Annotated in this window: 39 protein-coding genes; 20 read left to right on the top strand and 19 right to left on the bottom strand. The window is 47.3% G+C overall.

The features are described 5' to 3' along the window. Positions 1-154: 154 nt before the first annotated feature. Complete coding sequence (gene parE, locus ACR2PX_RS02395; RefSeq protein ID WP_433997762.1) at positions 155-2,044, bottom strand: DNA topoisomerase IV subunit B; 1,890 nt, start codon at positions 2,042-2,044, stop codon at positions 155-157. Positions 2,045-2,556: 512 nt separating this feature from the next. Between parE and ACR2PX_RS02390 the strand changes: the two genes are divergently transcribed. Continuing rightward, on the top strand, positions 2,557-4,044 hold the full coding sequence (locus tag ACR2PX_RS02390; RefSeq protein ID WP_433997761.1) for an AMP-binding protein: 1,488 nt from the start codon (positions 2,557-2,559) through the stop codon (positions 4,042-4,044). Positions 4,045-4,073: 29 nt separating this feature from the next. Here the strand turns inward: ACR2PX_RS02390 and ACR2PX_RS02385 are convergent, their stop codons facing one another. The 3 genes from ACR2PX_RS02385 to ACR2PX_RS02375 form a co-directional block, all read right to left on the bottom strand. After that, positions 4,074-5,546, bottom strand: coding sequence for an MFS transporter (locus ACR2PX_RS02385; RefSeq protein WP_433997760.1), 1,473 nt, complete (start codon positions 5,544-5,546; stop codon positions 4,074-4,076). A gap of 241 nt (positions 5,547-5,787) precedes the next feature. Then, entirely contained in the window at positions 5,788-6,417 is a 630-nt protein-coding gene (locus tag ACR2PX_RS02380; RefSeq protein ID WP_433997759.1) for a YqiA/YcfP family alpha/beta fold hydrolase, read from the bottom strand. 41 nt (positions 6,418-6,458) lie between these two features. Next, a complete protein-coding gene (locus ACR2PX_RS02375) occupies positions 6,459-7,016 on the bottom strand; it encodes a TIGR00730 family Rossman fold protein (RefSeq protein ID WP_433997758.1) in 558 nt (185 codons plus the stop codon). 256 nt (positions 7,017-7,272) lie between these two features. On the opposite strand from ACR2PX_RS02375, the gene ACR2PX_RS02370 reads away from it, so the two are divergent. Continuing rightward, positions 7,273-7,515: a hypothetical protein gene (locus ACR2PX_RS02370; RefSeq protein WP_433997757.1), complete on the top strand. Its 243-nt coding sequence runs from the start codon at positions 7,273-7,275 to the stop codon at positions 7,513-7,515. Here ACR2PX_RS02370 and focA read toward each other — a convergent pair whose 3' ends face one another. Beyond that, the gene (focA, locus tag ACR2PX_RS02365) at positions 7,516-8,373 is read right to left on the bottom strand and encodes a formate transporter FocA (RefSeq protein WP_433997756.1); all 858 of its coding nucleotides are present in this window, start codon (positions 8,371-8,373) and stop codon (positions 7,516-7,518) included. It lies immediately after the preceding gene. Between the two features lie 429 nt (positions 8,374-8,802). Between focA and ACR2PX_RS02360 the strand changes: the two genes are divergently transcribed. Further along, positions 8,803-9,339 carry a hypothetical protein gene (locus tag ACR2PX_RS02360; RefSeq protein WP_433997755.1) on the top strand — a complete coding sequence of 179 codons (537 nt, stop codon included), beginning with the start codon at positions 8,803-8,805 and terminating at the stop codon, positions 9,337-9,339. A 1-nt stretch (position 9,340) separates the two neighbouring features. Then, on the top strand, positions 9,341-9,505 hold the full coding sequence (locus tag ACR2PX_RS02355) for a hypothetical protein (protein WP_433997754.1): 165 nt from the start codon (positions 9,341-9,343) through the stop codon (positions 9,503-9,505). A 60-nt stretch (positions 9,506-9,565) separates the two neighbouring features. Here ACR2PX_RS02355 and ACR2PX_RS02350 read toward each other — a convergent pair whose 3' ends face one another. Together ACR2PX_RS02350 and ACR2PX_RS02345 are read right to left on the bottom strand one after the other, a co-directional pair. Next, positions 9,566-11,050 carry a S41 family peptidase gene (locus ACR2PX_RS02350; protein ID WP_433997753.1) on the bottom strand — a complete coding sequence of 495 codons (1,485 nt, stop codon included), beginning with the start codon at positions 11,048-11,050 and terminating at the stop codon, positions 9,566-9,568. Between the two features lie 256 nt (positions 11,051-11,306). Continuing rightward, positions 11,307-12,455, bottom strand: a complete 1,149-nt coding sequence (locus ACR2PX_RS02345) for a murein hydrolase activator EnvC family protein (RefSeq protein WP_433997752.1) — start codon at positions 12,453-12,455, stop codon at positions 11,307-11,309. Positions 12,456-12,651: 196 nt separating this feature from the next. Here ACR2PX_RS02345 and ACR2PX_RS02340 point away from each other — a divergent pair, with 196 nt between their 5' ends. Continuing rightward, positions 12,652-13,641, top strand: a complete 990-nt coding sequence (locus ACR2PX_RS02340; RefSeq protein WP_433997751.1) for an MBL fold metallo-hydrolase — start codon at positions 12,652-12,654, stop codon at positions 13,639-13,641. A 37-nt stretch (positions 13,642-13,678) separates the two neighbouring features. Here ACR2PX_RS02340 and ACR2PX_RS02335 read toward each other — a convergent pair whose 3' ends face one another. Then, complete coding sequence (locus ACR2PX_RS02335) at positions 13,679-14,971, bottom strand: hypothetical protein (protein ID WP_433997750.1); 1,293 nt, start codon at positions 14,969-14,971, stop codon at positions 13,679-13,681. 262 nt (positions 14,972-15,233) lie between these two features. On the opposite strand from ACR2PX_RS02335, the gene ACR2PX_RS02330 reads away from it, so the two are divergent. Further along, the gene (locus ACR2PX_RS02330) at positions 15,234-15,854 is read left to right on the top strand and encodes an FKBP-type peptidyl-prolyl cis-trans isomerase (protein WP_433997749.1); all 621 of its coding nucleotides are present in this window, start codon (positions 15,234-15,236) and stop codon (positions 15,852-15,854) included. A gap of 294 nt (positions 15,855-16,148) precedes the next feature. Here the strand turns inward: ACR2PX_RS02330 and gpmM are convergent, their stop codons facing one another. Next, entirely contained in the window at positions 16,149-17,678 is a 1,530-nt protein-coding gene (gpmM, locus tag ACR2PX_RS02325) for a 2,3-bisphosphoglycerate-independent phosphoglycerate mutase (protein ID WP_433997748.1), read from the bottom strand. A 378-nt stretch (positions 17,679-18,056) separates the two neighbouring features. Between gpmM and ACR2PX_RS02320 the strand changes: the two genes are divergently transcribed. From ACR2PX_RS02320 to secB, 3 genes are all read left to right on the top strand, one after another. After that, positions 18,057-18,473, top strand: a complete 417-nt coding sequence (locus ACR2PX_RS02320; RefSeq protein WP_433997747.1) for a rhodanese-like domain-containing protein — start codon at positions 18,057-18,059, stop codon at positions 18,471-18,473. Between the two features lie 60 nt (positions 18,474-18,533). After that, positions 18,534-18,785 carry a glutaredoxin 3 gene (gene grxC / locus ACR2PX_RS02315; RefSeq protein ID WP_433997746.1) on the top strand — a complete coding sequence of 84 codons (252 nt, stop codon included), beginning with the start codon at positions 18,534-18,536 and terminating at the stop codon, positions 18,783-18,785. A 158-nt stretch (positions 18,786-18,943) separates the two neighbouring features. Further along, on the top strand, positions 18,944-19,408 hold the full coding sequence (secB, locus tag ACR2PX_RS02310) for a protein-export chaperone SecB (RefSeq protein WP_034833184.1): 465 nt from the start codon (positions 18,944-18,946) through the stop codon (positions 19,406-19,408). Positions 19,409-19,452: 44 nt separating this feature from the next. Here secB and trmL read toward each other — a convergent pair whose 3' ends face one another. Next, a complete protein-coding gene (gene trmL, locus ACR2PX_RS02305; protein WP_433997745.1) occupies positions 19,453-19,917 on the bottom strand; it encodes a tRNA (uridine(34)/cytosine(34)/5-carboxymethylaminomethyluridine(34)-2'-O)-methyltransferase TrmL in 465 nt (154 codons plus the stop codon). A 377-nt stretch (positions 19,918-20,294) separates the two neighbouring features. Next, complete coding sequence (locus ACR2PX_RS02300; RefSeq protein ID WP_433997744.1) at positions 20,295-20,423, bottom strand: hypothetical protein; 129 nt, start codon at positions 20,421-20,423, stop codon at positions 20,295-20,297. A 547-nt stretch (positions 20,424-20,970) separates the two neighbouring features. Here ACR2PX_RS02300 and ACR2PX_RS02295 point away from each other — a divergent pair. From ACR2PX_RS02295 to ACR2PX_RS02280, 4 genes are all read left to right on the top strand, one after another. Then, entirely contained in the window at positions 20,971-21,552 is a 582-nt protein-coding gene (locus tag ACR2PX_RS02295) for a hypothetical protein (RefSeq protein WP_433997743.1), read from the top strand. A 95-nt stretch (positions 21,553-21,647) separates the two neighbouring features. Next, entirely contained in the window at positions 21,648-24,131 is a 2,484-nt protein-coding gene (locus tag ACR2PX_RS02290; protein ID WP_433997742.1) for a TcfC E-set like domain-containing protein, read from the top strand. Further along, entirely contained in the window at positions 24,128-25,105 is a 978-nt protein-coding gene (locus ACR2PX_RS02285; protein ID WP_433997741.1) for a hypothetical protein, read from the top strand. The genes ACR2PX_RS02290 and ACR2PX_RS02285 overlap by 4 nt, the downstream gene beginning before the upstream one ends. A 23-nt stretch (positions 25,106-25,128) precedes the next feature. Then, positions 25,129-26,073 carry a hypothetical protein gene (locus tag ACR2PX_RS02280; RefSeq protein WP_433997740.1) on the top strand — a complete coding sequence of 315 codons (945 nt, stop codon included), beginning with the start codon at positions 25,129-25,131 and terminating at the stop codon, positions 26,071-26,073. A gap of 37 nt (positions 26,074-26,110) precedes the next feature. On the opposite strand, the gene ACR2PX_RS02275 is transcribed toward ACR2PX_RS02280, so the two are convergent. From ACR2PX_RS02275 to glnA, 6 genes are all read right to left on the bottom strand, one after another. Continuing rightward, complete coding sequence (locus ACR2PX_RS02275; RefSeq protein ID WP_433997739.1) at positions 26,111-26,833, bottom strand: fimbrial biogenesis chaperone; 723 nt, start codon at positions 26,831-26,833, stop codon at positions 26,111-26,113. A gap of 66 nt (positions 26,834-26,899) precedes the next feature. Further along, entirely contained in the window at positions 26,900-27,421 is a 522-nt protein-coding gene (locus ACR2PX_RS02270; RefSeq protein ID WP_433997738.1) for a hypothetical protein, read from the bottom strand. A gap of 167 nt (positions 27,422-27,588) precedes the next feature. Next, positions 27,589-29,016 (bottom strand): nitrogen regulation protein NR(I), encoded by a 1,428-nt coding sequence (gene ntrC, locus ACR2PX_RS02265; protein WP_433997737.1) that lies wholly within the window; start codon positions 29,014-29,016, stop codon positions 27,589-27,591. A gap of 119 nt (positions 29,017-29,135) precedes the next feature. Continuing rightward, positions 29,136-30,251: a nitrogen regulation protein NR(II) gene (glnL, locus tag ACR2PX_RS02260; protein WP_433997736.1), complete on the bottom strand. Its 1,116-nt coding sequence runs from the start codon at positions 30,249-30,251 to the stop codon at positions 29,136-29,138. A 193-nt stretch (positions 30,252-30,444) separates the two neighbouring features. Beyond that, positions 30,445-30,984, bottom strand: coding sequence for a DUF4124 domain-containing protein (locus tag ACR2PX_RS02255; protein ID WP_433997735.1), 540 nt, complete (start codon positions 30,982-30,984; stop codon positions 30,445-30,447). Between the two features lie 251 nt (positions 30,985-31,235). Next, on the bottom strand, positions 31,236-32,639 hold the full coding sequence (gene glnA / locus ACR2PX_RS02250; RefSeq protein ID WP_433997734.1) for a glutamate--ammonia ligase: 1,404 nt from the start codon (positions 32,637-32,639) through the stop codon (positions 31,236-31,238). Positions 32,640-33,175: 536 nt separating this feature from the next. Between glnA and ACR2PX_RS02245 the strand changes: the two genes are divergently transcribed. From ACR2PX_RS02245 to thiI, 4 genes are all read left to right on the top strand, one after another. Further along, on the top strand, positions 33,176-33,457 hold the full coding sequence (locus ACR2PX_RS02245) for a PAAR domain-containing protein (RefSeq protein WP_433997733.1): 282 nt from the start codon (positions 33,176-33,178) through the stop codon (positions 33,455-33,457). Continuing rightward, a complete protein-coding gene (locus ACR2PX_RS02240; RefSeq protein WP_433997732.1) occupies positions 33,454-34,389 on the top strand; it encodes a hypothetical protein in 936 nt (311 codons plus the stop codon). Before ACR2PX_RS02245 ends, ACR2PX_RS02240 begins: the two co-directional genes overlap by 4 nt. Further along, a complete protein-coding gene (locus ACR2PX_RS02235) occupies positions 34,386-34,877 on the top strand; it encodes a hypothetical protein (protein WP_433997731.1) in 492 nt (163 codons plus the stop codon). Before ACR2PX_RS02240 ends, ACR2PX_RS02235 begins: the two co-directional genes overlap by 4 nt. Positions 34,878-35,161: 284 nt before the next feature. Then, positions 35,162-36,625, top strand: a complete 1,464-nt coding sequence (thiI, locus tag ACR2PX_RS02230) for a tRNA uracil 4-sulfurtransferase ThiI (RefSeq protein WP_433997730.1) — start codon at positions 35,162-35,164, stop codon at positions 36,623-36,625. 45 nt (positions 36,626-36,670) lie between these two features. Here thiI and ACR2PX_RS02225 read toward each other — a convergent pair whose 3' ends face one another. Continuing rightward, positions 36,671-40,081 carry a methyltransferase domain-containing protein gene (locus ACR2PX_RS02225; RefSeq protein ID WP_433997729.1) on the bottom strand — a complete coding sequence of 1,137 codons (3,411 nt, stop codon included), beginning with the start codon at positions 40,079-40,081 and terminating at the stop codon, positions 36,671-36,673. Positions 40,082-40,105: 24 nt separating this feature from the next. Further along, the gene (locus ACR2PX_RS02220; protein ID WP_433997728.1) at positions 40,106-45,412 is read right to left on the bottom strand and encodes a hypothetical protein; all 5,307 of its coding nucleotides are present in this window, start codon (positions 45,410-45,412) and stop codon (positions 40,106-40,108) included. A gap of 133 nt (positions 45,413-45,545) precedes the next feature. On the opposite strand from ACR2PX_RS02220, the gene ACR2PX_RS02215 reads away from it, so the two are divergent. From ACR2PX_RS02215 to ACR2PX_RS02205, 3 genes are all read left to right on the top strand, one after another. Further along, the gene (locus ACR2PX_RS02215) at positions 45,546-46,055 is read left to right on the top strand and encodes a dihydrofolate reductase (protein WP_433997727.1); all 510 of its coding nucleotides are present in this window, start codon (positions 45,546-45,548) and stop codon (positions 46,053-46,055) included. Positions 46,056-46,349: 294 nt separating this feature from the next. Beyond that, on the top strand, positions 46,350-48,716 hold the full coding sequence (locus tag ACR2PX_RS02210; RefSeq protein ID WP_433997726.1) for a hypothetical protein: 2,367 nt from the start codon (positions 46,350-46,352) through the stop codon (positions 48,714-48,716). 163 nt (positions 48,717-48,879) lie between these two features. Then, a complete protein-coding gene (locus tag ACR2PX_RS02205; protein WP_433997725.1) occupies positions 48,880-50,145 on the top strand; it encodes a hypothetical protein in 1,266 nt (421 codons plus the stop codon). Positions 50,146-50,148: the final 3 nt, after the last annotated feature.

Raw genomic sequence — 50,148 nt, 5'->3', positions numbered from 1 at the left:
CGTCCCTGTGTAGCACCTTGCAAGTGCATTGTTATTAACACAGGTATTTTGCCTGAACAGCACAGAGGGCGCTCCTTTCAGTTCATTCTGTCTTACTTCTTCAGATCGTTAAGCGGGACTTAAGGCCCAGAGAATGATCTCATTAAAGCCAGTATCAGGAAATCTCCACCAGATCCCCTTTAGATTCCAGCCAGGTTTTACGATCTCCACTGCGCTTTTTGGCCAGGAGCATGTCCATGTATTCACTGGTTAACTCAAAGTCTTCCAGTGTCAATTGAACAAGGCGACGGGTATCAGAAGACATAGTGGTTTCACGGAGCTGGAGCGGGTTCATTTCACCCAGTCCCTTGAAGCGCTGCACGTTGACCTTGCCACGTTTCTTTTCGGCTCTGATACGTTCCAGAACGCCTTCCTTTTCTGCTTCATCCAAAGCGTAGAAAACTTCCTTGGCGACATCGATTCGGTACAGAGGAGGCATAGCTACATAGATATGTCCCTGTTCCACCAGAGGCCTGAAGTGTTGAACGAACAATGCGCAAAGCAGAGTAGCAATGTGTAAACCGTCGGAGTCGGCGTCGGCAAGAATACATATTTTGCCATAACGCAGACCATCGATTTTATCTGAGCCGGGGTCAACACCTAAAGCGACGGAGATATCGTGAATTTCACGGGAGGCCAGAACTTCGCTGGAGTCGACTTCCCAGGTGTTCAGGATTTTACCGCGCAGGGGCAAAATGGCTTGATATTCACGGTCACGGGCCTGTTTTGCAGAACCCCCCGCCGAGTCACCCTCTACCAGAAACAGTTCGGTATAGTTCAAATCCTGGCTGGAGCAGTCAGCCAGTTTTCCGGGCAGGGCAGGTCCCTGAGTCACTTTTTTACGAGCGACTTTTTTAGACTTGCGCATCCGCTTCTGTGCGTTATTGATGCACAGTTCTGCCAACTGTTCTCCCTCAGCCGTATGCTGGTTCAGCCAAAGGCTGAAAGCGTCTTTAGCGACACCGGAAACGAAGGCCGCACATTCTCTGGAAGATAAACGCTCTTTGGTCTGACCAGAGAATTGTGGGTCGGACAGTTTGGCTGAGAGCACGTAAGAACAGTTCTCCCAGATATCGTCGGGGCCCAGCTTGATGCCTCTGGGGAGCAGGTTACGGAATTCACAGAATTCCCGAATGGCTTCCAGCAGACCTGTTCTCAAACCATTGACGTGTGTTCCACCCAGAGGGGTTGGGATCAGGTTAACGTAACTTTCGGTCAGCAGTTCTCCGCCTTCCGGCAGCCACTGTACTGCCCAGTCCACTGCTTCTTTCTCACCTTTTAATGAGCCAGTGAAAGGCTCCTGTGGCAGGGTTTCGTATTCGCGGGTAGAACCTTTCAGGTAATCGGTCAGACCGTCTTCATAAAACCATTCATCGGTATCACCAGTGTGGTGATCAATAAATTCAATTTTCAGGCCAGGGCAGAGAACGGCTTTGGCGCGCAATACGTGCTTAAGTTTGATCACCGAGAATTTGGGTGAGTCAAAGTAGCTGGCATCGGGCCAGAAACGAACGGTGGTGCCTGTGTTTCGACGGCCGCAGGTATCGATCTCGTGCAGATCCTGATCTTTGTAGCCGTCCTTGAAGGTAATCAGCGATACTTTTGCATCCCTGCGAACTGTCACTTCAAGGCGTGTTGAAAGGGCGTTTACCACCGAGACACCTACGCCGTGCAAACCACCAGAGAACTGGTAGTTCTTGTTGGAGAACTTACCACCGGCGTGCAGTCGGGTCAGGATCAGTTCTATCCCGGTAATGCCGTGTTCCGGATGGATATCGGTAGGCATCCCCCGGCCATCATCAATGACTTCCAGCGAGTTATCCTTGTGCAGGATAACCTTGATCTTGCTGGCAAAGTCCGCCAAAGCCTCGTCGACACTGTTGTCGATGATTTCCTGAGCCAGATGGTTGGGACGGGTGGTGTCTGTGTACATGCCCGGACGTTTGCGAACCGGGTCCAGGCCACTGAGAACCTCAATGGCTTCCGCTGTGTAGTCGTTACGCATGAAATCCTTGCTGGGTCTGATTGCGCGTTAACCTGGAGTTTATCTTACTTATGCTTTCGAGTATGAGATTCAGTAGAGTGAGTCAGAATCCTTGATCCATTTATGCGAATAGTGCTGCTATTTAAATGAATGGATCAAGACAGTCCTGAACCGCGCTCAAGGCTGCGGCCACTCTTTCTGGATTTCAGGCCGAAATAGCCATGAGTTAGATAAGCTCCCATAGTGTACCTAAACCCTTAGCGTTAGTCAGTGTTGATAATTGGCGGGTAAATATGCAAGGACCCGACTCGCCTGCAAAGACCATCATCAAGCTGCCATAGCGGAAGAACGGCTAACGAGTAGCCGACAAGCGATACCTGTTTATTTGAGTATTTATTACAAAACAAATGTTTGGGTTTTTCTGAGCTATTTATGCAATGAAAGCGGCTTAGTGAGCTTTCCGGTCTATACTTTCGTCCACTTTCCATAAAGCAGGTTGGCACACAACAACCGCATTGAAGATGGAGTGCCGTATGCCTTTTCTGTCACAGCTGGTTGGGCATCCTGCCGATCGTGTGGCTGTTATTGATGAAGAAGGGGAACACACTTACTGCTCTTTGCTGGAAGAGGCGAGAGTATTAGCAAGGGTGTTGAAATCGCACGGGATTGAAGGGCAGTTTGTGGCCTTTCTCACGGGGCGTGAATCTTCTTTTGTAGTATCACTGCTGGCGATCTGGCTGGCAGATGGTATCGCTGTTCCACTTGATCCGTTAATGCCTTTGCCTGAATGGGAATGGCGGATAAAGGATCTGGACGTCCGTTATCTCGTTTATTCACCCAGACGTCATGGAGATGCCAGCTACCTGAGCCAGAGGTCCGGGATTTTGATGATCCCGTCGACGGGCTATGACTCTGATCCCTTGCCATTACGGCAGGTGGATCCGGAACAAAACGCACTAGTGTTGTATACCAGCGGCACCAGTCGTTGTCCGCGAGGCGTAGTGCATGCTTTCAGCTCTATTGAAGCTCAGGTCCGAACACTCTGTGCGGCCTGGAACTGGCAGCCTCAGGATCGTTTGCTTCATGTGCTGCCACTTTCCCATATTCATGGTCTGGTCTGTGGCCTGTTATGTACTCTGGCAGCCGGTGCCAGCTGCAAACTGCTGTCTTCTTTCAAGACTGAAAAAGTCTGGGAGCATCTGGCAGAGGGTTCTTACACCTTATTGACGGCAGTCCCGACTATTTATAAGTACCTGGTGGAGTCCTGGAGTAAAGCCAGCCCTGAGAATCAGTTGCGTTGGCGGCAGGGGGCGGCAGGGCTGAGACTGGCGATTGTAGGCTCTTCTTCGTTACCGCCTTCTATTCATAAAGATTGGAGAAAAATTTCCGGTCAGCCTCTGCTCACCCGTTATGGCATGACGGAAGTCGGCATGGTCTTATCCCAGCAGCCGGATGGCGAACGTTTGTCGGAGTATGTCGGGCAGCCTTTGCCCGGAGTGAGTGTCCGCTTGGTGGATGAATCTGGAAATGAAGTGGATAGCATGGGTGAAATGGAAGTTCGAAGTCCGCAGATGTTCAGTGGTTACCACGGGAAGGAAGACCTGACTCAGAAAGCTTTTCGTCATGGTTGGTATCGAACCGGCGATATTGCTGCGTTTGAACAGGGTCAATATCGCCTGCTTGGGCGCCGGAGCATCGATATTATTCGGTCCGGCGGCTACCGGGTTTCAGCTCTGGAAGTGGAAGCTTTGCTGGATGCTCACCCGGGTGTCCAGGAGTGTGCGGTTCTGGGGACTCCCTGTGAAGGTCTTGGGGAAGCCGTCTGTGCTTGCATTGTCCCGGCTTCCCGTCATGTTGATCTGGATGAAATACGTCAATGGATGCGTACGCAACTGGCTACCTATAAGTTGCCTACGCATATGGAGATCCTTGATCAGTTGCCCAAAACGGCTTTGGGTAAAGTTGACAAGCAGTCTCTTAAGCGAGAATTGAGCCTGTCGGACTCTTCAAGGGCTTCCTGATGGAAGCCCTTATCTGAACTGTCCTTTTTCTATCCGTTGGGTGCTCTCTTTTTTGTCAAAAATCCAAGAGCTGGAGACAACTTTGTTTTAAGTGTTTCGCTCAGGGTGGATCTTTTCTGGTCCGATGAAATAGGAATGGTAATCGGTTGAGGTGAGGAGGGGCTGAATTCGAAGCTTGGGGTAGGGTGTAAGTTTTCCCATAACCAGAGCAGTAACAGTAGAAGCAGTGCCAGAAAGCTGGCTCCTGCCAGTAGTTGGAAGCAGGCATCCCAACCATACAGGTCGAGTACTTTTCCCAGTAACAGGTTGGCGGAAGTGGCACCAAAGATATAGCCGAATAATCCGCAGAAGCCTGCCGCTGTGGCCGCGAATGGTAATGGGACCAGGTCAATAATATGGACGTGCACCAGCATGACAGGGCCGTAGATTAAAAAGCCAGTGGAAATCAGTGAGAGCACAGCATAGGTCGTGTCACCTGGTGGTGAGTGCCAGTAAGCAATGACTGAAATGAGCACCAACGCCATAAAGAGAGCATTCATGGGCGCCCGTTTGCCCTTGAAATGTTTATCGCTCATATAGCCACAAATCAGGGTGCCCGGGATAGCCGCATACTCAAAGGCAAAAAAGGCCCAGCTGGAGGCGTTGAAGCTAAAGCCCTTGGTTTCCGTCAGATAGACTGGAGCCCAGTCAATAATGCCATAGCGGATAAAATAAGTGCAGGCATTTACAACCGCCAGAATCCAGAGTGGAGGCATTTTCAGGCAATGCTGGCCAAAAAGCTGCAGTGTTCGGATAAAGGAGGTTTTGTGTTGCTCTATTTCCAGTTCTGCCGACATTTCCGGAGAAGGGGAGGGCAGCTGGCATTGAGAAGGTTTGTCCCGCAACAGGAGGTATCCCACCATGGCAATAATAATGGCGATAAAAGCGGGGAAGTAGATTTTGCTTTGCCAGGTGCCAAACAAGGCTACTGAAAGAATAGCAATGGGACCCAGCAGGCCACAGCCCACATTATGCGACAGGTTCCATATGCTCATGGCCGTGCCACGTTCCTGCTTAACGAACCAGTGGGCTATCAGCTTTGCACTGCAGGGCCAGCCCGAGCCTTGAATAAAGCCATTCAGAGCCAGGGTGATCACCATAATCATCAGAGGGAACTGCAGGATCGGTGAAAAGCCAAGGAAGAGCGAAAGCAGTGCTGAGCCCAAAAGGCAGAGGGGCATCAGTTTACGAACATCTATTCGGTCGGCCAGATAACCCATGGCCAGGTTACTGATCCCGTAACTGATAGCGAGTGCTGAGAGAGCCATGCCCAGTTCGGATTTACTGTATCCTTCTGCAATAAGGTCTGGCATGACCATGACAAAATTTTTGCGGACCAGATAATAGGCCGCATAAGAAAGAAAGGCACCGGTCAGAATTTGTAATCTTAATCTTGAATAACGTTCGTGTTGTTCTCGAGAGTAGCCGTCGGGTACAACAGAGCATTTAAAGAAAGATCTCATGAAAAACATCCATGAACTGCGTAGAAAGAATGGAACTCGTCAAAAGAGAGGGGTTGCTTGAAAACCGTAAGTGACAGTGTTTTCACGGTAAAAAAAATCTTTCATCACCGAGGGAGATGAAAGATTACTCTTGTCGCTCATCTGTTCAAACTCAAAGTGAACTTAGAAGATAATGTAGCATCATTCAGAAAAAACGTCGGTCGAATTAAAGCCTTATTACTGAACCTTTTAAAACACGATCTTACAGTATGATGTGATCTATTGACCTTCCGGACAGGAATTGAAACACCATTGGGAGTGCTTTATCGAAAAACTGGAAGGCATGATTGCCGCCTTCCTGAATAATCATTTTTGAACCTTGATACTTTTCTACCGCCTTTTTGTAATTCAGAACTTCATCGCCAGTCTGAGCCAGCAGCAGGATATCTTCTGGCCTTTGAATATCGTGAGTTTCCAGCGTTCTAAGCTGATCAACGTGAGCGGTTGTCAGTTGCCACTTTTCACCGGTGTGCTCGTTAACCTGTGTGCCCAGATATTCGGAAAAGAGCTCATAAGGTTGTACGGCGGGATTAATTAATACCAGTCGTGTAGTGTATTCCGGATAGAGCCAGTTAATTTGAGCCTTCAGCCAGGTGCCTATGTAACCGCCCAGTGAGCTTCCAATGATATAGATGGGCCGGCAGGTGGTTTCATTTCCCAGTCTTTCTATCAGCAGTTGTTTGACAGCAGAAGGCGAGTTAGGAAGAGCCGGAACCCACGATTCCATATCAATCCTGTTGTGGTCCAGGTATTGAAGTGTTTGTTGAGCTTTTACTGAAGCGGGAGCGCTGTTAAAACCATGAAGATAGATCAGTAATGGTTTTTTGGTCATGGTGGCTCCGACAATAAAATGTGTCAACGAGAAGGTTTCAGTTAAGGCTGGTCAGGCAAGCCCTTGAGCATGATTCTATCGACCAGTGTTTCAGGATGCGAATCAATGATCAGGTGGTCGAGCAAATGAGCCGGCAGAAATCCTTCTGTGCTGGTGTGTTTCAAAAAGGTTACCAGATGATGATAGTAATTGCGGGTGTTGAGTAATCCAACCGGCTTGTCCTGATGGCCTATGTGATTTAATGCCATTTCTTCCGAGAACTCATCCAGCGTACCAATACCTCCAGGCAGAACGATAAAGCCGTCGGCCAACTCCGTCAGCTTGTTTTTCCTTTCTAGCATGTTACTGACTTGATGGAGTTCGGTTAATTCAGTGTGAGCCAGTTCTTTTTTTATAAGGATCTCAGGAATCACACCAATCACTTTGCCACCCAGTTCAAGGGCCCGGTTGGCGATGGCACCCATCAGGCCAAGATTACCCCCGCCATAGACCAGCGTGATATCTCGCCTGACCAGTGCTTCAGTGATACGCAGGGCATCATTCAAATAGTCATCGTGCTGTCCGAAGCGGGAGCCGCAGAACACAGTGATGGTTTTCATAGGTTGTGTCTCCTGTGATTTCATTTTAACGCTTCTGGTTGCATCGAGTGATATCCAGCTCGTCAGGAATTTTTGTTGGAGAAATTATGCTAATCCATTTTTCTATGAAATGAGCTCCCGACACGATGGGGACCTGACTCTTTCTGGCCCTGAAGTGTTTTGCCAGTGAAAATTAGACACAGTCAGCTCACTCATTCCAGATAGCTCAGTTTAACTGAATCGGTTTATCCCGCACCATGAGAGTAACGGGTCTGTCTTGCCTGCTCCCAATCTGCAAATTCTCAAAAGGCTGTTTTTGCACTGGCATCATTACTGGCTGAAAAGGCTGGTATTCACCGGTTCAGTTTTGTGGGGGTATGCAGCCTATCGTGGCAAGAAGCTGGTGGGTATCTTTGCTGTTTATGATGGGACAGTGATGAAAGCTAACTGGAAACCCAGGTTGAAAATATCGGTTATTGAACAGAGAGGCTGTCCTGATGCAGCCTCTCCTAAGCAATGATTAATTGTGCTCTCGCAGGTGAACAAACCAGTTACTCAAACCTACCATGACACCGCCGCCAATGATGTTGCCAATGGTAGCCGGGATCAGGTTCATGACAATCATGTTGAAGATCGTGATGTTGTTGAAATAATCCGCACTGTATCCAGTGGCTTCCCAGAATTCCGGGGTGGCAATGCTCTTGATCAGAAAGCCCATGGGAAGCAGGAACATGTTGGCAATAGAGTGCTCAAAGCCGGCTGCGAGGAAGCAAGCGACGGGTAAAATGCAGGCAAACATTTTACCCGCTGCAGAACGTGCACTTAGGCTCATCCAGTAAGTGAGGCAGACAACAAGGTTACAGAGAACACCCAGTATAAGAGCCTGAATGAAGTTATGGCTCATTTTGGCATTGGCAATGTACATATAGTTAATGCCGATGTCGCCGTGAGCGCCCTGATATTGGCTGGCTGCCATCAGCATGGCCACCATGAAAAAGGAACCGGTCATGTTGCCAAAGTAAACCATTATCCAGTTCTTGGTGATCTGGGCGATGTTGAGTCGGCGAGTAGCACGTCCCATCAGCAACAGGGTGTTACTGGTGAACAGTTCTGCGCCACAGAGAATGACCATCATCAATCCCATGCTGAAAGTCAGGCCTCCAATCAGCTTGGTTATGCCATAGGGCATGCCTTCCGCCCCTGTGGTGACGATGGTATAAAACATACCTGCCAGAGAAATGAAAATACCCGCCAGAACGGCAAGGACAAAGGTCACTTTAGGGTGCTTCTTGGTTTTACCCACAGCAGCTTCTTCTGCCAGGCGGGCAATTTCAGAAGGTGGCACGCAGCCAAATTGTGGAGTGTTGTCGGTTTGCATATCAGGGTCCAGAAAGGAAGGAACTGCCAAGCTAAACGGTCATGAGTGACTGAAACTATTCTTTATCACCCTTGGCGATGAAAAACTTATGATGCTAAGTAGATAGTTTATCAACACTGAAACCGAGTGATCAGAAGGAAATTTCGTGAACTCTCTTCAGGAATTACTCACAGAATAGTTGACTTAGTTCGGCTTTTCCGGAGACGATAAGGGGGAGCTTCTGATAGAAAGCCTATAGTCCGTATTTTCATTTTTCATTTTTCATTTTTCATTTTTCAATTTCACTTTTGTCTGGCTGTTTATCATGGGTGTCCGTCGTAAGCAGGGTCTGGGTGTTTGCAGGATTTGAAGCCGTTTGAAAACGACGGCTCAAAGGGAAAAGTCCACTGAAGATCACTGTTCCGAATCATGATTCCCGGAGAGAGGATAATGAACGGCCGTCCTTTAATCTTCGCAGCCAGCATGATGCTATCCATGGGCGCTCTTGCGGATGACCCTGACTTTATTCCCACAGAAACCGGTGGTGAAGTTCTGAGTGTCCGGCAGGAAGCAAACAGTCACACCTTTGGTCTTCGCGCTTATACCATCACCAGCGACGACCTTTCCGTTCCAGATCCTCATAGTTCTGCCAGGCAAAATGGTCTGGTCGTGGATTATTATCCTTTTGAAAGTGGTTTCAGAGTGTCTGCGGGTACTTTCTCGGGTGACTCAAGAAAGCTGGGTAAAGCCTACTTTTCCGGAGAAGGGCGAGCCTATGTGGGCGTTGGTTGGAAAAAGCTTCTGGACGATGCCAAACGAGTTGATTTCAGTGTTGATGTGGGGACTTTTCTGGATATCCAGAAAGCAGGGCCTGAAGACGCAGAGAGTGTCTCGGTAGAGTCTGCTTCCAGCACATCATTACAGCGCAACAAGCTTGACAGTAAAGAGCAGCCTGTCATCAGTCTAGGGATTGAATTCAGGTTCTGAAATGCGTCGAATCTATCTGACCTTCTGTTTTATCTGCATGATCATTGCTTTTATAGCAGTGCTTTATGGCTACTACATCATTATTCGTATGCCGGGCGCAGAGCTGGGTCTCATGGAGTTTATTGAGAAAGTGATTCTGAAGGTGGCTCGTTTTATTATTGGTTGATTATCGGTCACCCATAAAAAAACCGTCTGGATGTCTCCAGACGGTTTTTTTGTCTGAACCCTAAAGAGTGGTAGCGGTCTTCATCGTTTCTTTGGGATCTTCGGCGATTGCAGTCGGCTTCTTCTTGTCCCAGGTAGTATTGATGTGCATTCCCTTGAGGACATTCAGAGCCTGGCTCAGCTGATAATCCTGCTCGGCGAGTGAGCCAGATTCATCCTTTTGCTTACCTTTATCCTGCTTACCTTTATCCTGCTTGCCTTTTTCAGCCTGCTTGTTGCCGTTAGTCAAATGACCTTGTAAGTCCGCTTCCTTGTAGCCTGATACACTTTCTACCGGTGTCACTTTGGCTCTTGGCACAACAATATCAGGCTTGATGCCCTCGGCCTGAATCGAGCGGCCTTTGGGTGTGTAATAAAGGGCAGTGGTTAGTTTCAGTCCTTTTTCATTATCAATGCTCAGAGGCAGTACGGTCTGAACGGATCCTTTACCGAAAGATTCGGTGCCCACCAAAACCGCTCTGTGATGATCTTGCAGCGCTCCGGCAACGATTTCGGAAGCCGATGCAGAACCACCATTGATCAGTACAACCAGAGGAATGCCATCTGAAGGGTCATCCTTGTCGGCTTTAAAACTGAGGTGTGAGTTGGGGATACGTCCTTTGGTGTAGACGATCAGGCCTTCTTTAATAAAGGCGTCCACAACACCTACGGCTGCCTGCAGTACACCGCCTGGGTTATTACGGAGATCCAATACCAGTCCATTCAGTTTGCCATTCTGAGACTTCTTAAGTTTGTTCAGATGTTCAACCACTTCTTTGTCAGAATCAGACTGGAACTGGCTCATGCGAATGTAACCATAGCCGTCTTCCAGAACTCTGGATTTGACACTCTGCACTTTGATAATGTCGCGCTTAACCACCAGGTCAATCGGTTTAGGAGATCCTTCCCGAACAATAGTCAGCTTGATAGGTTCTCCGGGCTTGCCACGCATCTTGTCTACTGATTCCATCAGCGACATGCCTTTTACGGAAGCGTCATCCAGTTTGATGATCAAGTCTCCCGGTTGTATACCCGCTTTCTGGGCAGGGGTGTCATCAATAGGTGAGATAACCTTGATAAAGCCATCTTCCATACCGACTTCGATACCCAGTCCACCAAACTTGCCAGAGGTATTGATTTCAAGCTCTTTGAAATCATCCGGTTTCAGATAAGCTGAATGGGGATCCAGACCGGAAAGCATGCCCTGGATAGCATTGTCCAGAAGTGTTTTATCGTCTACGTCTTCAACATAAGCGCTTTTGATTCGCTGCATGACCTCGGTAAAGGTGCGCAATTCTTCCAGCGGCAGTTTACCTTTCTTCTCTTCTTCTGCGGCCTTGGCATCGGCTGCCGGCTTTGCTGACTCAATGGCTGCCGGAGCGGGCTTCTCTTCCTGATCAACCGGTGCTGACCAGCCTTGCAAGGCAAATCCGGAGGCCAGTGCCAGCACAGTGGCTTTCACCCATTGAGGCATTGGCTGCCGGGAAGTAGGAAAGGATTTTGTCATGAAAGCTCCTGCACTGTTGTTGCGAAAAACAGATTGTCTGAAAGCTTTACGGGTAGCTGGAGAGACAAATTGTTTTTCTTCCACTGTGGGCATTGGGTTCGCTCTTATAAAGAGTTGAAGTATAGGCGGCTTTCTTTAACAGACTGCGTTATTCCCTTGTCTGTCACCGCTTGGGGCTTCGTCTGAAAGATCAGTGATAAAAACCCCTGATGCTTTCTGCTTTATCGGTTCACCCGACAGTTTCTACAATGTTTTCTCAAGATCTGGCCAGCCATGGAACCGGGTTCTGAGGCTTGCCATTATGCCGGATTTCAAGATAGACACCGGGCTCTGTTTGTCCACCGGATTGACCACTGAGAGCCAATGCTTCACCCGCCAGAACCGCTTCACCTTCTTTCTTGAGCAGCCATTGATTGTGAGCATACAGTGACAGGTAGTTATTACCGTGATCGACAATAATCAGCTGACCATAGCCTCTTAGCCAGTCTGAAAAAATGACTGTCCCGTCATGAATGGCTGTGACGTTAGTACCCGTTTCTACTGAAATGAGAATACCCTGCCAGCGAATCCGGGTATCTGGTCTCTGCTGGTTGAACCCGTAAAGAATGCGACCGTTAACCGGCCAGGGTAATTTTCCTTTGGACTGCTGAATATTCGTATTGGAAGGCTTTCTGGCGGCCAGCTGGGCCAATACTTCTTCCAGTTGTTTCTTTTGCTGATTGAGCGAGTCCAGTTCCCGGTCATTACTCTTGAACTGTTGGTTGATTCGGGAAATCAGTTGTTTACGGTCGCTTCTGGATTCAATCAACAGGTCCTGTTTTCGGGCAAGGTCAGCTTGCTGCTCTTCCAGGCTGTTATTAAGAACCTGCTGCTGCTCTTTGTTGTCTTCTATTTCGGTCAGGATCTTCTCGAACGTTTCAATAGCTTCCAGTTGAGCTTTCTGAAGATGTTTCAGATAGGTCAGGTGTCTGGATACTTCTTCCGGGTTTTCCTGGTTCAATAATAACTTCAGCCGGTTGTCCCGGCTGGCAAGGTAAACGGAACGTACACTGTTGGCGATGCGGTCTTTTTCTTTATTTTTCTGCGCCGTCAGAGCCTGCTGACGGCTTTGGAGCTTTTTTATTTCGTGATTCCCCTGCTCAAGCTTTTTTTCAATATTGCGAATAGAATTTTGCAGCTGGCTCATTTCTGTTTCGGTGGTCTGCAAATGCCTTTCAGCAGATGAGCGCTCCTTGTTCAGTTTGTCCAGCAGTTTTCTCAGATGTTCAATATCTCCGTTGATCGCCTCCAGTTGGGACTGAGGGGATTCTTTTTCCACGGATTCTGCGTGGGCCATCTCGCTGTTCATGTGGCTGAACAGGGTCAGGGTTACGGCGAACATCAGGTTTGCAGCCGTGATTCTCATACTCAAACGTCACTGATCTTTCTTGTTGGTATTTCAGTATGCCTTTAATGATTAGGCTTTCACATACCCAATGGCATTATATGCCAGCCGTTTCCGTTTTATTTTCCGTTCCCTGTAACGTGTTATGCTGTTTTGAAAAGAACAAATACAGCACCAGAACCCATTGGGAAGAACTGTGCAGGTAAACGACAAATATATGAGATTTACTTTTCTGGGAACCTCAGCAGGGTCTCCCACCGTAGACAGAAACGTGACCGCGATGGCACTGGCTCTGGATGAAAGTCGAGACTGGTATCTGGTCGATTGCGGTGAAGGTACACAGCAACGACTGCTGAAGAGCCATCAGCGAATAAAAAGTCGTTACACGCTGTCGGGCCTCGCGGGCATTTTTATCACCCATGTTCATGGTGATCATATCTTCGGTCTGCCAGGTCTGATTACCAGTGCCAGTATGCAGGGCAGGAAAGAGCCTTTGACTATCTGTGCACCTGAGGGTGTGGAAAGTTTTGTCAGACATTCACTGAAATGTGCTGCCGTCAGCAACATGCCGTTCGACTTGAATTTTATTCGCAGTGATGAGCCTGATTTTCATTTTCAGGATCAGTGCTTTGAAGTCACTTCCCATGAGCTTTCTCATCGCGTTCCCAGTTTTGCCTACCGTTTTCAGGAGAGACCCGTTATTCAGTCAATGGATCAGGGCAAGCTGGACGTTTTGGGAGTGCCAAGAGGGCCGTTGTGGGGAGAGCTTCAGAATGGCAATAGTGTCACCTTGTCAGACGGTCGTGTCGTTCATTCACAGGATGTAAGGCTGCCCCCATTGCCTGGCAGGATAGCCATTATTGGTGGAGATAATGATCAGCCGGACCTCCTCATAGATGCCATGAAAGAGGTGGATGTATTGGTGCATGAAGCCACCTTCACGGATCCTGTTCTGGAAAAAGTGGGGCCTCAATATATGCACAGTACCGCCAGAATGGTGGGAGAAGCGGCTGAAAAAGGTGGGGTCAGTCATGTCATCCTGACTCATATCAGTGGCCGCTATCGGAAAAAATCGTCTGACTTCGCGTCTTCTGTTGAAGCTCTTAGAAAGGAAGCTGAGTCTGTATTCAGTGGGCAGGTGGAACTGGCCGAAGATTATGGCTGTTGGGCTCTGGACAGGGAACGAACTCTAGCTCGAATGGAATAGAGCAGGTAAGGTGTTGTCCCTTGCCTGCTCATTTGGGTCAGGGATTGATGGCTTGACGGTATGAGCTGATAGCGACAAGAGCACCAGCGGCCATCAATAGATCAGTCGCCTGTTTGTTGATATAGGAGTATGTTAACCCCCACTTTTGAAAGTGTTTTCTGAACAACGCATTCACAAAGTCAATTTCGTTGATTTCGGCGTATTCACCCAGAAAATAAACATGGGGAGGGTTGCTTTTCCCCTTGAATGCCGCACTGGCGATCAAGCTTGTAGCTCTTTTCTCAATCTCATCCAGGGTTGGCTGAACAGTGGCTTTCATATGGTCAACATACCACTCTTTGAGGGCTGCAGGGGCGTCAGAATCTTGCAGTCGCAGTCGCAGAACTCTATGGCCCAGCTCATTCTTTCTCTTGCGCTCTGAATAGCGGTTAAAGAACGCCAACTCAGTAGCACCTGGATCTATGTTTTGTTGGAGATAAAGACGAGCTTCCATCTCTTTGCTCCACTGTTCTAACTCTTTCTGGCAGGCAGACTCACTGGGGAGACAGGCTGGATTCTGGTGAGGGACATAGTTAAAGAATGCATCACTGCCAAATGCACCAATACTGTGAACGCTGCCGCTGGGAAGTTTCTTGTTATCCCCATAAGGCATTTTCATATCGACTGCTTTTAATTGTCCCTGTTCCATGGAACAAATCAGGTCGTAGGTGGTTTTAAAAACAAACAGTTCATCTTCTGCTGTCATGAGCTTCATGGCTTCACTGATCAGGGCGGTATCCCGAGTCGTCCAAATGTCACTCAGGACTATTCCACTGCTATGAAACGCATCCCTGATAGCTGTTTCTGCCTGCTGCTGAATGTCGACAACATCTTGCGGATTAAAATAGTCATACAGTTCATCTCCTTCTTTAGCTGCCATGGCGTCAAAGCCTGCAACGGCATAAAGGAATGAGGATTTTGCTTTTGCAGGATCTATCCCCTTTTGAGCCAATATCGGCTTTTGCTCTTCCAGCATTTCCAGAGCCATCTTTCTGGCCACCGCCGTTGCGTTTCTGGTGGGATCATAATTCCCGGATTTCATGGCAGTGCGGGTTCGTTTGAAAGCAATATTCCCAACATGATCCAGATAAGCTTCGTCGATGCTCATGTCTCTCTTAATAGAGGCCAGAACTCTGGGCTTGTTATTGTCTAAGCGCTGAATCAGATACATTTCTGCACGAGAGTTCAAACTCCAGAGTACATAGGTCAGTTCGTCCTGAGCCTGAAGGAAGATACTGAAGCTCATCGAAAATAGAGCCACGACCAGAAGGGCCGGTTTTCTGAAAAGCATGGGGCTGTCTCAACTGATTAATAATAAAGTGAGGAAGTTTAGACAGGAATATCGGATCGTGGTTCCTGTGTTTTTCCGCTCAAGGCTGTTTTTCCGCTCAAGGCTGTTTGTCTCCGCTCAAGGGCTGTTTAGATCTAAAGTCGGACAAGTTCATGATATAATGTCGGCCTTTCGCCATAAAAATGCTTAAGAAGTAGGCTTATGGCATCAGCTTGAGCGATATGGGTCGCTCACATCTGTTTTACCCGAAGTGAAGAATTGAATGTCTGAATATACAACTGTTGAAGAGCGCGTAAGCTATGGTATCGGCCGTCAGATGGGCGACCAGCTTGCCAGTAACCCGATCGAAGGTCTGTTCATTGACGCCGTTCTGGCCGGTCTGGCTGATTCCCTGAATGGTGCTCCAAGTGCTGTTGAGCATTCTGCCCTGCAGGAAGCGTTCAACGAAATGCATCAGCGTATCCAGGCTCAAGAAGCTGAAAAAGCCAAGGAACTGTCTGCTGAGGGTGAACAATTCCTGGCTGAAAATGCCAAGCGTGATGACGTTACTGTCACCGATTCAGGTCTGCAGTTCGAAGTACTGGTGGCCGGTGATGAAAATGCTGAAAAGCCAGGTGCTGACTCTACTGTTCGTACTCACTACCACGGTACTCTGCTGAACGGTACTGTGTTTGACAGCTCTGTTGAACGTGATGAGCCAATCGAGTTCCCGGTTAACGGTGTTATTGCAGGTTGGACAGAAGCGCTGCAGCTGATGACTGTTGGCTCCAAGTGGAAGCTGTTTGTTCCTTATAACCTGGCTTACGGTGCTCAGGGTGCAGGTGGCGTTATTGGGCCATACGCGACTCTGGTCTTCGAAGTAGAGCTGCTGGCTGTTTCCTGATAACGGCTTTGGGCTGGGAGCGTCCTGCGTCCAGCCCTACTCTGTTTTTCCTTCCCTGGTATCCACTATCTGCCATGACTGATTGCTATAAAATGCAGCAATAGGAAAGGTGTGATTCTTCGGGGTGCCCAAGAGCGCCTTTCTCATTGCCTGATACTCTACGAGCTTCTCTGTCAGTGGGGTATTGCTCCTGTTGGGTCATAAACACGAGCGGCTAACCTTGGTCTCACATCACGGAGCTGCTGAACTGGCGAGAGGGAGAGTGTTGTAACACTCTCCCTGGGTATGTATGGATCAAACGGCCAGAGATTTTCCGGTCATTTCTGCAGGCTGTTCGATACCCATGAGGTCCAGCAGAGTAGGCGCCAAATCTGACAAAATACCATTTTTCAGCTGAATCGCTTTAGGGCCAAAGTAAACCAGGGGAACCAGTTCGCAGGTGTGGGCCGTATGAACCTGTCCGGTTTCAGGGTTAACCATCTGCTCGGCGTTACCGTGGTCGGCTGTAATCAGGCATTGTCCGCCGGTTTCATCCAGGGCTTCAATCACTCTGCCAATGGACTGGTCCACAGCTTCAACAGCTTTAACGGCAGCATCAAATACGCCAGTGTGACCCACCATGTCGCAGTTAGCGTAGTTGCAGATAATCAGGTCGTGTTTGCCACTCTTGATTTCAGCTACCAGCTTGTCTGTGACTTCCGGGGCACTCATTTCAGGCTGGAGGTCGTAGGTTGCCACTTTTGGTGACTCAACCAGCACTCTTTCTTCTCCTTTATAAGGCTCTTCGCGGCCACCACTGAAGAAGAAGGTTACGTGGGCGTACTTTTCCGTCTCGGCAATACGCAGTTGGGTTTTACCCAGCTTTTCCATGTACTCACCCAGCGTATTGGGCAACGCTGAAGGTGGATAGGCGCAAATGGTATCGATGCTGGCAGCGTATTGGGTCAGCATCACGAAACCGGCCGTGGCGGGCACTTTGGAGCGTGTAAAGCCTGCAAAATCTTTGTCTACAAAAGCACGGGTGATTTCACGGGCTCTATCTGCACGAAAGTTCATGAACAGAATCGCGTCGTCATCATTGATCGTGGCGGGACTTTCACCAATCGTGGTGGCTTTTACAAACTCATCATTTTCATCACGCTCATAGGCTGCATGCAAACCTTCTACCGCAGTTTTGGCAGAAAATTCTGCCTTGCCCAGAGTCATCAGGTCGTAAGCTTCCTGAACCCGGTCCCAGCGGTTATCACGATCCATGGCAAAATAGCGGCCGATCAGGCTGGCAATTCTGCCAACGCCTTTTTCTTTGAGAAGAGCATCGGTTTTAGCCAGTGACGCTTCTGCGCTGCGTGGTGGTGTATCACGACCGTCCAGGAAAGCGTGAACATAGACTTCTTTGGCGCCACGTTGCGCAGCCAGTTCTACCATGGCGTTGATATGATTTTCATGACTGTGAACACCACCTGGAGACATCAATCCCATGATGTGAACGGCCTTGCCAGCAGACACCGCTTTGTCGATGGTGTTGGTGAAGGCTTTGTTTTCAAAGAAATCGCCGTCCTTAATAGACTTGGTGATGCGGGTGAAGTCCTGGTAGACAACACGACCGGCGCCCAGGTTCATATGCCCGACTTCACTATTACCCATCTGACCATCGGGCAGACCCACATCCATGCCGGAGGCTGAGACAAAACTGAAAGGGTGCTCTTTCTGAAGCCGGTCCATAACGGGGGTGCTGGCAGCCAGAATGGCATTGGAGTCAGATTCTTTACGATAACCGTAACCATCCAGGATGATCAGGGCGGTGGTTTTGCGCTTGTCAGTCATGGATCAAACCTTGGCACATGCTTGAGAGGTGAAGGCCTTGAATTCTACCTGCTTTGTCTCTGGTTTCCAGAGACAGATCGATAGAAATTCACTATTTGCAGAATAGAACAGTTGTTTTGGTCAAAGCCTGATTTTCTCTGTTTTCTACTGGTGGCTCATGACTTGTTCTGATTATTTATCCCAGGGTAGCCGTTTCAACGATGGGCTGAATGGGCAGAGCAGGGGGTAGGTATTGAAACAGTCGTAACTCTATTTGGCAGCCTGTATACTTGCCGCCTAACGGCAATTAACCATGAAAAATGGCTCGATTTTTTTCTCGAAGGTAGAGAAAAACGTCAGCTGTATTTCCCTCGCTAAGGCATTTAGTACTGGTTCAGTATGGAACAGATTATTGAATTTTTAGGTAACCACCCTTTGCTGGTGGGTTCTCTGGTGGCTCTGGTGTGTGTGCTGCTCTTTACCGAAATGCGTAAAGGAGGCCAGAGCGTGGGGTCTCAGGAAGTGACCCAGTTGATTAACCAGCAAGAAGCTGTAGTACTCGACGTCAGGGAAAAAGCCGACTTCGGTAAAGGTCATATTGTTGATGCCATCAGCATGCCTTATGGCAAAGTGGCAGACCGTGTGGGTGAGCTGAACAAGTTTAAGGACAAGCCGATTATTATTGTGGATGCCATGGGGCAGCACAGTGGAACGGTCGGTAAGCAGCTGAAAGACGCTGGATTTGAGCAGGTCGTGCGTCTCAAGGGCGGCATCGGAACCTGGACTGCAGACAGTCTGCCTCTGGTTAAGAAATAACAGGGAAATCCTGCCGCTTCTGAACTGAGGCGGCGTATTGCCAACAACAATGGAAAACAGATGGCTTCGGTTACCATTTATATTTCTGCCTATTGTCCTTTTTGTCACCAGGCGATCAGGTTATTGGACAGCAAAGGGGCCAGCTACCAGACTATCAGCGTCGATGGCAGGCCTGATGTACGTCAGGAAATGACGCTCAAAGCAGAATCACACACAGTGCCTCAGATCTGGGTTGGAGACACCCATGTAGGAGGCTGTGATGATCTGTATGCTCTGGAATCTGCCGGGCAGTTGGACGACTTGTTGAAATAGAAACGGATTCGTCACCCGAATTTTAAAAGGGTCGGGTCTGTTTTTTGGAAAATGGCCGATTCCTGACTTGATATTCGTATTTTTATCCCCATTATAAGTGGGAATCGAATGTTGTCAGGTGCTCGGTAACGAGAACCGATATTTTTAAGGAAATGATAATGGCTGAGAATCAGCAGCAAGATCAGGCGCAGTTCGCACTGCAGCGTATTTATGTCAAGGACCTGTCCTTTGAATCTCCAAAATCTCCAGAGATGTTTCAGGCTCAGTGGCAGCCAGAAGTTAAGCTGGATTTGAACACCACTAACCGCCTGCTGCATGATGATATGTACGAAGTTGTACTGTCTCTGACCATTACTGTTCAGAACGGTTCTGAAGAAGAGAAAGAAACCGCTTTTCTGGCTGAAGTTCAGCAAGCCGGTGTTTTCCTGATCAAAGGCCTGGGTGATGACGAGCTGCACCGTACTCTGGGTGCTTTCTGCCCGAACATTCTGTTCCCGTATGCTCGTGAAGCCATTGATAACCTGGTTCTGCGTGGCAGCTTCCCTCCGCTGATGCTGGCACCTGTAAACTTCGACGCCCTGTACCTGCAGGCGCGTGAACAGCAGGAAGCTTCAATTAACTGATAGTGCTCTGCTGGTGCCGGGTTTCTGCCCGGCACTTTCCCTTCTTATACCCCTTCGGGAAATCCCAACTGTTTCCAGGCCTCATACACCATAACTGCGACGGTATTGGATAGATTCAGACTTCTGCTGTCAGGCAACATCGGTAAACGTAATACCTGACTCTTCGGCAAGCTATCCAGAATTTCGGTTGGCAGGCCTCTGGTTTCCGGACCAAACATCAAAGCATCCCCTGGTTTAAATGAATGCCCTGAATAGGTAGTCGTGCCTTTTGTACTTAAAGCCAGGACTCTTGTGGGCTTCACTTTTTGAAGAAAGTCCTGATAGTCGTCATGAATCTGCAAGTTGGCATACTCGTGGTAATCCAGTCCAGCCCGTTTCAGACGCTGGTCATCCAGATCAAAGCCCAGGGGCTTGATCAGATGCAGCCGAAATCCGGTATTGGCGCAAAGTCGGATGATGTTGCCGGTATTGGGAGGGATTTCTGGCTGGTATAGAACGATATCAAGCATGTTGGCTGGAACTGATTCAGTACATGGAGAGAGGAGTATAAGGCTTTTCACTGCCTGACTGTCAGTGAATCTAACCAATCCGGTCAGAATTGATGACGACGGGAAACTTCAAAGGGCTGTTTGCATCTAATAGTTCACATGGCTGCCACCAGGGTTGGAAGCAGCCTGACAGGGAAGTCGAAACACACGCGTCAAGGGACTGACGCAATCAGATTACTGTGAGTCACTCCTATGAGTGGTCACGGTAAGCCGTATGCGAAAGCATAGTCAGCTGAAAGGGATTTGGCTGGCATCATGAACTGTGGCAGGTGGTTTACCCGCCACAGTTCATTTCTTATCCACTGTATCCGCTTTAAAAAAACCGTTCTTAACGCTTATCAAACACAAGCCTGAGCCAGTCCTGAGATCAGAACCATGGTTAGCAGCAGAGCAATGATGTTACAGGTACGTCCGACACGGCATTGTTTTTGATCGCAGCGACATTGATCGTAAGGTGACAGATCCATCTTCAGAAGCCTCTATAAATTCCCTGAGGGTTTGCTGATACATGCTTCGAATACTTCACTGCCTTAGAAGCTACTTCACTAATCTTAGACAACCCCTCCTTTGATGAAAGAAAATTTACACTCTGACAGAGATAAAGTTTGTGCCTTATTTATGACATCATTCAGAGGTATTTCTCGATACTTCACCTTTACGTCATTCATCAGTCATTGTGCCATGTGGTAAAAATGCGATGAAGGTAACAAAAATAGCAATCGTATTTTCCAATACTTTAAACTCGTACTATTGACATAAAGAAATAGTCTTTAGTTTGCTGTTTTTATGGCCAGCTTTGTGTGGTAATCTGCGTTTAAATATAATGCCAGCACCCAGGAAAAATCAGAAAATAGAACAATAAAACGGCAGTGGAAGTTTAGTTAACAGCCTGTATGTTTTTCTTTTTGTGTAAGATTTACCCTGTAGAACTGGACAGCACAAGGATGACTATAAAGCCGCCTGGAAGCGTTTGAGCGTGATAACAAAATAATAAAACGTAATATGGAGTGTTTTATGGAGTTCAAGAAAATTGCAGTTGCTATGGCTGTTTCTGTTGGCTTGGGTGCGTCTTCTGTGATGGCAGCTACCGATGGAACTATTGGTGAAACGTCTAACGGTAATTTTGATATTAATTTCCAGAAGGGTACTGTTGCTCGAATTTGGGGGTTGGGAGACTTCAACCTAACAGATGCAAATGTTGCTGCAACGCCTGCAACTGAAGATATCTGTATTTATTCCAATAAAGCCGCTAATTCGAATACATACCAGCTTGAAATTGCCAGTACTAATAGCTTTCGACTAGTTGGTAGTGGTAGCGATGCTAGTACCTTTGTTGATTACGACATTAAAGTAGAAGGTTTAGGGATTGGTAATGGTTCTTTAGACAACGCTTCTGTTAATCATGGCACAGACGCCAATGTGACCAGTCAGGCAGGTAATCACTTAGATGCAGGAGCGCTGGCTTCTCAGCCTGATCCATCTATAGCGTGTACTGGTGAAAATGCACAAATAAGTGTTTGGCTTCCTGCCTCTGTAGCAAGCCTTGCGGGCGGAGCATTTTCTGATACAGTCACATTAACAATTACTCCTCAGTAGCTTTCAAGTTTATATATGGCAGTTTTTTCTGCCATATATGTCTCCGGAGATATGGATGTTCAGGCCTGAGTGGGGCAGTAGTAGTAGTTGTTGTTATGCGTCGATGGCTGTGCAAAAGAATAATAATCATTACATTTTCCATCTTCAGTGTGGCGCATGCGGTTGAACCACTGTTTATTGCTTCAAGTAATCCACCTCCTGGTTTTGAAGATTTAAGTCAAACACAACAATCATTAGTTGACGTTTATTTCGGCAATAGATACATCACATCTCAACTGGCTTCTTTTCGCCCGGGATTCTTTCAGTTTTCCAGCACTGTCGAGATTATCCAATCAATTGGCAATATTAATGATCAAGAGTTGATTGGTAGCGCTCTTTCAGGTGAGCTTAATGCTAATGAAGCTAATATTTGTCGCCCTGATACCGGGCAGCCCTGTCAATTACTTGAGCCACCTATAGCGGGTGTTGTTTTTGATGAGTCCCGTTTTCGGGTTGATATTTTCATAAACCCTCGATTCATGCTTTCCCGGGCAGCCGCTATACGAAAGTACCTGCCACCCTCCGATGCAGGTTTTGCCATGATGCAGACTTTCTCTGCTGCCGTTTCAGGATCGGATGCAGAGAACAGAGACGATGATTACACCCTTAATGGTTTAACCATGTTGGCTTTACGTGAAAACAGTCTTCTTGGCAGCTGGGATTATTCAAAAAGCAATCACTTGTCTGTAACCCAGCTATTCGGCCAGAGGGAATTTGAGGGGTTAGAGTACAGCCTTGGCTTGTTGAATAGTGAAGGGTTTGGTTTGAATTTCACTTCAGATCAAAAAATGGTGGGTGCTCGTATCAGTACCTCCAGTAATACTCGTGAGGACGGTGAATTTACGGGTGGTATGCCGGTTGAAATATTTTTACCTGTTCGTGGACGTGTAGAGATCAGAAAAGATGGACGTTTGATAGCCAGTAGCTTTTACGAAGCGGGCGTTCAGCAACTTGATACAAGTTCATACCCTAGTGGCGCTTATGATATTGAAATCAGGGTTCTGGACGAGCAGGGCAATGAGGTTTCCAGAGAAACCCGTTTTTTTGCCAAACAGTATCAACTGCCTCCTGTGGGCGAGTGGTTATTATTTGCTGAAACCGGACAGGTAATGAACAGTACGACCGATGACATTTTACCGGTTGCAACACAGCAGTGGTTGAGCCGTGCAGGATTGAGTAGAAGGCTTCATGATACGTTGGCAGGAACCGTTGCCATAGCCTCAACCCGTGATAGTGCACTATTTGAGGCGGGCCTTTATCATCTGGGTTACCGCTACGAGCTTTCGCCTTCATTTATGTGGTCTGACGAAGGCAGCTACGGGGGACAACTTTCTGCACGTACCTGGCTTGGATCTGTTTCATTAGGGGCTAACTATCGTCATTTGTGGCGGGATGAACCCTTTGAAGAAAATCCTGATAGACCCTCTTTATTAGGCAATTCTTTTGAGCAGCAGTCATTTTCTGCAACGACTCCATTGGGCTCAGGTACTCTGGGTTTCCGCTATAGCTTTAACCGTTCAGGAGATGACCAAAAAACAGAGACTCAAAGCCTGGATTATCGTTACACGCTGTTCAGATCCAGCACTTTTGATATTTCCAGTTCGTTAAGTCTGAGTAAAACAGAGAGTAGCAATATAGCCCTCTTAAGTTTTGAATTCAGATTTAAGCAGAATCGTTGGAATTTTAATGCCAATCCCAGGTTTGAGAGCCGTAACGACAATGGTCAGAGTGATCGCTCAGAAAGTTTGCGACTCTCGACGAATTGGGCTGATGGTGATCTTTATGATGGCGATCTGCGTGTGAGTGGAGGTATAACATCTGACCGGCTTTCAAAGAGTGCTGATTCCAGCATTCAATACGCCAACCGATTTGGACGGGCCAGTTTTAATATACTTCACAGCATAAGTGATGACGATGATATTACTTCCTATGGTGGCAGTTTTAATACCAGCTTTCTAACCGATGGAAATGTGTTTGCCATGGGGGGGGAGCAAGTTTCAGAAAGCGCTCTGGTGGTTAACCTTTCAGGTCGGGAAGGGGACGTGTTTGATGTCAAGGTGAATGGTCAGCGTCGTGGATACGCTGTAGCAGGAGAGCCTTCTGTGATCTCGCTGAGCCCGTTTGATCAATACAGCGTTGTATTGAGTCCGGCTGGAAATACTCTCTACAGTTTTGACGAGAGAGAAAAGCAGGTCACCTTATATCCAGGCAATGTAGTGACACTGGATTATGAGGCGATCCCTCTGCAACTTTTGTTTGGTCGAGTGTTGTTCAAAGGCAGGCCTGTCTCCAGAGCAAAGATTACCGGGGGGCTTTACCCTGGCAATACTGATGATATAGGTATGTTTCAGGTTGAGTCTCGCTCAAATACCGGCGCATTGAGTATTGAGCTGGACAATGGCTGGGTGTGTCAGTTACCTGTTGAGCCTTTGACACAGGGTTATGTTCAACAAATGGGAACGATTGAGTTGGAGAGCACTGAGTGTAAGCAGATTCTGGAAGGTCAGTTAGCGATTACCAAAAGGGGGGATCAATCATGAAGCTCAAACTCTCTCTTTTGATGTTACTTTTTATGGTGAGTAGTGCTAAAGCGTTTTTTGATTTTGATAGCTATGTTGCAAGCCCGTTAACCTGGAATCCAGGGGTGGTAAATCCTACCTACACGTTTACTGTTAACTTTCGCTCATACTGTAATAGTGGCTGTGTTGGGCAGGAATATCGTTTGGCATTGTCGGATGAAAATCCAGGTTCGCAAAGCTCAATCACGCCTGGTACCGAGCCGGTGTCTTATGATGCGACGGAATTATCGGACTTTCTGCTATCTGCCAGTTTTTCACAAGGCTCAAATAGCGGAGCTCTTGTCCCCGGTGAGTGGACACACGATCAAAACAGTCTAGTGAGCAGTTTTTTTGATACCAATGTCGATACAATAGTGACAGGGACTTTCTCGTTTGTTCTTGATTCAAACCGATTACAGCAATTACCGTCAGGTACCTATAATCTGGACTTTTATATTGCCGGTGAAGATATGTACCAGACTCGTCATCTGGACAGTATTTTTGTCCGAATTCCTATTGAAATACCCGAGTTGACGAAGGTTTCCGGTTTAAAAGATATTACCCTTAATGCTTCAAACCTGAATGGTAACAACCTCGATGCAGACCAGCAGGTCTGCGTCTTCAGCAATACAGGTGGTGTTACACTGGATTTTGATGGTAGCAGTGATCCGGGCAACTACTACATGCTGAGCAAGTCAGGACAATGTAATCAGCCGGGTGACTGTGTAGGTTATAGAATGAGAGCTTACACACCCAGTGAGAATCGCTGGCTGACCTATCGTTTTAAGGGGCAAAGAAGTAATGATTTCCGAAATGCCTGGACTGCCAGTAGTTTAATCAATTGTAATGGCGGCACGAACATGACGCTTAGAGTAAGAATGAAGAGAAAAGATGTTCAGGCTTCTGAAGCAGGTTTGTTCAGTGATACCATGACTATAACTGTGTCGCCTTTATAAATTGCTGAGTTGTTTCGCGAAATATGTACAAATTTTTTGTTGTCATAATCATTCACTGCTTTTTGTTGTTTGTCCCTAAGTCTTTGGCCAGCTTTACTTTTTCAAGTAGCTCTTATCAGGCATCTTTTCCATCCAAATGGAGTGGAGGCACAGCAACTGTTGAGTTAGATATTTCTTTGCAAGCGTGCTGGTTTTTTTTGGGGCGTAGTTGTGAAAATTCTCTAATCAATGATTCAGACTTTTACAGCATAGGTAACCTGAATACATCTCAGATAGTTTTCTCAAACGGTTCCCAAGAGCTGAACATTATTCAATCACTGGTGTTTTCTCATGATGGGCGGAGTTTTGATTTGTTGTTACCTTCATCAGACTCGGGGATGATTTTCGATTCCGGTTCATTAAGCTTTGTAACAGGTAAATTGGAGCTTACCATTCAGGGCGAACTTGCAGATGCTGCTCTTCCCGGAGTTTATACAGCTTCTGTCGATATTTTTGGAATGAGCCGTATTTTCCAGTGGTTGGACAGTGCAAATGTCAATGTCGATATAGAAATTCCAGACAGAGTCAGAGTTAGTGGCTTGAAAGATATATATCTGCCGTCTGGAAACGGCTCTGTAAGCAGCGGCTGGGTTTCTTTTTGTGTGTTTTCTCAAGGAGGATCCGATTTCAAGTTGAGGGCTTATGGTTCCAATGAGATCAATCGCTTCGTGCTACAAAGCTCTGGAGGAAGTGAGTTCGATTATAACTTAATGATTCGAGAGCAGGGTCGCAATAATACACGTAAAACGATTACACCCAATGACAGCAACTTCATTCCACTTTATGTGTGGAAAGGCGCTGACAGTCAGAACTGTTCAGACTATACCAATAATAATATGGAGCTCGAAGTGAAAACCGCAGGTGGTGCTAACAGCCTTCCTGCAGGTGTCTATCAGGATACCATCACTATTGTGGTGGAGCCGGATTGATACCTAATCCAGCTTCTATGTAAAATTCTTAAGACTATTAAAGAGGAAACTTTCTTGTTTCTTCATTCAGACCGTCAAACAGGCCAAACTGAATAAACCCCTTTCCTTTAAGGGCTCCTTTCGGCAGCTTCATAGACCAGCTTTCTCCAGCGTATATTCGGCTTCCTGTAGCCAGGCTCGTGCAACTTTCTGATTGGCCTGATGTGCAGTATTGACCATTCCTTAAAACGACATTGATGTTACCTGAATTAGTAAACGTAATAGTTTCTTTAGCTGCTTGAGCGGCAACATTATATTCTGGTTTGTTCGGACGTATGAATACCAGGGCCTGATAGGCAACCAGGATTTTTATAGCGTTCTGCTTTGCCTGCAAATCACCTGTGACGGGCTTAAAAGTAACTCGATAAACACTTTCTTTGTCTTTAGGGGTTTCCAGACTCACTAAGCGGATGGTTTTTCGACTGTTAGGAGGGAGAATGGCTCGTTGAGGGGTTGCCAGTAGTTTTAGCAATGCCGGATCAGTAATACGGATTCGTTCTTCTTTCTCCGTACCTGGATTGACTACTTTGTAAACTTCAGTTTGCAGATAAAGATTCTCTCTATCCGGATTGGTGACCACTATGTCCTGTCTGGGGGTTTTTCCCGGATTAAAGTACACAATCATTCGATCCAGAGACATGTTGGCCAGGGTGCTCTGACTAAAAAGGCCTAGCAAAATAACTAATACAGCTGGTAAATGGCGAAGATAGGTAGAGCTCATAATAAAAACAATCTTTATTTTATAATAAGCTCCATTTTATGTGTACTGATGTACTTGGTAAACCCATTATTCAGCGCTGATGGTGAGTTCCAGTGCTCCTTGACGTGTCTGAGATGTAACAGGGTTCTGGAGCTTTACTGCGATGCTGGGTCCGCTCATGGAGCATGCTGTGTTGGGTGAAAGGACAGGCAATGACTGACTTGGAATACCGTTGTTTAATTGTTGACGAGAAGAAGCGTCAGTCCAAATCTCCACTTCATAGGGGATAGTTTCTTGGGGTGTCTCCAGAAGGAAGCCTTCCTTCTTGCTAAGGTTTGTTGCAGTAATACTGTAGAGAGATATACCTGTTCCCTGAATGCAAAGAGGTTCTTTCTTGTTAAATTCAGCCTGGGTGATCTCTTTTCCGGAGATCAGTTGACGAGAGCTGGCTACTTGAGCGCTGAGTTTAGGGTGGATGGTTAATGTAATCTTGAAGCTGCCAGAAGAGGTGTAGCCTAGGCTGCCTTGCTGGGCGCAATGACCAAGAATGGACACACAATAAATTAATGGGAATAGCAGACTGTTGCGCAGAGAGGTATTGACTTCCATGTGACACCTACATCTTAAATGGTGTTGATACATGGAGTATAGGGAGCGGAAGCTAGCTGTAGCCTTAAGGGGGTTACAGGCTCTGAAGGCTAAAGATAATCGGTTAAATTGTGCGGGCTAAAGGGAGTTCAGTGTCAGAAAGCCGACTCCCTTTTTTACTGGTAAGATTACTCAGTCAACGCTTTGTCAGACATACTGAGTTCTTTCATCTTGCGGGTCAGGGTGTTTCTTCCCCAGCCCAATAGCTCTGACGCATCTCTTTTTCGGCCACCCGTGTGTTGTAGCGCAGATTCAATCATGATCTTTTCAAATACGGGAACCGCTGTGTCGAGAATACCGCTATGACCCGCTGCAAGCTCCCTGTCTGCCCATAGACGAAGTTGTTGTTCCCAATTGCCTGCTTGAGGAGTAACTGGGCCGCTATCGGGTTGACTCAGCAGCTCAGGGGGTAAGTCTGAGATCAGCACCTCACGACCCGAGGCCATGACTGTTAGCCAGCGACAAGTGTTCTCCAGTTGCCTGACATTGCCGGGCCAATCCAGACTGGCAATAAATTTCGCTGTTTCATGAGTCAGAACTTTGGGTTCCACCGCTAGTTCTGTTGCTGCTTTGTCCAGGAAATGTCTAGCTAAGACCGGAATGTCTTCTGATCGCTCTTTCAACTTGGGCAAGTGAACCCGGATAACATTCAGGCGGTGGAAAAGGTCTTCCCGGAACGTGCCTTCCTCAACCAGCTTCTCAAGATTCTGGTGAGTCGCCGCAATAATACGAACATCGACTTTTACCGGGGTATGGCCACCGACTCGGTAGAATTCGCCATCTGCAAGTACCCTTAGTAATCGGGTTTGTGTTTCTGCAGGCATGTCACCTATTTCGTCGAGAAACAGTGTGCCATTCTGGGACTGTTCAAAGCGTCCTTTGCGCATGGCTCCGGCACCGGTGAAAGCTCCCTTCTCATGACCAAAGAGTTCCGATTCGATCAGGTCTCTGGGGATGGCTGCCATATTCAAGGCAATAAAAGGGTTACTGGCTCTTGGGCTGTGTTTATGCAGTGCGCGAGCAACCAATTCTTTACCGGTGCCAGATTCACCATTAATGAGCACCGTAATATTGGACTGTGACAGTCTGCCTATGGCACGAAAGACTTCCTGCATGGCAGGGGCTTCGCCAATAATTTCGGTGCCATTATCAACGGCTTCAATAACCTGTTCTGTTTTTTTCTGGCAACTGTGTTCAATGGCTCGTTTGGCCAGTGAAACGGCATCGTCTATGTCAAAAGGTTTTGGGAGATACTCAAAAGCTCCTCCCTGATAAGAAGATACTGCGCTTTCAAGATCGGAGTGTGCAGTCATAATAATGACGGGCAGATCCGGATAGGTCTCGTGGACTTCCTTGAGGAACTCCAACCCATTGGTGCCAGGCATTCTGACATCGCTGATAATAGCTTCGGGTTGAGAATACTGCAGTTCTCGCAGAGCCTTGTCGGCAGAATCAAAGGCATCTATTTCGATCTGTTCTCCCGCTAACGCCTTTTCCAGCACCCAGCGGATAGAACGATCATCATCAATAATCCAGACTTTAGAATCCATACTCATTACTCACTCCTGTTGTTTGCCGTGAAAAACATTGGTTATGTTGCTTTTCATGTTTGAGGGAGAAGCAAAATGTTTTTCTTCACTCATGGCTGTTTTTTGGCTCATGGCTGTTTTTTGGCTCATGGCTGTTTATCCGCTGAAGACTGCTGGCTATAAAACGGTTGTTTTTCCTGGTGAGCGGAAGGCTCTTTAACCGTAAGCGGTAGATAGACGTGAAAACAGGTTTGCCCTGGTTTGCTGTCGCACTCAATTAATCCCTGATGCTGGCTGATAATGTACTGAGCCATGGGGAGTCCGAGACCAGTACCTTCTGCACGCCCACTGATCATTGGGTAAAAAATATTTTCCTTGAGGTGTTCAGGAATTCCGGGGCCATTGTCAATAATGGCCAGGTGACAAACGAGTCGCCGACGTTGATTACCAATCGTAAACTGTCTCGATATACGACTTTGGATTTTTATTTGGCCGTCGCTTAAAGGCATAGACTGATCTATGGCCTGCATGGCATTTCGCACCAGGTTCAGGATGGCCTGAATCAATCGCTCCCGGTCTGCAGGAAGGTTGGGAATACTGGGGTCATAATCTTTTATGATGGTGAGCTGGCCGCCGGTCTCTGCATGTATTAACTGGATAACCCTTTCCAGAACTTCATGAATATTCAGGCTGTTCATGCTGGGAGGTTTAATCGGGCCAAGCATCTGGTCGACCAGGTCCCTGAGTCGATCTGCTTCCTCAATGATGATCTGGGTGAATTCACTGAGTTCTTCATCGTCCAGCTGTTTGTCCAGGAGCTGCGCAGCTCCCCTTATTCCCCCCAGAGGGTTCTTGATTTCATGGGCCAGGCCCCGGGCAAGAATACGAGAGGTTTCCTGCTTGGCAATGAGAGACTCTTCACGAGTGATGCGCTGTAGCCGGTCTCTTGGGTGTATTTCCACCAACAGGTAGGCATGTTGGTCTTCCAGAGGGGTGATGGTGTAATCAACCACTACCGGAGTCTCGTGAATCACAATTTCAGACTCTCTTCGAGTGAATTGCTGGTTCTGCTCCAGTGCTCGTTGCAGATCCTTAACCATAGAGCCATGCTCAAGAATCTGAGGCAGAGGCAGCTGAAACCCGCTTTTTTCACTGACATCCAGAAATGCCTCAGCAGCATGGTTCATATAGGAGACACGAAGCTCTTTATCCAGAGCAATAATGGCCGTGTTTAAATTTTCCAGTACAAAAGCATTGATCACCGGCTGACACCTGGATGAGTGGTTGTTGTTTTTCCGTTGTCTGATAAAACCTAAGGCAAGAATTGAACCAACTGTTGTCAACCTCTTTCAGTATGTGACCTTTTTTGTATCATGGCGCATTGTTAAAAGGTTTAGAGGCTTCGAATTATAAGTCAGTTTATTTTAACGCACCAGTTTGGTGCGTTAAAGATGCTCAGGGAGAAGGGGCGGGAGCCGGTGTAGGAGGTCTGAAAACTGCCCTCTGTACGTGCACAGTACTGTTGGTGGTTTTCAGGGTTTTGCCATTTCGATCAAGAATGGCCACCGATAGCAGGTGAGTGCCACGATTAATATTTTTCAGCTTAAATTGAGGGTTTCTCTGAGGCTTACCCTGCTGAACTCCGTTTACTGACAGGGATAGGTTGTGACCTATCGCCAGGCTGGGTTTCAGACTGACTTTCACGGTGAAGTTGCCGTTATCCCTTACCGTGGAGTCATTGGCGGGTTCTGTAATGGTAAAGGTTGGATAAAGGTTTTCTTTCTGATCATCTATCCGTTTGATGGTAGACCGGTTGGAAGTTTGGGTAGAAGGTATGCTGGTTATAGGAGTGAGCTCAACGGGCTCGGCCTTTTTATTGGCGCCAGGGCTGTCTGTGAATGTGACATTGCCATTTTTGTCGACCGTTTTATAAATCTCTGAGGTCTGACCAAGCAGAGGCAGAGTAAGCAATAGGGTAAATATTATTCTTTTCATAATGATCTACGGCTGATTCCGGAGTCACCCTAGAGTACTGTACTGCCAATGTCTTTGCATCAGTATGGCGATAAAAGGGAGTTAAATAGAGCTCTCTGGAGAGTTTACTGTCCGAGCAAAAAGAAATAGTGAAGTTCTGAGGGATTTAAAAATAGAAGGGCTTAAATGACAACCGGAGTGCTATGGGGGTAGGCACTCCGGCTTTAAGGCTATAGAGCTTTAATGACAGGATTAGTTCCTGTCATCTTCGCTTATACGCTGTAGTACAGATCGAACTCAACTGGGTGAGTGGTCTGACTAACCTGTACGCACTCTTCTTTTTTCAGTCCGATGTAAGCATCGATCATGTCATCAGTGAATACACCGCCAGCAGTCAGGAATTCACGGTCGGCATCCAGAGCGGTCAGAGCTTCTTCAAAGCTTTCGGCAACCGTCGGGATTTCAGCCGCTTCTTCTGCAGGCAGGTCGTACAGATCCTTGTCAGCAGCGTCGCCAGGGTGGATCTTGTTTTTGATACCGTCCAGGCCAGCCATCAGCAGAGCTGCAAACGCCAGGTATGGGTTAGCAGTTGGGTCAGGGAAGCGTACTTCTACACGACGGGCTTTAGGGCTGTTTACGTATGGGATACGGATGGAAGCAGAACGGTTACGGGCAGAGTAAGCCAGCATAACAGGCGCTTCGAAACCCGGGATCAAACGCTTGTAAGAGTTGGTAGAAGCGTTGGCGAAAGCGTTGATAGCTTTAGCGTGCTTGATAACACCACCAATGTAGTACAGAGCATTTTCACTCAGACCGGCATAGCCGTCGCCAGCAAACAGGTTTTCACCGTCTTTGCTCAGGGACATGTGAACGTGCATGCCGCTGCCGTTGTCGCCTACCAGAGGCTTGGGCATGAAGGTTGCTGTTTTTCCGTAAGCGTGAGCAACATTATGGACGGCGTACTTCAGGATTTGAACTTCGTCCGCCTTGGCAACCATGGTGTTGAATTTAACACCGATTTCACATTGGCCAGCGGTACCTACTTCGTGGTGATGTACTTCAACGCCCAGACCCTGTGCTTCCATAGCGGTACACATGGCAGCACGAATGTCGTGCAGGGAGTCTACTGGAGGAACTGGGAAGTAGCCGCCTTTAACTCTTGGACGATGGCCGGTGTTGCCGCCTTCGAATGACTTGTTGGAAGACCAGGCTGCTTCTTCAGAGTTGATTTCGTAAGAAGCGCCAGAGATGTCGACATTCCATTTAACATCGTCAAATACGAAGAACTCTGGCTCTGGGCCAAAGAAAGCCGTATCAGCAATACCAGTAGACTTCAGATACTCTTCAGCACGTTTGGCAACAGAACGTGGGTCACGCTCGTAGCCTTGCATGGTGGTAGGCTCAATGATATCGCAGCGAATGTTCAGGGTGGTTTCGTCTGTGAAAGGATCGATAACAGAGCTGCTGTCGTCCGGCATCAGGATCATGTCGGATTCGTTGATGCCTTTCCAGCCTGCAATGGAGGAACCGTCGAACATTTTACCCAGTTCGAAGAACTCAGCATCCACTTCGCTGATTGGCAGGGAAACGTGCTGCTCTTTACCACGAGTATCAGTAAAGCGAAGGTCAACCCATTTTACATCGTGATCCTTGATCAAGTTCAGGGTCTTGGACATTTATTATTCCTCCAAAGGACTTATAGCTCTTGTTGAGCACCGCAGGTCGATTGTGAGGCCAGAGCTTTCCCACTCTTTGCCTTGTTCATCGGATTTGACGGTTTACCAACATTTAGTAATGTGCCGCATTGGCGACTGTGTCGATATGGTATAAGCAATCGCTATGCCAGTATCGAAAACCGGTTGATTTTGCTCAGTTCTGCAGCCTGACCCTGCCTGAGTATAAGCCGAATGTGGGCAGCTGCACCGAAAAGAATCTCATCAAACCGAAAGAATGCTCAAAAATGGTGCAAAAAATAAATCAGGCGTATCGTTTTGGTGCAATTGCCTGTTATTTACTCATGGAACCATTCTCAGGCGGAGCCCAGTGTAGCGTGAAACTGCAGAGACTACTAACTCCGGGAAAACAGAAGCTGTGTAACTGATGTTATTGTTGTCCTTTTTCTGGCACTATTTTCCTACACTCTGACACCTGTCTCAGGGTGGAATAAACCGCCTTTTATAACAAGAAAACCCATCATTAAGGAAGTTAAGTTATGGGAAAACCCGCTGCCCGCATAGGCGATATGCATATCTGCCCGAAGTCTGAACCCGGCCCCGTCCCTCACGTGGGCGGACCTATTGTACAGGGTTCTGGCGATGTCTTGATTGGCAACATGCCCGCCGCTCGTATCGGTGATATGGCCACCTGTATCGGACCTCCGGATAAAGCGTCTTCAGGTTCAGGTACGGTGCTCATCAATGGTCAGCCAGCGGCGCGCATGGGGGTTTCTGCAGTCATGGCGGTACCATTGTTTCGGGCTGCCCTACTGTCTTGATCGGTGATGGCAGTGAATCCGGGAGCGGCCCCATAGTCACGGTCTCCCAGGGCGGCAATAAAAGTCACTTACCGCCTGAACCGAAAGCCATGGAAGCCTGTGAAAAACGGATGGAACAGGCCGAAAAGAAACTGGCCGAATGCCGAAGGCTCAACCAGTCCATTGACCAGTCACCTTACTCTAATTCTGATAAAGTCCGGATTGCAGAAGAAGGCGCTACCGAACGCTTTGTCGTGCGTGTGGTAGAAACCCGGTTCGTCAAAGACGAGTGGGCACTCGGCCCCATGCGTACCGCTGACACCACCAGTTACTGGACCGCACCTTTCACTCAAGTAGAGCACAACGACCACGATGCTGAACTGCATATGAATGGCATTGGTGTGCCTTATGACCCTGAAGCGTCTTATTCACTGATGATCATTGATACCCACAAAGCGGACGAACTCTGTGATGTGCAGACCATGATTCCTACTACCGAACGGATCTGTGACATGGCCTTGAATACGTTAGCGACCGTTTTTGAGGGCAAGGAGTTTCTGGTGGAACCTGCCATGTCACAGGATTACAGTGTGTTTTATGAGAACTTTATGAATACGGCGAATGAGCAAAAAGTAGATGTAAGTCGTGAAAACAAGTTCGTGGATTTTGCGGAAGAAATGGGTCTTGACGAAGATCAAGCCAGATTTCTGTGGGTACGACACAAAATAGCCAATTCAACCGGTGCTAACGAACAGTTTCTGGGAAATGGTCTGGCCAACAATCAACTGGCTGGCAATCCTGAAACGCCTTTTGGCTCCGTGCGTCGTGACTACCAATACGGTCCTAACGAGACAGTGACTCTGGAAAAGAACCCAAGAACTCAGAAAGCATTGAAAGAGTCAGGCGTGTTAAAAATCTATCCACTTAAACACGCAGTAGGTAAAGATGCATGAAACAGTTTCCAGCAATAGATCCATTAACCGTTGACTACGATACTACACTAGTAGCCACTCTCACAGATGATCGTGATCCAGATACCACTTGGTTGGTACTGGTGAATGATACTCATGTCATCATTGCAGACAAAGCTTGGTATCAACGTCGTAATAAATGGCTCCACTACCAGATCGAATTCCCCAAACGGGGATTGCAATGGTACATAGACACCCTCAGGGACAAGTTTTTTAGAACCGAGGCCCAAGGTGGGCTGCCCAAGGGAACCTTTAATCATGTTGGTGAAGTGGATGGTGAACGGTTAGCAGTGATCAGGGCTTTTAATGCCGATGGCAAAGGGGGAGGAGGCTATATGTTTGTTACGCCAGATCGAAAAGATAATGAATTGTCCAAGACCTACACCTTCACCGACAAACTGCTGTTTGAACACGGACTGATCAGAATTTTTGAGGACGTGGCCGGCAAGATAGCCCGGGGGGAGCTTTAAGCACATCAGGTAGAAGTCCACAACTTATCCAGCCAGGGCGCTTGCGCCCATTCTAAAGCGCGCCCATGATCACACTATCAAGCTGCGGTTTCTATCAAGCTGCGGTTTCTATCCAGGCGCGATTTAGCCGGGGTTACCGGAGTCAGGGAGTATTCTGTATAATTCACAGGATTCGTTTCTTATTTTCGTAACTGGCATCTGGACCGGGTTCTCTCAATGATTGGTGGTGACACTTTTTCAGTCGCAATAGGCATCTCTGATGGTGGGCACCGGGAATAAAATCTATGAAGTTCATCATCAAGCTGTTTCCTGAAATCACGATTAAAACGCCTCCGGTGAGAAAGCGCTTTATCAAACAGCTGCGCAAGAATATTCGTTCCGTGCTCAAACGGGTCGATGAAAACGTTGAGGTGGCTGGCACTTGGGACTTTATCGAGCTGGCTACCAGCCAGGACGATCCTGTGCTGGTGGCTCAGGTCTGTGATTTGCTGAGCCACATCCCTGGTATCGCCTATTGGCAACAGGTGGTTGAGTATCCACTGACCGATATGGATAACATTGTGGATAATGCTGTAGACGTTAACCGAGAAGTGCTGGCTGGAAAAACTTTCCGAGTGACCTGCCAGCGTTCAGGCAAACATGACTTCCAGTCTGTCGATGTTGAGCGATACGTCGGTGGAGGTCTGAATATCCGGACTGAAGCGGCTGGCGTTAAACTCAAAAATCCGGACGTTGTCGTCAAGGTAGAGATAAAGGGAGACCGTTACTTCCTGGTGACCAAGCGTGGAAGTGGTTTGGGAGGTTATCCTCTGGGTTCTATGGAACCGGTACTGTCTTTGATTTCCGGTGGTTTTGACTCAACAGTTTCCAGTTTCCTGACCATGAAGCGGGGCATCAGAACCCACTTCTGTTTCTTCAATCTGGGCGGCCATGCTCATGAGCTGGCAGTGAAAGAGGTTGCCTATTATCTCTGGAACCGTTTTGGCTCTTCGCATAACGTCAGTTTCGTTACGGTGCCTTTCGAAGAGGTGGTTGAGGAAATCCTGACTAAGGTGGATAACTCTCAAATGGGCGTTATTCTCAAGCGTATGATGCTGAGGGCTGCTACTCAGGTCGCAAAAGAAATGTATATTGAAGGCGTAGTGACTGGAGAAGCGGTAGCGCAGGTGTCCAGTCAGACTCTGACCAACCTGGCTGTCATTGACTCAGCCACCGATCATCTTGTTTTGCGTCCCCTGATTGCTATGGATAAACAGGATATTATTGATATCTCGATCAAGATTGGCACAGAAGAGTTTGTCAAAAATATTCCTGAATACTGTGCAGTGATCTCCAAGAACCCGACCACCAGAGCTAAACCTCAGAAAATTGAGTCGGAAGAAGCTCGCTTCGATTTTTCTATTCTGGAATCGGCCATTGAGAACCGGCGGAAAGTTTCTGTCACGGACATCGTTGCCGATGACCTGACTCGCGAAGAAGTTGAGGTCGTTGAAACAGCAGAACCAAACGACATTGTTGTTGATATTCGGCATCCTGATGAAGAAGAGATCAAGCCCTTCAGTCTGGCAGATCGTGAAGTACTGACGATTCCCTTTTACCAGCTCAAAACAAAATTTGCGGAACTGGATAAAGAGAAGCACTACTTGTTGTATTGTGAAAAGGGTGTGATGAGCCAGTTGCACGCTATGCACCTTCGTGACGAAGGACATAAGAATGTGGGTGTTTATAATCCAGTTAAAGTAAAATAAGACTCGGGTTTGTGTTGGATTATGGCCTATAAACCATAATCCGACTCAATCTGGCTTATAGGCTACAATATTGATTCCACCTAACTCTCTTTCTGGTATGAATTCTAGGCTTTTCATAGCCTGCCACGATGCAGGTATTTGGGGGGTAATGGGCTTGTCCGGGTCTATGAGCTTGAAAGCCTGCTTAGTTTGACTGTTATGAGTGTACTTGAAGTTATCGAATCCAGCATCGGTCAGGCATTCAACAAAAGTGTAACGAATATCCAGATCCTTAATGGTTTTTGTGATAGCTCCGGCTCCTGATGTAAGGATAACCATTCCGCCGGGTTTCAGTAGTCTATGACATTTTTTTAAAGTGGCTTTTATCTTGTCTGGGTCAGAAAATACTGTCCCTGTGACTTGTTCAAAATAAATCACCGAAAAGTGCTCTTTGTCGGGCAGCATATGGAGCATAGGAGTGACATCTCCATGAAGGTCCGGCAACATTCCAGCATTAATATCTGTAGTGAATGTTGTTTTTTCCGGATGGAGGTGTTTGTGCTGTTCGTAACCCGATCCGCAACCAATGACCATGATTTTTCCTTCACACTGATCAAAGCGCTTTCGAACATCTTCAGAAAGAGGCTCTACAGCCAGCATATTGATAGCCAGTGGGTTACCGGCAATGATTCCAACTATTTCCTGTAGTTTGGCAACTGTGCACTGAGCAGGCTGCGGAGGAAGATGAAGCTTGTTCATTCGTTCATAGTTCATGGATGCCCCTGTTGCTGGCAGAACCTGTTGGACTATAAAGCCTTCCATGCCTTTCTGCAGTCTGGCAATCTGAACTTCGACGTCAGGTGTTAACTGTTCATTAAACGTCAGGTTGCCTCTATCATCCATACCGACAAGCAGATGTCTGGGTGTTTCAAACAGAATGCCTGCCTGAAGACCGAGCTGCTGACCGTTAAATGAAGGCCATTCAGTGGTGGCCACTGGCATTTTGGTAATGGTCGATGGAGCTAAAGGAGCCCCTGGCGAAGCTTCAGGAACTCTATGCAGAGGTACAGTAGATGCTTTTTCTACAGCGACAGGTTCCTGTTGAACAACAGGAGATGTTGGTGGTGTGACAGGCTTGAAGTCCAGACTGATTCCCTGCTGAAGAACCTCTTTTACCAATGGTAAAAATGTTTTTAATTCTTTATGTTCTCCAGCTTCTACCGTTAATTGGACTAGTACATTCTCCACGACATGTTGAACGATCGCAGGTCGCTGACTCTCATCAAAGTCATATAAATGCCCGGCTAATGCCTGGTGCCATTGTGACTGGTTTTCAGCAGATGCTCTCTGAGTCAGTAAATGACCTTTAATTTGTCGGAAAAGATCGCCTACCAGTTCTTGATGATCTGAGCTCTGAATGGAAATCAGCGCTGTGGCTGTGGGCTTAACTTGAAGAACCTGGGCTTCAGGCGGAATAGATAACTCTGTTGCAGGTGAACTTACAGGCTGGAAATGGCCCGTCAGTGTCATCAAAAGAGCCGCATCTACAGTGTCCAGATGATTGGCAAAAGTCGGGTATCTTTCAGCCTGTTCATTCATTTGTAGCTGAATTTGAGCCTGAGCCAGCCCAAAGATTTCATACCTTGTAGTTTCGTCAAACTGCTGCAGGTAGTTATTCAGCGAGTCGAACCAGCCTTTTTGTTCTTCAGGCCCTGCTCGGTTATCGCTGATATCCCTGTTGATTTGTGTCCAGAGATTCGTAATAACGGTTTCATCATTTCTGACAGATTTTGTTGATGCACCTGCTGCAGAAGCTAAATAAGTGGGTGGAGGAGTGGGCTTGCGTCTGGGCAAGTCATCAGGCCTGTCCAAATGAAAGGGAAGTTTCTGGGCTGCCTGCTTTGGGCGGGCTCTCGGGGGTAACTCCAGAGCTGCTTTAATCTCACCCCAGCTATTCAGTGCAGCCTGTTTATCGGGCGTAACTTCGTATCTTAGTGTCGTTTCAACCAGTTTGAGTACACGGTCTGCTACTTCAGGATGTTCGTTATCAGGATATCCCTTCAGGTAGTCATTCAGAGACTCAAACCAATTTCTCTGCTGATTTCTGCCGGTATGACCCCTTGAGCAATCGAAAGCTATTTTACGAGACAGCGTTTCAGCAAAGTCTTGATGCGGTTGTTTTCTGGTCAAGCTGGGTTCGGGCGTTTTGGGAGCAAATGTTTCTGCAGTTTTTAATACCTGTTTCGTTGCCCTTTGAGTCATTGGAGACTGATTGGGCAAGGTTGCAAGCAAATCACCTGTCAGATCGGATAAAACCGTAGCGGTTTCTTCTTCTGTCAGACTGCTGAGCTTTTCTTTCAAAAGCTGTTCAGATTGTTTGGCAACTTCAGAAAGGTCTAAGATCTCATCAGATTTTGCAGTCGATTTTTCAATGAGTACGTGGACGTCATCACTCAGAGAAGCCGGTTGAGAGTCCGCTTCATCACTCCCAGTCTTGATGAGATGCTTAGCTGCATTAATAGTCCGGATCAATGGATCCATGGCCTGGTTTTCAGGGGCCAGATTTCTGTTTCGACGAGAGAGTTCAGAGAGTTGATGGTCCAGAGCAGATTGCAGAATCAGCTTTTCTCTGTCCTCAATCTCGCAGCCTTTCAGTACTTTCTCAAGTTGTGTTGCTGCTTTCTGGCCATGGGCCCGAATCTGCTGACCTCTGATGCCATGGTCGAATGAGTCACAGGTTGCTCTGACAATCTCCAGAGCACACTCCATTCGATCATTTAAGCCTGTTTCAGCGGGAACAGCAGGAATGGTCGTTGGTTCAATAGCTAAGTCATGAAGACCATTCAGAAGGCGGTTTACAAGTTTCTCTCTTACTTTGGAGCCACCTTCTACGGGGGCTCCCAAATGGTTCAGTTCTCTAACAAGTGCGGCAACTTCTGACCTGAAAACTTTGGGGTTTTTCACTCTCATCAACTTTTCGTTGAAACTGATCAGCATTTTATTCTTGAAGTAGTTCAGAGTCTCTTCAGTGTGTGCATCCTGATCATCGGCTGGCGTCAGCTGATCGAGTTGTTGCAGGAACTCTATAACGGACTTATGCAAATCCTGGAATTGTCCCCACTCGCTTTCAACCAGCTTCTTACCTTCTTCGGAGATGGCCTGACTGGACATGTTAGGTGTAAGCAGGACAGACACAGACATGCCTGAGAAGTCACGGGCGGCTGTACAACATGATTCCAGTGTTTCTTTCAGATTTCGTGATGCATCATCGAACGTTTTTACAGACCTGTAATCCATATAGCCCAACATCCACGAACTTAATGAGGACTGTGCTTCCGGCGTAAACTCATCTTCGGAGACAACCTGTTTATCGACGTGAACACCTAACCGGGTATGCCCCTGATTTTTTTGAGCCAGTGACTCTGCCCGGTGATAGATGTTTTTTAACTGGTTGAACTGGCTGAAGTCCGGATTCATTACTCTGCTTCCATGCGTTCTGAATTAATTGTTGAGAGGCTGAAGGAATGGGCTACCTCGGCTTATGGCAAACACTGCAGTCCTGTCTGACTTGTCTCTGAGGTCATCAGCTTCAGTCTCCATGACAATGGTTGAAGCACCGGTTGCCAAAAGCTTGGTATAGGCTTTGTCATCAAGAATATGCTGGCGACCACTGGTCAGGCCTGTGCCACTCATAAAGTGAGGACTGGCTGCTGCATCACCGGCAGCCGTGATCATCAAGGGTCGCTTGCCACCTTTATAAACAACGTTATCCTCTGTTCGATCCTGGGCGACAGAGAAGCTTGCGGCGAATTTTCTGTTGATAGCCCCTTTTTTGGCATTGAGCTTTTCATCAACGCCATAGGAGTTGGCAACCGATTGGAACCAAGCGGTTCTGATCAGGAATTGCAGTTTTCTAACATCCTCATCAGTAGCACCCTCTGCCTTTAGCATTCTTTGAGCATCGGCAAGGTAATCCTTGATCTGAGAAGGTATTTCCATCCCGATATAGAATTGGTTTTTGTTCTCAAAGCAGCGGGTTTGTAATGGGGTTCCAGCAATTCGTCCAGTCAACGTTGCGAACGTCCTGTTGCCTGGGCCAATAAGTTTACGAGCAGCTGTTTGCCCTTTTTGAGACATTTCCTGAAGGAGTCTGTTCGAATCAGCATCATTCAGTTGTCGTGCAAACTCATCTGTGAATTTCCGGTCACAAACTACCATCTGACGAAAATCATCAAAGTGTCCAAACTGATCTGTTTGGACATCGGCACCTTCCCAGGTACAAACACCATAATACTCTTCATTGGTGACTACTTTGGATGGCAGGTATCGGTTTCGGGTTGAGCTGGCTTTACCTCCCGCACAGATCACAACTTCAACGTCATCTGTAAAACGTTTTTGTCCATCGGATGTTTTGGCATGCACTGTAAAGCCGTCATGTTGATCGTTAGGATCTTCAACATGGGTGAGCTCACACTGTTCGATGGGGTCGAGGGCATCCCTGCTGGGAGCCATTTGAGTCAACGTCTGTAGTTCTCCCAAAAGCGCTTCTTCCAAAACACGGGTGGTCAGGCCTCCGAAGGAATCTTTACCAATGAAGCCTCTGGCATTATGTGTGTCAGGGTGTTCCGGAATACGGAAGAGCTCATAGAATTTGTCACCCAGGTAGAATTTCAACATTCCGATCCAGATAGGATCCAGTCTTAGAACCTGGGCGCGCTGGAAGTCGAACTTTCGTTTTTCCAGTATTTTGACATTGCCGCCTACTTCGAACTGACTGATTGCTGACATCAGACCAATAGGGCCACCTCCTTCGATGACCACTTTTGGATGCCTTACTGCCGATTTATGTTCATTAACAATCCACTCTCTCTGTGCCTGGAAAATCTCTGGGCTGCGAAGCTGGTCAATTTCCAGCATCTTGAGATACGTCTGGTGTTCCTGGGGCTTTGTCCAGTATTCCGGGCGGGACAGAACCGATGAATGCCAGCGTCGTCCAACGCTTAGTTGAATATCCAGCAGGGCTTTTCTGGCTACAACAATAGTGTTTAGTTCTGCCCCGGTGAGTCTTTCATTTCTGGCGATTTTATTGGCTATATCAGCAACATTCATTGCAGCGAGGCTGCCTACTGACTGATGGAATTCTGCGGCGTTTGCAATTTCTGTCTGAACATCAAACCGGATGTTGTTTTTCATGGTGTTGAGGGTGGCGTCTACTCTACCCCGGCCTCTGTTTACCTGAGGCAGTCCCAGCTTGGCAACAAGGCCCGGAGCATTATCAATCCATTCCAGTAGTTCAACTTGTTCCTGTTTTACTTGATCCTGAGGATCGCCAACGACGAATTCATTCCGGATAATGCCATTCTGCAGCGCTCTGTGAAGGATGGCTCTTAGCATGTTAAAACGACCTGGCGTCGTGTCTGGATCGGTGAGAGTCAGAACAGCCCGAACGTCGGCTGCTGAGTTTCCTGCAATGTATTCCTGAACGACTTGCTGCATGACATTGTATTCAAAGGTGTCGAAGCCTCCTCCTTGCCGAGTCGTTCTGAAATGAGATTCCAGTTGTCGTTTGAGACGGTTGGCACGAATCAGGTCGTAGTTGTCGACTGTCGAGAGAAAGACCACCTGATAGTAAGCTTTAAGGAAAGGCCTGGCTTCGATTAATGAAACACCGGGCAGCTTTCCTGGAAGTTGTTGGATGGCTTCTTCGATGATTAAAGTTGGGTCTTTAACCGGTGCCGCAGGGGCTTTCTCTTTGGGTTTGGGTGTTACTTGAGGAGTTGCCTCTGGCTGACGACCTACAGGGGCTGAAGCCGCAGGTTTTATCGTTGAAGGAACGACAGCAACCAGAGGTTCGTCTTTGAATTGCCCACTGATCCCATTAAAGAAAGCCTGAATGACGACAGGTGTATGCTGATCCATGTTGGTCAGTGTCAGAGCGTTGCTGACTTCCTGAATCAATGTAAAGCCTGCGGCTTCTCTCTGGGAGACAGGTAGCGTACGAGTTTGAGCGTTTAATCTGCGTGCCCATTCATTTTGATATTGGTTCCCGGTTTCGCCGGCACTGAGTTGAGGGCGAATATAATCCAGAAGGTCTCCCGCCACTTTAGGGAAGTCTAATTGAGGTGCAGGAACCGGTGCAGGCGTCGCTGCTACTGGCTCAGTAGGTAATGTCTGAGCGAGAGGTTGGAAGTGGGGACTTCCAGCCTGATCAAGCAAATTATTGATCACCGGTATGTATTGATCATGGTTAACAACATCCAGGGGCAGCTCAAATTCAATTTTTTGTCTGAGCTGGATAAGAGTCTGATCTGCCTGAGCAGGATGGGTTTGAAGATAAGTTGAAAGCTCCTGATGCCATTCTTTTTGAGCTTCAGGAGTGAGCACTGAAGCAAGTGCTCTCGAGAGTTTTCTGTAGAAACCGGATACAAACTGCTCACTGGCTTTTTTATCCGCTTCGGAGGCTGCCTGGGCAGTGGCAACAGTCGCTTTAGGTGTGAGGGCTTGCTCAAATTTGGCTTTCAGAGCCTGGTCACAAACTTGCTGAAAGTCTTTCTGAAGGCTTGCAGCGTTATCTCTGTGTCCATATTGATCTTCCAGCTGTAAACCAACGACGGCTCTCGTTAGTTCAAGTGCTCCTACTCTCTCGGTTTCAGGCAGGGTCATCAAGTATTGGTGCAACATGCCATGCCATTGCTGTCCGCCATCCTGGTACTGAGTGTCCACAGCGTTCAGATCTTCAGTCATTTTCTGATAAAGGCGTATGGCAAAGTCTGTAGAATCTTCCAGGGGTTTTTGAGGAACGACGGGAGGGGTGTACTGAACGGATGCTGCTTGCAAGCCTGCCTGGGATGAAAGTTGAAGATGGGTGTTAGTTCCCTGTTTGAGTACATCCAGGACCAACTTCTTTTTGTCTTCAGTAACTCTGGCTCGACTTACTGCCATTTCTCTTTCGATATGACTGATGATCGTGCCGAGGGCTGCCTGCTGTTGATCTGCGGGGATATCTTTCAGGTATTGATGTACCGACTGGTACCAGGCCGTTTGTTCTGGTTGGCCTGTTTTGTTCGCAGAAAGATCACCACTGACCCTGGCATAAAGTTCTCTGCTGAATGCTGCATGCTCAAGTCTTGGCAATACCGTCAGTGATTTTGTAACGGCTTCCAGGCTGGGCAACTCTTCGGTGATAGGGATAGGGCGAATCGATTCTGCCTGAAAATCGGGTTGATCCAGTCGTCCCAACAAACTCAGAACTGCGCCTGTATAGACCTGATACTGAGGCTGCCCCTCTATTTTCTGGCGAATATCTCCCAGAACCTGATCCTTTGCCCTCTTTCGGGTGCCAGGAGAAGTGCCTTTAAGTGCGTCGTGGAAATTGGCATGCCAGTGTTGCTGTGCTGCAGCTCCCAGGTTGCCGGTATCCAAATCGTGACGTATCTGGTTCCACAGAGGTTTGGCCACCCAGTCATAATTTTCAGGCTCAAGGGGTCTTAAAGGAGTAACTACTATTGGCTTCTGGCCTTCATTGGCTTGGGTCTTAGATCGTTTGGCGGGTATCGCTGGAGGTGGAGAGGCTTCTTGCTGTTCTACTTTCCTTCTTTCTTCTTCCAGAGGTTGAGCTTGCCGTAACTCTGCTTCCTTTTCTTGTCTGACCATCTGTGTCCAGCGGTTTTTAAGCCCAGCCAGCTCTTGAACCAGCGGATCAAAATCACGGGTCACCCCGAATTTCTGAATGCGCTTGAACTCTTCACCAAACTCAGTGTGAAGGGACTGAACCAATTGAAGTTTTACTGCAGCAGGAGCGACACATTCCTGAAGAGCCGTGGTAACGTTATTCTTGGCTTCTTCAGCCATGGACGCCAATAATGGCCCACGTAAAGCTACTTTTTTATCACTGTAGTTATGAACCAGAATGGAAAGAGATTGTCTGGCAAATGTCAAACTCTGCTCTGCGGTCTTATTAACCGTCTTTCTCGGCAGTGGAATAGGATCCGTTGCAGTATCACCCAGACTGTTTAATAAACGGTTAGAGACGGTGACAGCCACCGGGTTTCTTCGAACACCTTTGGAGGTGGTCTGGCTGGCTAACTTACCCAGCTCACAATCTTTAGAAAGTTCTTTTAATGCTCTCCTGAAGGCGGGTCTGTCTTTAGCGACTCCGGCGTGACCCTGTACAGAACGTTGGATTTTAAGTCGAATACGCTCTTGGTAGTGCATGTTGTCCAGATAGTCACGATAAGCTGACCATGTTTTATGTTCTGGAGAGGATTTGTTGGCGATAGCGGCTATCTTTTGGTCGACTCTTTGAAGCTCCGCTTCGTATGTTTGTTTATTTTCCAGACCCCGGGTCATAGCTCCTTCAGGGAGAGTCATACTGCCAAGTTCATCAAACTGTTTCAGTCCCTGCATAAATTGAGAGACATCTCGTTTAACTTGTTGGAGCCTGCCCCAGTCGCTGTCCTTAAGCTTGTTCACTTCACTCAAAATAGCCATAGCGGACATTCTTCGGCCGGTGATAACCGTGATTGGTACTCCGGATTGTTCGCTGGCTACTTGGGCGCATTGTTGCAGTAGGGGCATGACCTGGGCAGCGGCGTCATCAAAGGTTTTTACGTTACGAGCATCCCAGTATCCTCCGGTCATCCAGCTTGAGTAGCTTTGGGGCTCAGCTTCGAAGGAGCCTTCATCTATAGGCTTCTTGTTGGCATCCAGCCCAATAGCTTCATGCCCTTTTTTTGACGATATTTTGTTTTCAGCAATATAAGCAAGCTGTTGCAGCTGACCGAATGGGTCTTGGCCTGAAGGTAACATCGACAGATCCCTCTGATTTTATTTCGCAGTTATAGAGAAACCCTAGTAGACGAATTTCAGAGTTCTTGAGACGGCGAGACAAATGGCCGACAATGGCTTCTGATCTGGATTACTTTGGTGCATTAGCCCCTTTATGAAAATTGCCATGATTGCCGCTGTTGCGGAAAACCATGCCATTGGCATCAATAACAAAATGCCCTGGTACCTGCCTGGAGATCTTCGTTATTTCAAGGCTGTAACCATGGGTAAGCCCATCATTATGGGACGTAAGACGTTTGATTCCCTGCGCAAGCCATTGCCTGGACGTACCAATATTGTTATTACCCGTGACAAAAACTGGCATCATGAAGGGGTGAAAGTGGTGCACAGCCTTGAAGATGCCATTTCTTTGGCGGAAGACGTAGCCATGATCAATGGCAATGAAGAAGTTATGGTGATTGGCGGTGAGCAGATTTATCGCCAGGCTCTGGAAAAAGCCGATCGATTGTATCTGACCAAAGTCTTCAAATCCTTTGAAGGAGATGCTTTTTTCCCAGAGATCAATGACAGTGACTGGGACATTACCGCCCAGGAAGATCAGGCTTCAGAAGACGAACAAAGCCTGGTATTCAGTTATCAGGTGTTGGATCGAAAGCCAGCCTAGGAGCCTGTCTATTCTCAGTCAGGTTCCTGGGGATTAGGCATCAGAATTTTTTAAGCCAGTTTTTTAAGCTGGCTTATCCCTTTTATTAAAGCTCTTATCTTTCTTTCAATTCGAAACCCATACGGCGGCTATATTTTAAATATTGCTGCATTCGTATTTTTTTATTCGAATAAAATATTTAAATTAAAATTCTAATTATCTGATCGAATAAAAATGAACGCCTTGGTCTAACCATTAGGAGCCTGACCGATTTTTCATACCGGCCAGGCTGCTATATCTCAGGGATTGAGAAACATGCCACCAGAGATTCGGAACCGAAGAGGTTCTTCTCTCTCTGCTGTAGGGCGAAAAGAGGCCGCTACAGCGTCAGAAGATTCCAGGCTGGGTCAGGTTGATTATGGTCGGTGGCAGGGGCGTATTGTCTCTGTATTTACTGGTATTGGCAGTTTTTTTAAACGATTTTTTGGTAGTGCTCCCTCTGCAGCGAAAGCGCTCAGTGTCTACGATGCTTTTCGGCATGCAGCTCATGAAGAACTCTCATCCCCCATTCAACGCAGTCTCCGTGATTACCACATAGCTTGTGCCATGGCCTACCACCGTGTTTGTATCCTGAGCGAGGAGAAAAAAGGTCAGGAAATGAAACTGGTGCTGTCAGGAGGCAGTGAAAAAATCAGTGATCAGGTGCTCACAGAGGTCAGAAAAACCGTTTCCTGCTCTACGGTAGAGTTGACCTATAAATACCTAGCAGAGGATCGAACGCTTCCTGTTGGATTTTTGAGAAGAGCTCTGATTCCTGATTTGATTCAGAGCACAATGAGAGAGTTCAGTGTAAATGCTGAGGAAGCGGAAGCCATCATTCTCAAATTGACTCAAGATACAGGCCTGCTTAAAGATTCGGATATTACTTTTGAACGCATTCTTGAAATCAAGAATGCTGTGCGCTGGCGATTTGTCCCGGAGAATATTGCACCGGTTCCAACAGGAAAAGATCCCGTCGGCGGGTTTGATCCATCTAATCCTGCCGCATCCCCCCCGGGTCTCGATAAACCAGGAGCTACACGTTACCACCTGGATGAAGTTGATAAAGCCCATATCCAGAACGTTGTAGATAAGGGGGGCGGTATCAAGCTCAAGAATACGGATACCCGTAACCGGATCAAACGCTATTTTCTCAGGAATAAAAGGAACTTTACCCTTAACACCTTTGCCATGGTGGTCAGCGCAGTACTGACTGGGCTGGTAACAGGAGGGATTGGGGCGGCTGTCAGTTTGTTCAGTTATATTGCCTGGTGTGGTATCTGGAGTGGAGGGACTGAACTTATTCGTATGACCAAAGCGGTCAGAGCCTTGCAGAAGGCGGAAGCATCCGCTGATTACAAGCTGGACGTGAATGACCTGGGCGTTTTGTCAGAGATGGATGATCAGAAGTTTCGAGTGTTTCTGAAAAGCCTGAGATATATCTGCAGTCACGAAACACTGACCCGAATCTTTAATGCTTATTCTGAGCTGGAAAAAGATGCTCAATTGAGGCTGGAGATGGAAAAGGAGAAAGATGAAAGCCATCTCGAAACGGTGATACGCCTTGAAGAAGGCAAAGCTCGTTATTTGTTTCGCAGGCGCAATCTGCAAGATGCTTTCAAACTCTACAAACGTTTCTATACAGCGGCAGTCAGTGATGTTGAAAGAATGGATAAAGAATGGGAGCCGGTTCTGGATCAGTTGTGGACCTGTAAATTCAAAAATATGGATCCTGAAAAAAGAGAAAGGTTGTTTAGTGATGCTGCAAATGATCCAAGGGTAATAGGTCGATCTTATCATTTTAAAACTAAGCAGACGGGATGGCTGAAAAAAATCTTTCCTAAAATGACCGATGATTTTCGTAGTGATGGATCTATCACATCAAAGGAAGCGGTAGAAGAACTTGAGCGGGTTCTGGCAGAAGAAATGCCCGATATAGAGCTGACTGAAGAAGAAAGAAAACGCTTTAACACTCATGCTAATAGAGTGGCAAATGCTCTGATTCTTGCCAAAAATGGCGTCAGAAGTTACATGAAAGGCTGGCTGAAAGGGGCCTTTAAATCAACCATGGTGCATGGCTTTAAAGTCGGCTGGCATGCTGTTGAAGGCGTTCCCAAACTTGAGATTTCGCCCTATCTGCCCAGACCTTCGGTAGATGGTTTGATCATCTTTGGTTTTTTCTTTCTGGCGGATCTCTTTGTTAATCGTTACAACGAGAAAATCAACAGAGAGCGATTTGAGCATACAGTGGGCAGGAACACTGATAAGAGTTTGACCTGGGATTGGTATGGGCAGAGAGAAAGAACCGGCCGTGAAGAAATGAATACGATGCGAAGACTGGCCAAAGATGAATTGGAAGACTTTGTTGATCGTATTTTAAAACTGCATGACTCCCATAAAGATATTATGGAAGAAGTGAGACTTCAAAAACAAATTGGACAGGTTGATCCGACCTCTCCGGTATTTGATCATATGCAAGACAAGGAGGCGGCTGTTTTAATTCTAAGGCGGCAATATCACCATCAAATTATTTCTGAAATGATGATGGGGGCTATTGGTAAATACTATGAAAGTGTTTTGACCAAAACCGGATACTGGGATCAGAAAATGGGTCATATTATTCCTCCGCAGAACGCTCTTTAAGCACTGTAAAACTTCGATAGACCTCTCTTTTATTGAAAACAAGCTCTGTTTTTGCTTCTGCCCATCTATTCAAGGTGGTCTATGCTTTTTTACTGCTCAGTTACCCAATCTCATTCCATGAATGGGGCCGTAGTCCAACTTCATTGAATACGTACTGTTTAGAATGAAAATAATAACCATACTTTTGAATCGCTTTTGCCATTCGACGCTGTTGTCATGTCTGCTGGTGTTTCTGCAAAGCCTTTGTATACCGGCTGTTCATGCTGAAAACTATGCCCTTCAGCGCTATGAACCTGATTGTAAAAGCCTGATTTTACTGGATGCGGGAAGTTCTGGCTCTCGGGTTATGTCGTATCAATTCCAGCATATGCCGGGCACCAATCAATACGAGCTAATCAAGCAAACGCCTCTGCTTGAAAGTCAATCTCCACTCACTCATGGCAAGCGTCTTCCCGGTCATCTTTTTGGGGAAATGAGTACTTTGTACCAATTGAGGCTTGGTGACTGCAATCCCAAAACAGCAGTGTTTGTTGGAGGAACGGCGGGTCTCAGGGCCCGGGCTGATATTCTGGGTGATTCTGGGTCGCCTCAGCTCTCTGCTGACCTGGTTCTAAAGCGAGTAGCCGTCGAACTATACCGACAGGGGCTACCAGCCAGCTATCAGGAAGATGTTCGTCTGCTGACGGGCCTGGAGGAAGCGGCTTTTACCTGGATGGGAGTTAATGCGCTTCGAGGGCAGCTTAAATCACAAGAACTCCAATATGGCATTGTCGAACTCGGAGGGGGCTCGGTACAAATGGCTTACCGGGTGCGAATAGATGACCAGTGGTCTCTGTATAAAAGAGAATCCAGCGAAACCCCATCCTCTACCGTCAATATCAAACGCTTCTGGCGTTATCCACAACCTGATATTGAAGTGTATGGCGAGTCACATTCTGGGTTAGGTATCAATCAAGCCTATGATGATTTACTCAGATTAGAGGGCGTCGAGTCACTATCGAAAGTTTGCTCAAAATATAAGTCATGCTCAGAAGTGATCAATAAACTATTTGAAAGGCCCGGTCACCTGAGAAAAGACAAAAGACAGCTTCGTATCACTAACGGTATGCCCAAAGTATTTTACTTAAATGGTTATTTTTATGATCGTACCGTGGCTCTGGGTCTCCCCAATCAACAGACGCCAAGAATGTTGAGGGCGGCTGCTCGTTACATCTGCGATCTGGGCCCGGATACCATTGTCAAAAAACTTCAGCATCATTACCGTTCTGGCACCATGCTCTTTAATGAGTTCATGGAACAGCATCAGTTAACCGCTACTAAAAACCTGCGACAATCAGTGATTCTCTGGGTTTATCTACACCGTCAACACGGCTGCATACCGGAGTATGTCTTACGCCACTCTTGTGTAGGGTTTAAGGTCGAGCTGTAACGT

It is taken from the genome of Endozoicomonas sp., assembly GCF_051008435.1.
Lineage (GTDB): Bacteria > Pseudomonadota > Gammaproteobacteria > Pseudomonadales > Endozoicomonadaceae > Endozoicomonas_A.
Note: the sequence above shows the minus strand (reverse complement) of the source record. Positions and strands in the feature narration are given on the sequence as shown.

Coding starts and splice junctions, on each gene's coding strand:
- parE (WP_433997762.1), bottom strand. CDS start 2,044: ATGCGTAACGACTACACAGCGGAAGCCATTGAGGTTCTCAGTGGCCTG.
- ACR2PX_RS02295 (WP_433997743.1), top strand. CDS start 20,971: ATGGAGTTCAAGAAAATTGCAGTTGCTATGGCTGTTTCTGTTGGCTTG.
- ACR2PX_RS02205 (WP_433997725.1), top strand. CDS start 48,880: ATGAAAATAATAACCATACTTTTGAATCGCTTTTGCCATTCGACGCTG.
- ACR2PX_RS02275 (WP_433997739.1), bottom strand. CDS start 26,833: ATGAGCTCTACCTATCTTCGCCATTTACCAGCTGTATTAGTTATTTTG.
- ACR2PX_RS02355 (WP_433997754.1), top strand. CDS start 9,341: ATGCGTCGAATCTATCTGACCTTCTGTTTTATCTGCATGATCATTGCT.
- ACR2PX_RS02225 (WP_433997729.1), bottom strand. CDS start 40,081: ATGAATCCGGACTTCAGCCAGTTCAACCAGTTAAAAAACATCTATCAC.
- ACR2PX_RS02290 (WP_433997742.1), top strand. CDS start 21,648: ATGCGTCGATGGCTGTGCAAAAGAATAATAATCATTACATTTTCCATC.
- ACR2PX_RS02345 (WP_433997752.1), bottom strand. CDS start 12,455: ATGAGAATCACGGCTGCAAACCTGATGTTCGCCGTAACCCTGACCCTG.
- ACR2PX_RS02350 (WP_433997753.1), bottom strand. CDS start 11,050: ATGACAAAATCCTTTCCTACTTCCCGGCAGCCAATGCCTCAATGGGTG.
- ACR2PX_RS02255 (WP_433997735.1), bottom strand. CDS start 30,984: ATGAAAAGAATAATATTTACCCTATTGCTTACTCTGCCTCTGCTTGGT.
- ACR2PX_RS02335 (WP_433997750.1), bottom strand. CDS start 14,971: ATGCTTTTCAGAAAACCGGCCCTTCTGGTCGTGGCTCTATTTTCGATG.
- ACR2PX_RS02375 (WP_433997758.1), bottom strand. CDS start 7,016: ATGAAAACCATCACTGTGTTCTGCGGCTCCCGCTTCGGACAGCACGAT.
- ACR2PX_RS02300 (WP_433997744.1), bottom strand. CDS start 20,423: ATGGATCTGTCACCTTACGATCAATGTCGCTGCGATCAAAAACAATGC.
- secB (WP_034833184.1), top strand. CDS start 18,944: ATGGCTGAGAATCAGCAGCAAGATCAGGCGCAGTTCGCACTGCAGCGT.
- focA (WP_433997756.1), bottom strand. CDS start 8,373: ATGCAAACCGACAACACTCCACAATTTGGCTGCGTGCCACCTTCTGAA.
- ACR2PX_RS02320 (WP_433997747.1), top strand. CDS start 18,057: ATGGAACAGATTATTGAATTTTTAGGTAACCACCCTTTGCTGGTGGGT.
- ACR2PX_RS02220 (WP_433997728.1), bottom strand. CDS start 45,412: ATGTTACCTTCAGGCCAAGACCCATTCGGTCAGCTGCAACAGCTTGCT.
- gpmM (WP_433997748.1), bottom strand. CDS start 17,678: ATGACTGACAAGCGCAAAACCACCGCCCTGATCATCCTGGATGGTTAC.
- ACR2PX_RS02215 (WP_433997727.1), top strand. CDS start 45,546: ATGAAAATTGCCATGATTGCCGCTGTTGCGGAAAACCATGCCATTGGC.
- ACR2PX_RS02385 (WP_433997760.1), bottom strand. CDS start 5,546: ATGAGATCTTTCTTTAAATGCTCTGTTGTACCCGACGGCTACTCTCGA.
- ACR2PX_RS02340 (WP_433997751.1), top strand. CDS start 12,652: ATGAGATTTACTTTTCTGGGAACCTCAGCAGGGTCTCCCACCGTAGAC.
- ACR2PX_RS02390 (WP_433997761.1), top strand. CDS start 2,557: ATGCCTTTTCTGTCACAGCTGGTTGGGCATCCTGCCGATCGTGTGGCT.
- ACR2PX_RS02285 (WP_433997741.1), top strand. CDS start 24,128: ATGAAGCTCAAACTCTCTCTTTTGATGTTACTTTTTATGGTGAGTAGT.
- ACR2PX_RS02270 (WP_433997738.1), bottom strand. CDS start 27,421: ATGGAAGTCAATACCTCTCTGCGCAACAGTCTGCTATTCCCATTAATT.
- ACR2PX_RS02280 (WP_433997740.1), top strand. CDS start 25,129: ATGTACAAATTTTTTGTTGTCATAATCATTCACTGCTTTTTGTTGTTT.
- grxC (WP_433997746.1), top strand. CDS start 18,534: ATGGCTTCGGTTACCATTTATATTTCTGCCTATTGTCCTTTTTGTCAC.
- ACR2PX_RS02380 (WP_433997759.1), bottom strand. CDS start 6,417: ATGACCAAAAAACCATTACTGATCTATCTTCATGGTTTTAACAGCGCT.
- ACR2PX_RS02330 (WP_433997749.1), top strand. CDS start 15,234: ATGTCTGAATATACAACTGTTGAAGAGCGCGTAAGCTATGGTATCGGC.
- ACR2PX_RS02210 (WP_433997726.1), top strand. CDS start 46,350: ATGCCACCAGAGATTCGGAACCGAAGAGGTTCTTCTCTCTCTGCTGTA.
- thiI (WP_433997730.1), top strand. CDS start 35,162: ATGAAGTTCATCATCAAGCTGTTTCCTGAAATCACGATTAAAACGCCT.
- trmL (WP_433997745.1), bottom strand. CDS start 19,917: ATGCTTGATATCGTTCTATACCAGCCAGAAATCCCTCCCAATACCGGC.
- ACR2PX_RS02235 (WP_433997731.1), top strand. CDS start 34,386: ATGAAACAGTTTCCAGCAATAGATCCATTAACCGTTGACTACGATACT.
- ACR2PX_RS02245 (WP_433997733.1), top strand. CDS start 33,176: ATGGGAAAACCCGCTGCCCGCATAGGCGATATGCATATCTGCCCGAAG.
- ntrC (WP_433997737.1), bottom strand. CDS start 29,016: ATGAGTATGGATTCTAAAGTCTGGATTATTGATGATGATCGTTCTATC.
- ACR2PX_RS02360 (WP_433997755.1), top strand. CDS start 8,803: ATGAACGGCCGTCCTTTAATCTTCGCAGCCAGCATGATGCTATCCATG.
- glnA (WP_433997734.1), bottom strand. CDS start 32,639: ATGTCCAAGACCCTGAACTTGATCAAGGATCACGATGTAAAATGGGTT.